Origin of the sequence: Denitratimonas organivorans (assembly GCF_037478135.1) — a bacterium.
Classification (GTDB): Bacteria; Pseudomonadota; Gammaproteobacteria; order Xanthomonadales; family Xanthomonadaceae; genus Denitratimonas.
On sequence record NZ_JBBHDV010000010.1, the window covers coordinates 1 to 55,668 of the forward strand.

Genomic DNA, 55,668 nt, shown 5'->3' on the forward strand with positions numbered 1-55,668 from the left:
CGGACGATTGGGTACGATTCATGGCGGACTCCTCCTTTCATTTTGGTTTGCGAACGATGCCTCCTCGGCTCGCCGCAATCTGGCACATCGCGATGCCGTCCGTGGGAGGAGGAGTCCATCCCATCAGATAAGCAAAGCGCGCCCGGGTTGGGCTTTCCACGGAGATCTTCACGCCAAGTGCGGACGGAGATCTTCATTCCGGGTCTGGACGAAGAGACCCACCCTGCGGGCCCGCGCTTCCTGAGAGCTTCACCCCGAATGCGAATGGAGAGCTCACCCCGGGTGCGGCTACGCCTTACCCTGCCTACAGGGTCTACAACGGAAAACGCCGGCTTGGGCCGGCGTTTTCGTATCGACAGGCGGAGTGGGAAAGCTGGATCAGCCCTTCCACTGCCCCAGTGCCGCCAGGCCATTGTCGCGTGCGCGGGCGTAGACGGTGTCCTGGGCCTTGGTGAAGTTGCCGCTCATGTCTTCCGCCCACAGCTTCAACGCGGCCTGCTGCATCGCGCGGCCGTAGGAGAACGACAGCGGCCAGGGCTTGGCGCCGAGCTGGTTCATCGCATTCAGATGCGCGGTCGCAGCTTCATCGCTCTGACCGCCGGACAGGAACACGATACCCGGCAGCGAGGCCGGCACGGTCGCCTTCAGGCAACGCAGCGTAGCCTCGGCCACTTCCTCGACACCGGCCTGCTCCGGGCAGTCCTTGCCGGAAATGACCATGCTGGCCTTCAGGATGGTGCCTTCCAGCAGCACGTTGTGCTCGTACAGCGCGGCGAACAGCGAACGCAGCGTGGCCTCGGTGACTTCGTAGCACACGTCGATGTCGTGGTTGCCATCGATCAGGATTTCCGGCTCCACCATCGGCACCAGGCCGGCTTCCTGGCACAGCGCGGCATAGCGGGCCAGCGCATGGCAGTTGGATTCGATGCAGGTGCCGCTCGGGTTCTCGTCGGAAATCGCGATCACCGCGCGCCACTTGGCGAACTTGGCACCCAGCCCGGCATATTCCTTCAGACGCGGACGCAGGCCGTCCAGGCCCTCGGTGACGACATCGCCCGGGAAGCCGGCCAGCGGCACCGGCCCCTTGTCGACCTTGATGCCCGGCAGGATGCCGGCATCGGCCATGACTTTGGTGAACGGCACGCCGGTACGGGTGGACTGGCGCAGGGTTTCGTCGAACAGGATCGCGCCGGAGATGTAGTCCGACAACTTCGGCGTGGTCAGCAGCATCTCGCGGTAGGCGCGGCGGTTTTCCTCGGTGGACTCGACCCCCACCGCATCAAAGCGCTTCTTGATGGTGTTGTTGGATTCGTCGATCGCGATGATGCCCTTGCCCGGCGCCACCATGGCCTGGGCGATGTCTTCCAGTTGCTCGATACTCATCAGAATGCTCCGGTGCTGGCGGCAGGGCCGCGGGTTGGGCCGCGATGCGGCTAGCCGCGCATTATAGCCGTTGGCACAGCAACTTAGGCGCTGATGGCAGCCAGTCTGAACCGCAATTCATGCAGCCCGCGCCAGCGCCTGCCCGCAACGCCTGCGGGGCGGAAATGGTGCCGTCGTGGTTCCAGCCGGGCGCTCAGACCACCGGCACCAGCCACAGCGAGAGCGAAGCCAGTCCAACGCCGATGCCGGTGGCGGCGAGCACATCGCTGGGATAGTGCAGGCCCAGCACCACGCGCGAGGCCGCGACCAGCACGCAGAACGGCAGCAGCACCCAGGCCAGCAGCGGATACCATGCCAGCGCCACACCGGTGAAGGCGACCGCATGCAGGGTATGGCCGGAGGGGAAGCTGAATTCATCCAACGGCCGCACCAACGCGAGGATGCGCGCGTCCGAGGCGCAGGGACGCGGGCGCCGGGTCCAGCGTTTCATCACGCGATACAGCAGCAGCGCCGCGACCCCGGTGGCGGCCATGTGGGCGCTGGCATGCAGTCCGTTCCAGCCGTCGAACAGGATCATCCCCAGCATCAGCGCGTACCAGAACACGCCGTCGCCCAGGCGACTGATCGCGGCAAATCCCGGCCGCACCCAGCGGCGCATGCCCCAGCGGTTGCACGCCAGGCACCAGCCGGCCTCACGCCGTTTCCACATCCCGATCACGTTGCTCATGCCAACCCCTTCAACGCCAGCCCGGACAACAGGGCGGAAAAGTCCTCGCAGACCTGCTGCGGCTGCATCGGCACGATCGCCGCGCGTGCCGCCTGCCCCATGCGGCGGCGCAGTTCCGGATCGGCCGCGACCTGGCAGGCGGCTGCGATGAAGCCGGCCTCGTCGCCGCATTCCACCGCGCGGCCGTGTTCGCCATCGCGCAGCACCTCGCGCGCGGCGCCGTAGTTGTAGGCGACCGTGGCGATGCCGCTGGCCATCGCTTCCAGGGTGACGTTGCCGAAGGTTTCGCTCAGGCTCGGGAACAGGAAGATGTCGGCACTGGCGAAGTGTTCGGCCAGCTCCTGGCCACGCAGCATGCCGGTGAACACGATGTCTGGATTCGCCGCCTCCAGCGCCGCGCGCGAGGGGCCGTCGCCGACCATCACCATGCGTGTGGCCGGCTGTTGCGCCTTGATTTCACGGTAGGCGCGAATCGCCAGATCCAGGTTCTTCTCCGGCGCCACGCGCCCGACATGGATCAGCACCGGCGCGTCGCCGCCTTCCGGCAACCAGCGTGCGCGCAGTGCGGCACTGCGGCAGCCCGGGTTGAAGGCCCCGGCATCGACCGCGCGCGACAGCTGCACCACGCTCTGGAAGCCGCGCGCCAGCAGATCGCGCGCCAGTTCCCGGGTCGGCACCAGGGTCACATCGCTCTGGTTGTGGAACCAGCGCAGCCAGCCGAACGCGACCGGCGCCAGCAGGCCCAGACCGTAGCGGCCCATGTACTGGTCGAAGCGGGTGTGGAAGCCGGTAGCGACCGGAATCCCGAGATGGCGCGCGGCATTCAGCGCGGACCAGCCGAGCGGGCCTTCGGTGGCGATGTAGATCGCGTCCGGGCGGGCCGCTTCCCAGCGCTGGCGAAGGCGGCGCCCGGCAGGCCAACCGAAGCGCAGGCCCGGGTAATACGGCAGCGCCGCGCCGGACAGGCGCAGTTCGTCGCCGCTGCTTTCACCTGGCCCGCTTTCACCTGGCATCTCATCGCGGTGCGCCGGGCGCACCACATCCACCCGCGCGCCCATCTCACGCAGGCCCACCGCCAGGTTGTGGACGGTCAGGGCCACGCCGTTGATTTCGGGTGGATAGGTCTCGGTAACCAGTGCGACGTGCATGCCCGTCTCCCAACAGGGTGACAGCATGCTCGGCAACGCCGATGGCGCCACCATTACGCGCATATGACATCCTGATGAAAGCGGCGCCGCTGGCCGTCCTGGTTCAGAGCCGACCCAGACCCTCGGCCGCGCCACCGACACCCACGGTCAGCAGGCGCAGGGTATTGGTCGAACCCAGATGGCCCATGTGGTCGCCGCTGGTGATCAGCACGCGATCGCCTTCGCTGAGAAGACCGCGCCGGTAGAGTTCCGCCACCGCATCACGCGCAGCCTTGCGCGGTGGATCGTCGTAGCTGTCGAATTCGACCGGCCAGGCGCCGCGCATCATCGCCATGCGGCGCCGCGCCGGCGCATGGCGCGAGAGGCCGTAGACCGGCGCGGTAGAGCGGAAGCGGGTCAGGTGGCGCACCGTGGCGCCGGATTCGGTCAATGCCAGGATCGCGCGCACGTCGATATGCTTGGTCAGGTACATCGAGGCCAGCGCGATGGCCTGGTCGCTGTGTTGCAGGTGGCGCGGCGCGGCTTCGAAATCGGTATTGTGCTCGAACTGGCGCTCGGCCCCCAGGCAGATGCGCAGCATCGCTTCGACCGCCTTGAGCGGATAGCTGCCGGCGGCGGTTTCGGCGCTGAGCATCACCGCATCGGTGCCGTCGATCACGGCATTGGCCACGTCCAGCACTTCGGCCCGGGTCGGGATCGGCGATTCGACCATGGATTGCAACATCTGAGTGGCGGTGATGACCACGCGCCCGCGCGCCAGCGATTCGCGGATGATCTTCTTCTGCAGGCCGGGCAGTTCGGCATCGCCGATCTCCACACCCAGATCGCCGCGCGCCACCATCACCACATCGCTGGCGTCAATGATCTCGCCCAGCGCGTCGATCGCCTCGGCGCGTTCGATCTTGGCCACCAGATAGGCATCGCTGCCAGCCTCGCGCGCCAGCCGGCGGGCTTGCTCGATATCGGCCGCACTGCGGCAGAACGACACCGCGAGAAAATCCACATTCAGCTCGGCCGCCAGGCGGATGTCCTCGCGGTCCTTGTCGCTGAGCGCATCCAGCGAGAGGCCGCCGCCGAGCCGGTTCAGCCCCTTGCGATCGGACAGGAAGCCGTCGTTGAGCACCGTGGTGCGGATGGTGTCGCCTTCGACCGCCTCCACCCGCAACGACACCATGCCGTCATCGAGCAGCAGCACATCGCCTGCGACCACGTCATCGACCAGCCCCAGATACGAGACACCAACGCCGGAGGCATCGCCCGGTGGTGCGTCCTCGCGTGCATGCAGGGCGAAGGGTTCGCCGGCCTTCAGCGCGACCTTGCCGATCGCGAAGCGCTCGATCCTGATTTTCGGCCCCTGCAGATCGCCCAGGATGCCGACCTCACGCCCGGCGGCCTGCGCCGCGGCCCGCACGCGCTCCACCCGGGCGGCGTGATCGGCCGCGCTGCCGTGGGAAAAGTTCAGCCGCACCACGTCCACGCCGGCGGCGATGATCGCTTCCAGCACGCCCGGCGCGTCGGTGGCCGGGCCCAGCGTGGCGAGGATCCGGGTGCGTCGCAGTTGTCCACTCATCTTGCGTCTGTGCTCTTGTTGTCATGTCGAACCCGTCACGCTAGCACTTTGCCCGGCACCCCGGCAGACCCGCGCGATGGCGGCGGGCGCGTGCTGATTGACCCGGGTCAAGCGCCCTGCTCGGCAGTGCGGTGACAATAGCGACATCACCATGCAGCACCGGCGACGGTATCGTGAAAGGCGGAACAGCCGCCATTTTCCGCCGCCACCACCGGATCTCCCGATGCCCCAGACCCCGCAGCGCGCCTCTTCGGATCAGCCAACACCGCCCTGGCACAGCCTCAGCGCCGATGCCGTGTGCGAGCGTCTTGGCAGCGGACGGCAGGGCTTGAGCCGGGAAGAGGCCGCGCTGCGTCTGCAACGCCACGGCGCCAACACCCTGCCCGAGGCACGCGTGCGGCCGGCGTGGAAGCGTCTGCTGGTGCAGTTCAACAATGCCCTGATCCTGTTCCTGCTCACGGCCGGGGCCATTGCCGGCGCACTGGGCCAGTTCGTCGATGCCGGGGTCATCTTCGGCGTGGTATTGATCAATGCGATCATCGGTTTCGTGCAGGAAGGCCGCGCCGAACAGGCCCTGGCCGGGCTGCGCGCGATGCTGGCGCCCAGCGCACGAGTCATGCGTGATGGGGTGCGCGCGACGTTGCCGGTGGCACAGCTGGTGCCCGGTGACATCGTGCTGCTGGAAGCCGGCGACCGGGTGCCGGCCGATCTGCGCCTGCTGCATGCCCGCGGCCTGCTGATCGACGAGGCAGTGCTGACCGGCGAATCGGTCGCGGCGCAGAAGCACACCGACACCGTGCCCGAAGACGCCGCCCTGGGCGACCGTGCCGGCATGGCCTGGTCCGGCACCCTGGTCGCCGCCGGCCGCACCACGGGAATCGTGGTGGAAACCGGCAGCCGCACCCAGATCGGCCATATCAGCACCCTGCTGGGCGAGGTCGAAGCGCTGGCCACACCACTGCTGGTGAAAATCGGCCGCTTCGGGCGCCAGTTCACCGCCGTTGCGATCCTGGTATCGGCGCTGTTGCTGCTGTTCGCGGTGCTGGCGCGCGGCTACGACTGGATCGACGCCTTCATGCTGGTGGTGGCGCTGGCAGTGGGCGTGGTGCCAGAAAGCCTGCCGGCGGTGATCACGATCACGCTGGCCATCGGCGTGCGCCGCATGGCCGCCCGCCACGCCATCGTGCGGCGCCTGCCGGCGGTGGAAACCCTCGGTTCCACCACGGTGATCTGCTCGGACAAGACCGGCACCCTGACACGCAACGAAATGACCGCGCGGCGCGTGATCAGCCGTGCCGGCACGCTGCTGGCCGAAGGCACCGGTTACGCTCCGCACGGCGCCCTGCAACTGCCCGAAGGACAGGCCGGACTTGCCCCGGCGGCGCAGCAACTGATCCGCTGCGGCCTGCTCTGCAACGACGCCGTGCTGCGTCAGCGCGACGACCAGTGGCAGATCGATGGCGATCCGATGGAAGGCGCGCTGATCGCGCTCGCGGCCAAGGCTGGCATCGACCATGCGCAGACGCGCGAGCACTGGCCGCGCCTTGACGCCATCCCGTTCGACGCCGGCTGGCGCTACATGGCCACGCTGCACCGCGATCCAGAACGTGGCGGCGCAGTACTGCTGCTCAAGGGCGCGCCGGAACAGGTGCTGGCGCTGTGCAACCGGCAACTGGATGCCGAAGGCCAGCCGCAGCCGCTGGACCAGGCTGGCTGGGACGCGGCCATCGCGCAGGCCGCCGAGGCCGGCGAACGGATGCTGGGTTTCGCCCTGAAACATCTGCCTGAAGCACCCTCGCCGCTGGGTTTCGACGATATCGGCGGGCTTTGCTTCCTCGGCGTGGTCGGCTTCATCGATCCACCCCGGCCCGAGGCGATCCAGGCGGTCGAGGACTGCCGCAGTGCCGGCATCGCGGTCAAGATGATCACCGGCGACCACGCCGCCACCGCCAGCGCCATCGCGCAGCAACTGCATATCGCCGAACAGCCGCTGGTGGTCACCGGCCAGGATCTCGACCACATCGACGACGCTGCACTGCCGGAGCTGGCGCAGCAGGCCAGCGTGTTCGCGCGCACCAGCCCGGAACACAAGCTGCGCGTGGTGCAGGCCCTGCAGTCGCGCGGCCACGTGGTGGCTATGACCGGCGACGGGGTCAACGATGCGCCTTCGCTGAAGCGCGCCGATGTCGGCATCGCGATGGGCAACAAAGGCACCGAGGCGGCCAAGGAGGCCGCGCAGATCGTGCTGGCCGACGACAATTTCGCCTCGATCGTGGCGGCGGTGAACGAGGGCCGCACGGTCTACGACAACATCCGCAAGGTCATTGCCTGGACCGTACCGACCAACGGTGGCGAAGCATTGGCGATCATCGCCGCGCTGGTCTTCAGCCTGACCCTGCCGATGACGCCGGCGCAGATCCTGTGGATCAACATGGTGCTGACCGTGACCTTGGGCCTGGCGCTGGCCTTCGAGCCGGCCGAACCAGGCGTCATGCTGCGCCCGCCGCGCGCCCCGCAGGCGCCGCTGATTTCGCCCTTCATGGTCTGGCGTATTGCCGTGGTGTCTCTGCTATTCACCGCCGGCGCATTCGGTATCTACGCTTGGGCGATGGCGCGTGGCCACGAGGTGGCACTGGCGCGCACGATGGTGGTCAACACGTTCTGCGTGATGGAAATCTTCTATCTGTTCAATGTGCGTTTCCTGCATATGCGCTCATTCACGCTACGCGGAATCCAGGGCACGCCGGCAGTACTATGGGCGGTGGCCGCCGTGGTGCTGGCGCAACTGGCCTTCACCTATCTGCCGCTGATGCACACGCTGTTCGATTCGCGCCCGGTGGCGCTGACGGACGGCCTGCTGATCGTGGCGGTGGGCATATTGCTTTTCACCGTGCTGGAACTGGAAAAATGGCTGCTGCGGCGGCTGGACTGGTTCGAGGAACTGCGCACCCAGATGCGCCCATGACATATCCAAGGATGCAAAGGACACCCTGATGACAACCGGCACTTCTTCCGCCCCCCGCACCATTCTTCTGGCTACCGATCTGAGCGCGCGCTGCGACCGTGCACTGGACCGGGCCATCCAGCTCGCGCGCCAATGGCAGGCGCGGCTGGTGGCGCTGACCGTGGTGGAACCGGGCACGCTGTCACTGCAACGGGTGCGGGCTTCGCCCCGGCCTTCATGGAGCACCGCCAGCGATGATCCGGTGCAGCGCACCCTGGACCTGCTGCGGCGCGACGCCGGCGCCGACGATGTGGATATCGTGCCGCGTGTCGAGGAAGGCCGGATCAACGACGTGCTGCTGCGCGTGGCGCTGGAGGAAGGCGCGGAACTGATCATCACCGGCATCGCGCGCAGTGAATCCTTTGGCCGCACCGTGCTGGGTTCCAGTGTCGACTGGCTGGCGCGCCATGCCACGGTGCCGGTGCTGGTGGTGCGCGACCGCGTGCACGGGCCGTACCGCAACATCGTGGTGGCCAGCGATTTCTCACCTTCCTCGCGGTTGGCGCTGGAGGCGGCGGCCACTCGCCTGCCCGATGCACGGATGACGCTGTTCCACGCCTACGACACTCCGTTCACCGGCAACGAAAGCGCGCAGCAGCAGGCGGTCAACGATGGCCGCGCCAAGGCTCTGGCCGAGGCCCAGCACGTTCTGGCCGACGCCGCGCTGACGCCGGAGCAGCGTGCCGCAGTCGAAGTCGTGGCCGAACATGGCGAGCCGGTACGGCTGACCTACGAATACGTGCGCGACCACCATGCCGATCTGATCGCGCTGGGCACGCACGGGCGCAGCGCGCTGTTCGACATCCTGATCGGCTCGATCGCCAAGCGCATCCTGGAAACCGCCGCCACCGACGTGCTGCTGGTACGCAAGCAGGCCGGCGCGGACTGAAGGACACGTCCTCACTCTGCGAACGAACACCGCAGGTGCGAGTGCTTTTGTGTGTTGCCTGGTACTGCCGCGAAAAGCCCCCCTCACCCCAGCCCTCTCCCCCGCAAGCGAGGGAGAGGGGCTCTCAAAAGCACTTCTGAAATCCCTTTAGTCGCGCGTGCGACGCGGCCTCGGGCCGCTGCCAGGGGCCGGACGGCCCTGGCGTGATGCCAGCACCTGCGCGGCGGCGGCACGTTCGGCCATCAGCTTCAGGTAATTGCCCAACCGCGCCGAGTCCAGCGTGCCGGCCTGTTCGGCGGCACGGATCGCGCAGTCGGGTTCGGCCTGGTGACGGCAATCGCGGAAACGGCATTGCGCCGCCAGCGCTTCGATATCGTCGAACACGTTGTCGGCCACGTCTTCCACCCCGGTGAGCTTGAGCTCGCGCATGCCGGGTGTGTCGATCAGGCAGCCGCCGTGCGGCAAGGTCAGCAGAGCGCGATGGGTGGTGGTGTGGCGGCCGCGCGCATCACTGCTGCGCACCGCGCCGGTCTTCATCCGGTCGCGCCCCATCAGGGTGTTGGTCAGGGTCGATTTGCCGGCGCCGGAAGACCCCACCAGTACCACCGTATTGCCGGCGCCCAGCCAGGGCGCAAGCTGGGCGGCGCTGGCCGGATCGCGCGCATTGAGTGCCAGCACCGCGACGCCGCCACCTTCGATCCCGGCCAGTTGCGTGCGCAGCGCCTCCACGTCTTCACAGCGGTCGGCCTTGGTCAGCACCAACACCGGCGTCGCGCCGCTGGCGTTGACCAGCACCAGATAGCGCTCCAGCCGGCGCAGGTTGAAGTCGCGATCCAGCCCGGTGACCACCAGCACGGTGTCGATATTGGCCGCGATCGGCTGCACTTTCAGATGTTCGCCCGCAGCGCCACGTTGCAGCAGACTGCTGCGCGGCAGCAGTTCCACGATCTGGTCCTGCTCCGCCTCCAGCCGCACGAAATCCCCGACCACGGCGCGCTGCTCCGGCGCGAATCCCTTGCGCGTCCACGGTGCGGGCGCCTGCACCGCGAATTCGCGTTCGCCATCGCAGACGCGATAGCCGGAACGGTGCTGTTCACTGACCCGCGCCACGCGCCCATGCGGCGCCTGCGTCCAGGCCAGCGCGGCCGGATGGTCCGGGCGCCAGCCCAGTCCGGCCAGTGCGATCTGCGGGTCGGGAAATGGATTCAGGGCGGACTCTCCATCGGGTGCAGGCTGCCATCAGGCGCAATCAGGTGGGTGGCGTCCTCGATCCGTGCAGCCATGCGGACACGGTCACCGATCGGAACGCCGCGATAGGACGGAATATCATGCGTCAGCCGCGCATACAGATAGACCTGTTTCGATTGTTGCGGCCACAGCGACAGCGATTGCTGCGGCCCGGCGGCTTCCAGCGCAGCCGCCAGTGCCGGCGAAAACACCGCCTGCACCCGGCCGGCCTGCAACAACCGCCCCTGGATCTGCACCCCGTGCAGCAACGTCATCGCCGCCAGCACGCCGACCACCCAGCCCTGCCGCCGGGAAAAATGCGGCCACGCCAGCGCCAGCACACCGCAGACCAGCGCGATGAAGCCATAGCCGTACTGGTTGGCCGACATCGGCAGCAGCAACACCGGACCCAGCGCCAACACGCCACCGGCAAACCACGCCAGCCACAGGCGCCGCGACGCCCGCCACAGGCACCATGCCAGCATCAGCAACAGCGCCACCATCACGGCCCAGCGCCCCACCGACGCCAGCGCCAGCACATGCACTTCGCCGACATTCAATGCCCACGGGAAGACCTGGTATTCCAGCCAGCGCACCGGCAACGCCAGCGGATCAGTGGTGTAGGTGCTGCCCGGTTCCGGTTGCAGCAATACGTCCAGGCGCAAGGCCAGATAGGCCAGCGCCACCAACCCACTGCCGGCGGTCGCCGCCATCCAGTTGTGCGGCAGGCGCAGCAGCAACGCACCCAGCGCCAGCAGTGTCGGCAGCACCAGCGCGGCCTCCTTGGCCAGCAGCCCGAGCAGCGTCATCAGCCCGGCACCGGCTGCGGCCAGCAGCATCGCGCCCGCGCTGTTGCCAAGCCTTTGCAGCAGGGCCAACGTGCCCAGTCCTGCCGCCACCCAGATCAGATCGGCCAGACACCCGACCCAGCCATGCACCCACACCGCGAACGGGCTCAGCGCGAACACCAGCGCCGCCACCGCCGCGATCTGCACACCGACCCCGGCACGCCGCAGCACATTGGCCAGCAACAGCGCATTGAGACTGCCCAACAGCACGAACACCGCATGGAACAGGCGCGGTGTTTCAAACAACACATGCGACAACAGCAGCCACAGATTGAAGGTCAGCGGCCGGAACTGGAAACTTGTCCAGTCGGTGAAGGAAAGGAACTGCACCTCGGCCAGCGGCAGCGCCGCGCGCGAGGCCCACTGCAATTCGTCATGGCTGAAATAGCCCGGATTGAGCCACAGCGGCGCCTGCAACAGCACAAGCGCCAGCAATAGCAGGGCATCGTGATGCCAGTGTGTGCCGCGGGAAGGCGGGTTCATCGACCATCACAGGGTTCCGGGGGGCCGCCATTGTCACCCAGAAGCCGGCACCTTCGGGAGCGGGCGCGCGGCTAAATTTGACGCCAATCCGCATCCGGGCCGGGGCAATCGACCACGCCGCAGCCCCCCATACGGGCTAGAATCATCGACCCCTCCGCCCCCGAATGTCGCGCCATGTCCAGCCAAGATGCGTTCCGCCAAGCCGCCCTCGACTATCACCGCCTTGACCCACCGGGCAAGATCAAGGTCACCCCGACCAAGGCGATGGTCACCCAGCGCGACCTGGCACTGGCGTATTCACCCGGCGTGGCGCATGCCTGCGAGGAAATTGTCGCCAACCCCGCCGCTGCCAGCGAACTGACCGCACGCGCCAACCTGGTCGCGGTGATCACCAACGGCACCGCCGTGCTGGGCCTGGGCAACATCGGCCCGCTGGCCGGCAAGCCGGTGATGGAAGGCAAGGGCGTGCTGTTCCAGAAGTTCGCCGGCATCGACGTGTTCGACCTCGAAGTCAACGAGAACGACCCGGACAAACTGGTCGAGATCATCGCCAGCCTCGAACCGACCTTCGGCGGCATCAATCTGGAAGACATCAAGGCACCGGAATGCTTCATCGTCGAGCGCAAGCTGCGCGAGCGGATGAAGATCCCGGTGTTCCACGACGACCAGCACGGCACCGCGATCATCGTCGGCGCCGCCGTGGTCAACGCGCTGCTGGTTGCGGGCAAGCGCATCGACGAGGTCAAGCTCGCCACCTCCGGCGCCGGCGCCGCCGGCATCGCCTGCCTGGACATGCTGGTGGCACTGGGCATGAAGCCGGAAAACATCCTCGCCGTGGACCGCGAAGGCGTGCTGTACGAAGGCCGCCCCGGCCTGGATCCGGACAAGGCACGCTACGCCCGCGACACCGACAAGCGCAACCTGGCGGAAATCGTCGACGGCGCCGACATCTTCCTGGGCCTGTCGGCCGGCGGCGTGCTGAAGCCGGAAATGGTCGCCACCATGGCCACCAACCCGATCATCCTGGCGCTCGCCAATCCCTACCCGGAAATCCTGCCCGAAGACGCCGCTGCGGTGCGCCCGGACTGCATCATCGCCACCGGCCGCTCGGACTACCCGAACCAGGTCAACAACGCACTGTGCTTCCCCTACATCTTCCGCGGTGCGCTGGACGTGGGCGCCACCACGATCACCGAGCAGATGAAGCTGGCCTGCGTGCACGCGATCGCCGCGCTGGCGCGGATCGAAGCGGCGGACCTGGGCGCCAGCTATGGCGGCGAACTGCCCAGCTTCGGCCGCGAATACCTGATCCCGCGCCCGTTCGACCCGCGCCTGATGGAAATGCTGGCGCCGGCCGTGGCGCGCGCCGCGATGGCCTCGGGCGTGGCCACACGCCCGATTTCAGACTTCACCGCCTACCGCGACAAGCTCAACCAGTTCGTGTTCCGCAGCGGCATGGCGATGCGCCCGGTGTTCTCGCGCGCACGCGATGACATCAAGCGCGTGGTCTATGCCGAAGGCGAAGAGGAAACCGTGCTGCGCGCGGTGCAGACCGTGGTCGACGAGGGTCTGGCCTTCCCGATCCTGATCGGCCGCCCGGCGGTGATCCAGTCGCGTATCGAACGCCTCGGCCTGCGCATCCGCGCCGGCGAGCATTTCGAGCTGACCAACATCGACGACGACCCGCGCTTCGCCGATTACTGGCAGACCTACCACGAGATCATGGCGCGCCAGGGCGTCAATCCGGCCGCTGCCAAGGCCGTGGTGCGTTCGCGTTCGGCGGTGATCGCCTCGCTGATGCTGCGCCGGGGCGAAGCCGACGCAATGCTGTGCGGCACGGTCGGGCGCTACCAGACGAAGCTGGCCTACGTGCTCAACGTGCTCGGGCGCGAACCCGGCGTGGCGCGCACCTCGGCGATGTCGGCAGTGATCAACGAAAAGGGCGTGTTTTTCTTCGTCGATACCCATGTGCAGGTCGATCCGGACGCGCACATGATCGCCGAGGCCGCATTGCAGGCCAGCTACCGGCTCAAGCTGTTCGGCATCGAACCCAAGGTCGCGCTGATCTCGCACTCCAACTTCGGCAGCCACGACGACGACGGCGCCAACAAGATGCGCCAGGCGCTGCAACTGATCATCGAGCGCGCCCCGAACCTGGAAGTGGATGGCGAAATGCATGTGGACGCGGCACTGGACCCGATCGTGCGCGAGCGCCTGCTGCCCGGCTCACGCCTGAAGGGCAGCGCCAACCTGTTCGTGTTCCCGAACCTGAGCGCGGCCAACACCGCCTACAACCTGGTGCGCTCGATGACCGACGGCGTCGGCATCGGCCCGATCCTGATGGGTGTATCCAAGCCGGCGCACATCCTGACCCCGGCCGCGACGGTGCGGCGCGTGGTCAACATGACCGCACTGGCCGCGGTCGAAGCGCAGATGCGTTCCGAACTCCAGGCCGCACAGGCCCAGAACGCCGCCGCAGACGATTGATGACCATGCTGCCGGCAGCGGCCAGACCGCTGCCGGCCCATTTCGTCAACAGGATCAGGGGGCCGGATCGGCGGGCGTATCGGGCAGCGGAGCCGGTGCTGCCGCCATCGCCGGGCGGTGCGGAATCCGTTCGGGATCGAGCAGGCTCTCGATCCGCAGGAACACCTCGTAGCGCGAAAACGGTTTCTTCATGAAATCGTCGGCGCCGATGCGCTGCGCGTAGAACTGCTCGGTGGCCAGCTCGTTGCCGCTGATCATGATGACCGGAATGCCACGCGTCAGCGGATCGCGTCGCAGCCGACGCAGTGCCTCGAAGCCGTTCATGCCGGGCAGCACGATGTCCAGGAAGATCAGGTGCGGCAACGTATTGCGCGCGATCTCCAGGCCGGTTTCGGCATCGCCCGCCTCGGACACTTCGTAGCCGTTCTGCACCAGCATGCGGCGCAGCATCACCACGATCGTCGGCGAGTCATCAACCACCAGCACGCGCACGCCTTCGGCCGCCTGATGTCGCTCGGCCTTTCTTCGCTCCTTGCCGTTGGGCGGCCCGGCCGCTGCCGCCGGCTCGGCTTCAGCCGCAGCTGCGGCCAGCTCGTCCGGCAGCGGATCATCAACCCGTACCGCACTATTTCCCATTTCCGCCTGCAAGGGCGGTGTCTCCTCCGGCAACGGTGCCTTCGGCGCCCGTCCGAAGATGCGTGCAAACAGCTCCCTCAAGCCCATCGTTTCCATGCTCCCCCTGTTGATGGTGTTGCGCTGCGCCCGGCGGTTTCGCCGCCGGTACGCAATCCGCCAGCCGGGGCCACCCGGCACAGCGATGACCGCAATCTAGATTTCGCGCACATCGCGCAGTTGCCAGGCATGCCCGGCCAGCCAGCGCAGGCGCTGCTGCAGGATCGTGCCATTGAGCGTGGTGACCACGTCCAGATCGATATGCAGATCGGACTGCTGACCGCTGACCTGCGCACCGGGATCGACCACGCCCAGCTGTGGGTCGATGCTGTCCGGATCGTCCTGGGTCTGGCGCCAGCGCTCGAACAGTTCCGGCGAACGCAACGCCTGCTGCAACTCCTGCGCGAAGGCATCGGCACCGTGCGCACGGAACGACAGTTCCGGCACGCTGCCACGCGCCAGGGCCGGGTCCGGCAGTCTGACGAAATATCGGGTGCTCATTGATACTCTCCCTCGATCACGAACTGGATTCTGCGCGCTGGCGCCGGCCATTGCGAGCCCTGCCCTCACTGGCCCCCATCCAGCTCCGGCATCAGCGCCTGCTGCCAGAGTCGCAACTTGTCCTGCAATGTCAGCGCTGCATGCGCCGGGCTGGTGGACGGCAAGCGCAGTTGCGGCAGCTTCTGCAACCGCGACGGCAACTGCGGCAGCACATGCCGCCGGTACAGAGTCTGCGCCGTCGCACCGTTGAACAACAACCGCACGATACCCGGATGGGCCGGCAGGAACGCGCCGAAGTCGTTGGCCTGGACACTCTCCGGCTTGATGTCGGCATCCAGGCTGCCAGGCCGGTGACAGCTGGCCAGCACATCCCACAGCGCGAAACCATGCTGCAGCAAGACCTCCCCGGCCCGGCTGTAATCGGCATCGGCCGGCACTTCCAGCAACTGCCGGATGATCGGCCAGAACGCATTGCGTGGATGCGCGTAGTAGCGCTGCTGCTGCAACGACGCCTGCCCCGGCATGCTGCCCAGGATCAGGCTGTGCGCATCAGCCCGTGCCAAGGGCGGAAATCCCCGTGCCAGCGGACTGTGCATGTCACTGTCCATCGAAATCATCCCGCCCGCCTGTCGTGCCGGGCCCATCCATCCGAAACCACATCTGCCCAAGTCGCAACCGGCCACGGGGCTGATTCCCATCAGGAGCGCCCCTATATTCCCTGTTGCCGCCGGTTGCTAATGTAACGGGTTGCCGGGTCGGCAACAGGCCGATGCAGCGACCGCAGCAATCCACCCATGCCGTTGCGCGATATGCGCCGGCAAGGTCGAGAAACCGGAACACTCCGACAGCACTGGGGGCAGCGCCATGTCGATTTCGATTCCTCTTCACCGCCGACGAACCAGGCCCACATCACGGCGGGCATCTTCTCCGGAGGCACCGGTCCGCATCATCCTGGCCTCGCCTGGCGGGCTGGTGTTGCTGGGACTGCGCCAGGTGGTCGCTTCCATCGGCGATGCCCAGGTCGTCGCCACCGCCACCAGCGTATCCGGCCTGACCCGCGCATTGCGCCAACACCCGGCCGATGTGCTGATACTGGATCAGGACCTGGCCGAAGCCGCGTCATCCACCCTGCTCGCCCACCCCACCCGCACCCTGCTGCTGTCGCCGCGCATACACCCGGGCAACACCACCACCGACATCAATGCCTGCGGCTTCATCAGCGAACGCAGCCCCCTGGAGCAGGCCCGCAAGGCACTGGAAACCGCCCTGGCTTGCAGCGGCCGCACCTGTTCCGGCACCCCGACCCGCCAATCCGGATCCTGCACCGACTGTCCGCTGCCACCCTCGCTGCGCGCGGCCCAACCGCTGCCGCTTTCGCACCGCGAACTGGAAGTATTCGCGCTGATCGGCCGTGGCCTTGCCACCCGCGCGATCGCCAGCCAACTGCACCGCAGCATCAAGACCATCGAAGCCCATCGCGAGAACATCAAACGCAAACTGGGCCTGGGCAACGCCTCCGAACTGGTCGAAGCAGCTCGCCGCTGGACGCAGGGCGAGGTCATCGCGCATCAGTGATGCCATGGATGCGCCTGTTGCCGACGTGGCCCGGTCAATGCTCTACACGTTGCACCTCCGGCAGTGCCGCCCACGCTGGGCGGCTTCTGCGTATAGCGCCCGATTGCATATGCCCGGCGCGCAGCACCGCCTGGGTCAGTTGCCCACCTTGGCGTAAGTGCCTTTCAGCGTGACGCCGGCAAGGATGGTGCCTGCGTAGCACTCATAGTTGGTCGGGCTGGAGAATTCGCGCCGCTTGTAGAAGCTGACCATGTCCACCACGGCGTTGGCGCCCATCGCCTTGGCCTTTTCCTGGAAGGCCTTGAGCACGGTCAATGCGACCCAGTTGCAGGCCTCCACGTCGGACTTGTTGGCCGCATTGGTCTTGCGGTTGCCGATATCGTCACCCATGCGCGACTGAATCGGCGGATGCGCGGCACCACGCAGATAGAACCGCACGCTGCCGTCGATGCCGGCTTCGCGTGCCATGGGTGAATTCAGCAGTTCCTGTAGCGGCAATTCGTGACGGGTGTTGCGGGCGTCGGCCTGTGGTGCAAAGGCCAGCAATGCGAGCACGGCGATGGCGATGATCTGCTTCATGAAGAACTCCTGTGGATGGTCTGCCCGCAAGCAGGGGCGAAGGGAAAAATGAAAAGCTGCGATGTACCGGCTCAAGCCGTCCAGCGGCGGAAAATCAGCGAAGTATTGATGCCACCGAAAGCGAAGTTGTTGCTCATCACATATTCCACGTCAAGTTCGCGGCCAATTGCAACGAGATAATCCAATTCGCCGCAGCGCGGATCGACCTGTTCCAGATTGATCGTCGGCGCGAACCAGCCCTCGCGCATCATCTGGATGCTGATCCAGGCTTCCAGTGCACCACACCCACCCAGGGTGTGGCCCATATAGCTCTTGAGCGAGGAAAACGGCATGCGTGGCCCGAACACCCGTGCCGTCGCCTGTGATTCTGCTACATCGCCATGATCGGTCGCGGTGCCATGTGCGTTGACGTACCCGATGGCTTCCGGCGACAGCCCGGCATCTTCCAGTGCCAGATGCATGGCCCGCGCCATTGTCTCGGAACTGGGCTGGGTCACGTGCTGGCCATCACTGTTGGTGCCATAGCCCACCACCTCGGCCAGGATCGTCGCACCACGGGCCTGGGCGTGTTCCAGATCCTCCAGCAGCAGCGAACACGCCCCCTCGCCCAATACCAGTCCATCACGCGCGCTATCGAACGGGCGCGGCGTCAAATGGGGCTCATCATTGCGCACGCTGGTGGCAAACAGCGTGTCGAACACCGCCGAAGCGGTGGCATCCAGTTCTTCGGAGCCACCACCGAGCATCGCGATCTGCTTGCCGGCACGGATCGCTTCATAGGCCGACCCCACTCCCTGGCTGCCCGAGGTACAGGCGCTGGACGTGGTGATGACGCGCCCGGTCAGGCCCAGATGCACGCCGATATTCACCGGCGCGGTGTGGCTCATCATCTTGATGTAGGTGGTCGCGGTGATGCCGGCGGTGGTGTGCTGGTTGAGCATCCGCCCGAAATCACCGATCGCCGAATGGGTGCCGGCCGAGGAGCCGTGCGAAACGCCAACCGCGCCGCTTTTCAACAGCGGATCACCAAACAGCCCGGCTTCCCGCAATGCCTGCTCGGCGCTCAGGACCGCCATCAGGGCCACCCGCCCCATGCTGCGCGTGGTCTTGCGGGTGAAATGGGACGGCAGTTCAAACCCCGCTGCCGGCGCGGCGAGCTTGGTGTTCAGACCTTCGTAGATATCCCATGCATCCATGCGCTGCACCGCATTGCGGCAGGCACGAAGCGATGCACGGATGGTCGGCCAGTCATTGCCCAGCGGGCTGATGCCGGCCGCACCGGTGACGACCACACGCCTTGGTCTGGAACCCATCAGATCATTCCCCCATTGACCGAGATCACCTGCCGGGTGATGTAGGAAGCCTGCGACGACAGCAGGAACACCACCAGTGCGGCGACTTCTTCAGGTGTTCCGGCGCGGCGCGCCGGGATGATTTTCAGTGCTTCGGACATCAGCTGCTCATCGACCATATCGGTCTGGATCAGGCCCGGAGCCACGCAATTGACGGTGATGCCGCGGCTGGCCAGCTCCAGCGCCAGGGCCTTGCTGGCACCTATGACCCCGGCCTTGGCGGCGCTGTAGTTGGTCTGGCCGCGATTGCCGACCAGCCCGGACACCGAGGCCAGCGTCACGATGCGCCCTGGCGCACGGCGCCGCACCATCGGCATCACCAGCGGATGCAGCACGTTGTAGAACGCATCCAGATTGGTGTGGACCACGCTGTCCCATTCGGTTTCGGTCATCGCCGGGAAAGCGGTATCGGCGGTGATGCCGGCATTGCAAACCACGCCGTAGTAGGCGCCGTGGGCTTCGATGTCCTGCTCCAGCGCCGCCCGGCAAGCAGCGCGGTCGGACACGTCGAAGGCCAACACGCGTGCGTTGCGGCCCAGCGCGGTGATCTGTGCGGCAACAGCCTGCGCATCGTCGACCCGGCTGCGGCAATGCACCACCACGTCATGATCTGCTTTTGCTGCGGCCAACGCGATCGCCCGCCCGATACCGCGGCTGGCACCGGTCACCAGAATGGTGTTGAAACTCATGGGTTGGAACTCTCCAGATAGGCCTGCGCATCGTCCGGCTCGAACACCGTCACCATGGTCTCGGCCACGCAGATGCCATCAGACACGATGCGACAAGCGAACGCCCCTACGCCATTGTCGCCCATCAGTTCGAGACGTGCTTCCACGATCAGCTCGCTGCCCGGCGGAAAATGCGTGACCTGTGGTGCATAGCGCCGCGTACCGAGCAGGAAGCCCAGCGGCGGCTCGCGTCCGGCGCTGCGTGCGCGGCCTCCCGCCCATGCGGCCACCGCCTGCGCCATGTATTCGATCCCGACCCAGGCGGGCATGCCTTCCGCTTCGATGAACAGACCATCGGCCGGCACCTGCAACGCCACACGCACGCTCTCCGGCGTCCACTCCAGCAGCCGCTCGATGAAACGCATCGGGCCACGATGCGGGATCAGCTGTTCGATATCCCAATGCATCAGCCGGCTCCCAGCAACAGCACGGCGTTGCTGCCGCCAAAGGCAAAGGAATGGCTCAGCACATGCCGCAAGGGCGCCGGCGCGCTGCGGCCCGGCTGCACCAGATCGATGCGCGGCAGTGCAGGATCGTAGTCGCCGTCGTACCAGTGCGGCGGCAGCAGATGACGCGGGTTTTTCGCCAGCGTGATCCAGCTGATCGCGGCCTCGATCGCACCCGAGGCACCGAGCGCATGGCCGGTCATCGGCTTGGTGGAACTGGCCGCCACTTCGCTGCCGAGCGTATGCGTCACCACCTGTGCCTCCATTGCGTCGTTGTGCGCGGTCGCGGTGCCATGCAGGTTCACATAGTCGATGTCGCGTGCCTTCAGCCCAGCACGTGACATCGACTGGAGCACGGCGACGATCGCGCCCTCACCCTTGGGGTCGGGTGCCGACATGTGGTGCGCATCCGAGCTTTCACCCCAGCCGGCCAGCCGGACCGGGCCAGGCTCGCGCGTCATCAGGAACAGTGCCGCACCTTCGCCGATATTGATGCCGCTGCGCTGGCGCGAGAACGGCAGGCAGGGCTCGGGTGACACCGCTTCCAGTGCGCTGAATCCGGCCAGCGTGAAACCACACAGCGAATCCGCACCACCTGCGATCACCGCATCGACGATGCCGGCACGCAGCAGACGCGCACCGGAGGCCAGCGCCTTGGCCCCGGACGAACAGGCGGTGGAAACCGTCCAGGCCGGCCCCCGGCTGCCCGCCAGGGTTGCAAGAAAGCGCGAGGGTGCGCCGATTTCCTGCTGACCGTAGTGGAAGTCCGAAGGCCAGCCCTGCGCGTCGCGGCGCGTGATTGCACGCTCGGCCTCGCCGATGCCCGAAGTGCTGGTGCCGACGATCACCGCCAACCGCGCCGCACCCACACGCTCGCGCAGCGCATCGGCCTGCGCCTGGATCTGTACCCAGGCGCGCTGCAGCAAGGCGTTGTTGCGGCTGCGCAAGGCCAGCGGATGTTCGGCCAGCGCCGACAGCGGCGTCGTGACCTCACCCAGCGCCAGCTCGCGCCCGGGGCTGTAACGCGTACTGCGCACCAGTCCATGGGCCGCATCGCTGCGGAACAGGGTGTCAGCGCATTCGTCCACGCCATCGCCCAGCGCACACACCAGGCCCATCGCATTCAGATAGACCGGCATGTTCATCGTGCGCCTCCGGCCGAGCGGATGCGCAGGCGGTAACCATCGGCCGCATTGTCCAGCGTCACCTGCCCCGGCGCGTAGTGCGCGCTCAGCCAGGTGTGGCCGGCCAAGACCAGGCGACGTGAATCCCCATCGGCTTCCAGTTCCCAGCCGGAAGGAAGCACGGCGCGGATCGCCGCTACCGGCCAGTGCACGAATTGCAGGTCATCCAGCACCCGCGCACTGCGCAGTTGCGGCGGCAACCAGGGCGCGCGGCGTTCCTCCAGTGTGCTGCCATCCCAAAGCAGCCGCACCCCGGATTGGCCCATCGCTTCCACCGCCAGCCTGACTTCGGTGGCGTCCACCTCCAGCAACGCGACCAGTTCGCGTTCGTGACTGCCGAAGGTGAACAGCAATTGCTGCTGCACCGTCAACTCCTGCCCCAACGCCGCCGGCGCCAGATGCAAGGTCGGCAGCACCACCTGCGGGCGCGGCGCCATTGCCACGCAGCCGGCCAGTATCAGCAGCAGCGCGAGCAGGCTCAGGCGGAACACAGTTCCTCCAGCACCCGCAGGCGGCGGCCGTTGTCGTCGGCCACGTAAGGGTTGTTCCGGTCCCAGGCATAACCGGCCAGGATCGCGCAGATCATGCGTTTGACCTCGGGCTGCTGGTCCTGGTGGTAGATGATGTTCTGGAAACCGCCGGCGTACCAGGATTCCACGAAGCGGCGGAAGGTCCGCACGCCCATGCGCAACGGTTCCGAGAAATCCTGTTCCCAGTCCACCGTTTCGCCGGCGAACTGCCGTTCCAGACAATCCGCCGCCAGCTGTGCGGACTTGAACGCGATGGTGACGCCGGAGGAAAACACCGGATCGAGAAATTCCCCGGCATTGCCCAGCAACGCATAGCCCGGCCCCACCAGCGAGCTGACATTGGCCGAATAGCCCACGATCTGGCGCACCGGCATCACGTCCCATTCGGCATTGACCAGCAGCCGGCGCAGGTTCGGCGCCTCGGCGACCATCGCCTGCAAACGCTCCAGATCGGTACCGGTGTACTTCTCCATGAACGAAGGCTCGGCCACCACACCCTGCGAACAGCAGCCGTTGGAGAACGGAATCGTCCAGTACCAGACATCCACGTGCTCGGGGTGGGTGGTGATGACGATCTTGTTGCGATCGAAACTGCCGGCCGGGGTGTTGTCGCGCACATGCGTGAACAGCGCGCCGCGCACCGGGAAATTGGACGGCCGCTCCAGATCCAGCAGACGCGGCAGCAGCCGCGCAAAGCCACTGGCGTCGAGCAGGAAAGCCGCCTCGACCACGTACTCCTCGCCTTCCGGAGAACGCACCGTCACGCGTGGACGCTCGCCGGGTTCCACCGCCAGCACCTCGTGCTGGAAGCGCAGTTCCGCGCCCATGCGTTCGGCGCCGCGTGCCAGCACATCGTCGAAGGTCGCGCGCTGCACCTGGTAGGTCGTGCCCCAGCCGGGCGAAAACTTGTCGCGGAAATCGAACCACGTGGTCTGGTCGCCGCGCGCGAACGTGGCACCGTTCTTGTACTGGAAGCCGGCTTCGACCACATCGCGCAGCAGGCCGGCGGCCTCGATGTATTCCATGCTCTGCGGCAACAGGCTTTCACCGATCGAAAAACGCGGGAACTGCTGCCGCTCCAGGATCATCACGCTGCGCCCCTGCTGCCGCAGGAACGCCGCCGCGACCGAGCCAGCAGGGCCGGCACCAATGATCAGGACATCGGTGGTTTCAATACGAAGGCTCATGTCTTACTCACTTTTATCAAAGGTGGCGCTCGGCCACGAACACGCGGAACGGACAGCCGATGTCATCGCGCTGCACCTCGAACCCTTCCGCCGCCAGTGCAGCGGCAAAATCAAACCGGTGCCAGGCATCGGCGAACGGCTCGAAGACACGCCGTGCCATCCAGCGGAAATACAGACCGTGCCAGCCGAACCGTCGCAGCAATTCCAGGCGCCCGCCATTCCACTGCAACGGCGATGGCTCGACTACGACCAGACGCGCGCCGGGGCGCGTGATGCGCCTGAGTTCAGTCAGCAGACGACGGATGTACGTGGGCGGGATTTCGTGCAGCACGAAACAGATGCCCACGCCATCAAACCGTGCGTCCGGCAGGCCACTGTTTTCGCCAACACCCTGCACCCAGCGCAACTGTGGTGCCTGTCGCGCCGCAAGGCGCAGCAGATAGGGCGATGGATCCAGACCCCAAACCTCGGGAATGCCGACGCGATGCATCTCCAGCGCCAGATGTCCGGCACCGCAGCCCAGATCCAGCGCGCATTGCGCGCCATCCAGCAACTGCGCCATGCGCCTGCGCTCATGCCTGAGCATGCCCAGCATCGCGTGATCGAAACCGTGCGAATAACCGGTCGTGATGCGGTGCGAATAATTGCCGTTGGGCAGATTGTGGAACTCCTGCAACACGTATCGCGGAATCGGCCCGGCGTGCGGCAGGACGTCGGGCAATGTCACCTTGCCGCGACGCCGGCGCAGCGCACTGGCGAACAATGTCCCGGCTCCGGAGTGATCCGGCCAGGTGGGCGGCAGCTCCACCTGGGCCCAGTCCACCGCAGCGGATTCCGCCAGAGGTGCAGCATCGCGCACTGAACAGTCTGGCTGCGTCATGTCACCGCTCCGCGCGTCGTGGACGCCAGCGGCCGGAACAGCGGTGAAAGCAGCCACACCAGACCGATGCCGAACAGCAGGGTCAGGCCGAATGCATGCAGCGCCGGCGTCGCCGACAGCGACAGCAGTCCGAACGACAGCCAAGTACTCGCCGCCCCGACACAAACCGCCAGCCAGGCCGAATCATCGCCACGATGTTCCATCAGGAAAATGCCGTAATCGATTCCCATGCCCAGCAGCAGGATCAGCGCCAGCACATTGAACAGTTGCAGCGGCTCGCCCATCCAGCCCAGCAGCGCCAAGGTGAGCAGCGCCGCCAGCAAGGTCGGCAGCATCACCCGCCAGGCCGCCGCACCGAAGCGCCACATCAGCAGCAGATGCACCGCCACCACACCGGCCAGCAACAACCACGACATCAGGCCACGGTAATGCCCGAGCAGCTGTGAATAGTCGGCCGCACGGTCGACGAAGCGCACCCCTTCGATATCCACTGCCGCCGCGTGCAGCGGTTGCAGCGAACCGCCACGCGCCGGATCGTCCAGCATCACCACACTGGCCATGCCCTCGCCCAGTTCGCCCAGCCACAGCGCGCGCGCCGGCAGCGATACCGGTGCGGCCAGCCAGTCCTGCAGCGCCAATGGTGCGGAGGCAAACGCCGGGCGCGACAGGGTTTCATCCAGCAGCTGGCCCAACTGTTCCAGCACCTGGCCTTCCTGCCGCGCACTGAGCTGTGCGTCGGCCTGTTGACGGCGTTGCGAAGGCAACCAGTCGGTGATCGCGCGCCAGCCACCGATCTGTTGCTGTTGGTGCAGCGTCACCAGACGTTCGACCAGCGCTTCCTCACGCTCCAGCACCTGCTGCGCATCCGCCCCACGCACCAGGAAAAACTGCGCCGGACTGGGCAGACCCAGCACGCGCCCGGCTTTGATCTGCTCGGCGATCAGTGCTTCGGGCGACGATTGCAGGCTGCGCAGATCATCACGCACTTCCAGCCGCAGCAATCCGGAAATTATGAATACCACTGCCAGCACCGCCGCCCATGCCCAGCCGGCACCGGGCCGGAAACAGGGCCAGAAGCGCAACGAAGCGCCCAATGCCCGCGCGAACCGGCTGTCGCGCGGTGGGCGCGCATCCAGCCAGGGGAACCACAAAATCGCGCTGAGGAAGGCACCAGTCAGGCCGGCGACCGAGAACACCGCCATCTGCCGCAGCCCCGGGAACGGTGCCAGACCCAGCGCCAGGTATACGGCCGCGCTGGTCAAAAGCGCCAGCCACAACCCGGGCAACAGATGACGCAGCAGACACCAGCGATCCTGCTGCGGATAGCCTTGGCGCGACGCGAACCAGTGGATGCCGTAGTCCTCGGCCACACCCACCAGGCTGGCGCCGAATACCAGTGTCAGCAAGTGCACCCGTTCGAACAGCAGTGCCGTCACCGACAAGCCGACCGCACAACCGACCAGCAGCGACAGCGCCACCAGCACGATCGACCGCGGCGAACGGAAGGCGAGGAAGGCCAACAGCAACACCGCCGCCAGCGAGCCCCAGCCGATGGTGTTGATCTCATTGTTGGCCTGCACCGCCGCCGCTTCAGCATGCAGCGGCACACCGGCACGCAGGATGCGCAATCCGTCCACCTGCGCACGCGCGGCGTCGGCGGCCTGGGTCAATGCGCGCTCCAGATGCGGTTCGCCATCCAGACGGAAGGCCGATCCGGCCAGTTCCAGTTGCAACACGGCCCAGTGCCGGCCATCCGCCATGACCAGTCCGTGCTCGCCGACCTGCACGCCGGAGGCGAGCACGCGCTGCTGCCACCACTGCGGCCAGAGCGCGAGCGGGTCGGCCAGCCAACCGGTCAATCCCGCGCCAACCGGGCCGTGCAGCCGCACCATCGCCTGCTGCACCAACATCGCCAGATCGGCCTGCTGCAGCATCTGCCGCTGCTCCGCGGTCAACAGGCGGTCGCGGTAGGGCGCGTAGAACGCACGTGCGCCATCGAACCAGTCCGCAGCTGATGCGACTTCTTCCAGTGCCACATTGCTGCTGTCCAACGTGGTCCGGAACACCTGCTGCGCGCGCACCGCATCGGCGGCCTCGCTCGCCCCCAGCAGCACCACCACTCGGCGCGCACTGGATTCGGCGATGCGCGCGGTGGCATCGGCGGCCTCCACATCGGCCGCGTCACGTGGCAGCAGCGCCAACACGTCGGTATCGATTCGCGCCTCGCGCCAGAACTGCCACTGGTGCCAGCCCACGAGCAACACCGCACCCAGCCACAGCAGCGCCCACCAGCGCCAGCCACGGATCGGTGTGGAACCTGTCACCGGCTCAGTCAAGGCGCGCGGCCTCCCCGGCCTCCAGCGCCGGGCCGGTGGCCAGCGCACTGAACACGATGCGGGTGCGATCACCCTGCGTATCAAGCAGCTCGACCTGTTCCACGAAACGCCCCCCCTCGATCGACAACGTGCTGAACGCCTGCGCCAGCGGCCCCGGCCGCGGCACCAGTTCCAGCTTCCAGCGCCCATCCGGCAGCAGTTGGGCCTCGCCCTCGAAACGGGCGGACAGCGCCGCCACATCCCCGCCCATCAGTGCGAACAGCGTGCTGTTGACCGCCGCCAGACCCGGCTGACGGCTGGCATCGACCTCGACCCGCTGGCTGCCATCAGGCTGGCGGCTGGTGATGCGCTCACGCGTGATGACCATCTCGCCGGGGAACGGTGCCAGCGTTTCCCACAGCACGCCGCGGCCGCTGGCCAGCAGGAAGCGGCCACTGGAACGCAGCGGGTTGCGGAAGCCTTCCACGTGCTTTTCCTGACTGAAGTCGCCGCGCAGCACCTCGGCTTGCTCGACTCTGGCCGCCACCGCATCGAAATCCGCCCGCTCCTGCGCCTGCACCGTACCGCACAGGGCCCACAGCAACCCGATCAGAACGCCACGCCCGGGAATATTCATGCCACATCCACACCCAGCCGCTGCCACAAAACCTGCGGGCAGACGTATTGAAGTTCACCGGTGGCCGCGTCAACCGCAACCTGGATGGTATGGGCACGGGTCAGGCGCTCGTCGCTGGCCTCATCGCGGATTTCGTAATCGATGCGCAACCGGTTTTCCCACTCCACGATGCGCGCACCCACCCGCAGCTTCTGGCCGAAGTGCAACGGCCGCACATACTTGATGCGCGCATCCACCACCGGCCACAACCAGCCCGAGGCCTGCATCTGCGGATAGTCGTAATCGAAACGCCGCAGCAGTGCGCAGCGCGCGATCTCCAGGTATTTGAAGTAGTGGCCGTGCCAGACCACGTTCATCGGGTCGCAATCGTGGAACGCCGGCTCCAGCGCAATCTCGCAGAAAAGGTCGGACATCACGCCAACTCCGTGTACAGGTTCCAGCGCTGGGCGCGGATATCGGCCAGCAACCGGTGCAGATCCTGATCCAGCGCGCGGTCTTCTTCGACCAGCGCAACGCGCTCGGCAAGATCGGCCAGCATCCGTTCCAGAGCATCGCCCAGCGGCAGAGTCGGATCCTGTTGCCGGCGCAAGGTGCAGCCCTGGCGGGCGGCGATCAGCATCGCCGCGCCTACTTGTTCGGTCAGCTCCAGCACGCGCAGCGCATCGCGCGCCGCAATCGTGCCCATGCTGACCTTGTCCTGGTTGTGGCACTCGGTGGAGCGCGAGAACACCGACGCCGGCATGGTCAGTTTCAATGCCTCCGCAGTCCAGGCCGAAACGCTGATCTGCAATGCCTTGAGCCCGTGGTTGATCGGCGCCCGTTCGCCCTGGCTGGCCGACAGATTGGCCGGCAGGCCGTGGTTGTAGCGCGTGTCCACCAGCAGCGCGAGCTGCCGGTCGAGCAGATCGGCAATATTGGCCACCGCATTCTTCAGCGCATCCATCGCGAACGCGATGTGGCCACCGTAGAAGTGCCCGCCATGCAGGATGCGCTCACCGTCCGGATCCACCAGCGGATTGTCGTTGGCGCTGTTGAGCTCAGCCTGGATCAGCTGGCGAAGGAAGGGCAAGGCGTCTTCCAGCACGCCGATCACGTGCGGCGAACAGCGCAGCGAATAGCGGTCCTGCAGACGCTGCTGGTTGCGCGGCGCGGCATCTTCGGCCAGATCCGCACGCAAACGCCGTGCGACCTGCATCTGTCCGGGGTGCGGCTTGGCCGCAAACAAGACCTCGTCGAAGTGGTGTGCGTTGCCGGCACTGGCGAAGACATTGAACGCGGTCAGGCGTGTCGCCAGCCGTGACAGATAGTGCGCGCGATCAAACGCCAGGCAGGCCAGTGCGGTCATCACCGCGGTGCCATTCATGATCGCCAGCCCTTCCTTGGGACGCAGCCGCAGCGGTACCCGACCGATTGCCGCCAGCGCCTGCGCAGCGCTGCAGCGTTGCCCCTGGAACATCACCTCGCGCTCACCACACAGCACCGCAGCAACATAGGAAAGCGGCGTCAGATCGCCACTGGCGCCGACCGAGCCTTCGGCCGGAATCAAGGGCAGGACATCGTGCCGCAGCAACGCTGCCAGCCCTTCGAGCAGTTCCAGGCTCACGCCGGACATCCCGCGTGCCAGCGATGCCAGCCGCGCCGCCAGCACCGCCCGGGTTTCCTCGACATCGAGGAAACGCCCCATGCCGCAGCCGTGATAGGCGAACAGATGGTGCGGCAGCTCCGCCACCAGCGCCGGTGGAATGTTCACCGTGCACGAATCACCGTAGCCGGTGGTGACGCCGTAGATCACGCCGTCACGTTCCAGCAAGCGGTCAAGGAAGGCCGCACCACGCGCAATACGGGCGCGGAACGTGGGCTCGGTCGACAGCACCGCCGGACGCTGCCGGCGCGCCAGCGCCACAACCTCCTCGATGCAGAGTTCGGACGGGCCGAAAACCACCGGCGCCAGGTCAGGAACGGGAAGCGTCATCGGAAAACTGATCCCAGAACGGAAAGAAATTGAACCAATCGAAGGGCGCCGCGCAGACCTGGGTTTCCAGCCAGCGTGCAAATCCGGCGGCATGCGCGGCCAGGGCCGCCTCGCGCTGACGGCGCGGCAATTCCACCCGCTGCGCCAGACGCACGAAATCGATGCCGTAGCCATCGCCCCGGCGGGTGCAGCCCATCGCGAACAGCGGACAACCCAATGTCGCCGCCAGCACATACGGACCGATCGGCAGCGGCGCCCGATGTCCGAGGAAATCCACGTCCACATGACGCGCGCCGCGCAATGGCACACGATCCCCGGCAATGGCGATGAAAGCGCCTTGGGCGACGCGTTCGGCCAATCGGATCGCAGTGCCCGGATCCAGTTCGGTCACCTGCACCAGTTCCACCGGATGATCCGGCGCCAGCCGTTGCAACAACTGGTTGAACTGCTCGGCATGCGCGGTGTGCACCAGCGCCACCAGCCGCAAGCCCGGGACATGCGGTGCCAATGCGCGGCAGAGCTCCAGACACCCCATATGCGCGGTGACGATCACCCCGCCACCGCCGCTGCCGATCTGGTCCAGCATCGTCTGCCGCTGCAACGTCACTTTCGAAGCCGGATAACGCCCCGCCATCGCCAGCAGCTTGTCCAGCAGGGTTTCTGCAAAATTGAAGAAATGCCGCAACCCCTGGCGCCATCCCGGCACCGCACCCACGCCACCGCAATGAGCCTGCACCCGCTCCAGATATTGCAGCGACGCGCGCCGCGCGATGCCGTTCACCAGCCAATGGAAAAACACCACCGGAAATACGCACAGTCGGAACGGCCAACGCCCCAGCACGGCGTGCACGCCAAGCAGGATCCGGATGCCCAACACCCAGGTCGATTCGCGCAACGCCGCCCAGTGTGGCACGCCCTGCGCGCTCATCGCCGCACCCGTGCCGACAACAATCGCGGCAGGCGCCGCAGCATTCCGAAGAACAGCCGCGCGTGCATCGCGCTGATGCGCAGATTGTCTTGCCAGACATCGAAATGCGAAACGCCGTCTTCCGGATAACGCACCAGGGTTGGCAGGTTCTGTACCGGCGCGCCACGCCAGACCAGACGCACCAGGATGTCGCTGTCGAAATCCATGCGTCGGCCAACCGGTTCGGCATCGATCAGCGCCAGCACTGGCGCCAGCGGATACAGTCGGAAACCGCACATCGAATCGGCCACCGCGAACGACAGTGTGTTGATCCAGACCCAGACATGGGTCAGGTAACGCCCGTACAGCCTGCCTTTGGGCACGCTCCGGTCATACACCGCCTGGCCACACACCACGGTGTCCAGCGCGGTCTGCGCAGCACTGATGAAACGTGGAATATCGCCGGTGTCATGCTGGCCGTCGGCATCGATCTGCAACACATGGCTGGCACCCAGCTCTGCCGCCTTGCGGAAACCGGCCAGCATCGCGCCGCCCTTGCCCTGATTGGTTTCCAGCCGCAGCAGCCGGACCCGGCCGGCATGCAGCTGCGCCAAACGCTCAAGCTCACGCTCACACGGCGGGTGCGATCCGTCATCGACCAGCAGGCACGGCAACCCGGATTCCAGCACTCCGGCCAGCGTGCGGGCAATCGCGTGTTCATGGTCGTACACTGGAATAACAACCCACGGGACGAACGCGCTCATGACCTGTCCCCGTCCGGTGCGAACAGCACACGCCCGCCCGCATGACTGCCGGCAGCCGAATGCCAGGCAAAGGTCACCGCGCCGCGCGCCGTATCCAGGCGCAACTCCAGATGCAGGCGGGTGCCCGGTCGCACGACCTGCTGGAATTTCAGCGCATCCACGCGCAGCACCGGAGTCCGCAGCGCAAAGGCTTCGCGTGCAAAGTGGATCGCCCAGTCCAGCTGCGCCACGCCGGGAAGGATGGGCACCTGTGGGAAATGCCCGTCGAACACCGACAGCCCACCATCGGCCAGGACTTCACCGTGCGCCTGCTCCGGCGCGGCCTGCTCACGCCACTGGATCTGCGGCCGAAACGATGTGGCCGCAGGTGCGAACAAGGCACGCAGCCCGGCCTCGGTCACCTTGCCCTGCGTATTGACCGGCAAGGCCGCCACGAAACGCCACAGTCGCGGCCGGGTCACGCTGTCCTGGCCTTGCGCCAACGCGGTGTCCAGGCGCTGGCGCAAGGCACGATCACCGGATGACCCGCGCAGCGCGTCGCCCTGCGCAGCAGGCACCACGACCGCCGCCAGCTGGGTGCGCGCACCGGGCAGCACCAGCACGCGCGCCTCGGCCACTTCCGGCTGCGCCAGCAGGCAGCGCTCCAGTGCATCCAGCGACACCCTGCGTTCTTCGATCTTCACGATGCGATCAGCGCGCCCGAGCAACACGAAACCTTCGCCCTGCGCCCGCACCCGGTCCTGACTTCGCCACCAGTCGGCCGTAGCCAGATGCGGTGAACGCACCTCCAGCTGATCGCCGACGATGCGCCACGCCACGCCGGGCAACGGCGTCCATGGCGATACGGCATCGGACTCCAGCCGCCGCCAGGCGATACCACCGGTTTCACTGCTGCCGTAGATCTCCGTCGCGGGCTGGCCCAGCAAGCGCCGCACCTGCGCCCCGGCCTGCAACGGCAGCGGACCACCGGAGGAAAACACCGCACCCAGCCGCGCAGCCGCGCCCGACCAGTCCAGCGCGTCGGGCAGCCGCTTCAGGTGCGCCGGGCTGCTGACCAGGATGCAGGCCGTTTCCTGTGCCAGGGCCGGGGCCAGCTCTTCATGGAAGAATCGGCGCGGGGCGATCTTCCGGCCCGCAGCCAGTGGCCACAGCACGCGGAACAGCAGCCCGTAGATATGCTGGTGCGACACGGTGCCATGCACCACCGCCCCTTCCATCTGTGTGCCGAAACTGCGCTCCAGTGCCTCGACCTCGCGTGCCAGCTGCGCCAGCGACTTGCCGATCGCGCTCGGCGCACCGGTCGAGCCGGACGTGAATACCACCAGCCGCGTGGACTGTTCGTCCAGCGCCTCCCAAAGCGCCTCATCGGCCGCCAACGGCAGGGGTTTCAGCGGCATCCGCGCGGCCGGCATATCGCCGGCAAAACCTGCAACGTCCGGCGCCAGCGCATCGAGTGTCGCTGGCAAGGTGTCGCCACACAGCCAGACCTCGACACCGGCATGCCAGGCACCGAACAGCGCCGCGGCAAATTCCAGCGTGTCCTCCAGATACAGCGCCCAGCGGCCGGAGCGGCCGGCAAACGCGGCTCGCCATTGCGCACTGCGCTGGCGCAGCTGCGCATGCGTGGCCAGTTCGCCCCCGGTTGCGACAACCCGCCCTGGCACGGCACGGCACATCAGCCCGGACAGCGGCAGCCACTCACCCATGATGTTGCGCCGCCCGCACACGCTGGCGCACCAGCCATTCGCCGGCGAACACCAGACCGATCAGGCCATAGGCGATCAGGCCGTTGTAAAGCGCCCAGGTGGCGGCGCTGGCCCACAGTGCCGTGGCCAGCGCGATTGAACCGTTGAGCACGAAGAATCCGCACCAGACCCAAGTGACCCGGCGCGTATAGATCACCCCCGCCGGGGACAGGTCAGGCTCGGTGCGGCGCGCAATGCGTTCGATCACGCTGGGCGGACGCAGCAGACTGGTGGCGAACACCAGCAGCAACAGCGCATTGACCGCCACCGGATAGAGCTTGAGCGGCGTGGCCGCATTCAACACCGTGGCCATGGCCGCCAACAGGGCTGCGGCAACAGCGGTGGCGATCCAGACCGGGTCGCGGGTCCCCAGGGCGCGCAGTGCCGCCAGCGCGAACAGCAGCAGCGCCATCCAGCGCGGCTCGAAACGCCCGAGCGCCAGCCAGATCGCCAGCGGATAGGCCAGCGACAAGACCACGAAAAGCACGGTCCGCATTCGACTCAGGGCAGCGTCCGGTTCCCGCTCAGGCGGTTTCCCGGATCAGGCCGTGCAGCACATCGACCACATCCTGCACCGTGCGCACCGACTTGAACGCATCCGGTTGCAGGTTGCTGCCCAGCAGCGGCTTGAGCTGCACGATCAGATCGACCGCATCGATGCTGTCGATATCCAGATCCTCGCCGAGACGGGCCTGCGGCGTGATGCGCTCGGCCTCGATCTGGAAGGTGTCCTGGAGAATGGTGGAGATATGCGCGAAAAGTTCTTGGGGAGTCATGGCGACAGAATCCTTGCCGTCGTAATTCGGCCGATGGTTGAAATGGAACGAAACCGGTCTCAGGCCGGCCTTCCGGCCGCCACCAGGCTGGCCAGCGCATCCACGCTGGCGAAATGCCGCCGGGTTTCCTGGGAATCAGCGGACAACACGATGCCATAGCGTTTCTGCAACGCCAGGCCAAGTTCCAGCGCATCGATCGAGTCCAGCCCCAGGCCCTCGTTGAACAGCGGCGCCGCGGCATCGATGTCATCGGGAGCAATATCCTCCAGCGCCAGGGTCTGGATGATCAGTGCCTTGATTTCGTCTTTCAGTTCGGATGTGGCTTGGTTTTCCAATGGAGCATCAACCGCCTGCACGGCGGGCCTCGTTCGAAAAGTAGTGGGTGAGATACTCGGTAAAGCGTCGCGCGGCGAGGGCTTCGCCCTGCCCATCCGCCAAATATGGCGTGACGTCGAGATTTTCCCCCACCTCGACGCTGTAATGAAAGCGCTGCGACGGCACACGATACCACTTATCCCCCTTGCCCAAGGTCAGCGGCGAGCAGCGCAATCGCACCGGCGTGACATCCACGCCTCCCCGCACCGCGATGTTCGCCGCACCGCGTTGCAGCCGCATCGGCACATCGCGCCGGGTGCGCGTGCCCTCGGGAAAGATCAGCAGGGTGCTGCCTTCCCGCAACGCGGCGATGCAATCGTCCACCAGGGCCGCACCATCGTCGTTGCAGATGTATCCACAGGCCAGAATCGGCCCGCGGGTGAAGGGGTTGCGCGCCAGCCCGGACCTGACGATGCAATCAGCATTGGGCATCAGCGATATCAGGAACACCACATCGATCAGGGTCGGATGGTTGGCCAGCACCAGCCGGCCCGGCTCGCGCAGCCGCTCGACGTCATGCAACTCGTAAGTGAGCACGCCCAGCAGCCGCATCAATTCGACATGGAAACGGAAACTGACCTGCACCAGGCGCCGCGATATGCGTCGGCAGCGTGCACGGTCGCGCACCAGTAGGCGCAGCAACGGGAACACGAAAAGGCCCAGCAACAGCCCACCGATACCGAAGGCGGCGAAACTGATGCCGGTGGCGATCACCCGCCAGCCGTGATCCAGCCATTCACGCATGGCGCTTCCAGCACCACTGCACACCTTCGGCCTGCTCCCGGCGCCGCGAAGCACCCGACAGCAGAAAATGATGCGCGGCAAGGGCATTGGGAAGCGTATCGGCATCGGCGGCCTGATCCGGCAGCGTGGAGGCGTCATCCCAATGCAGCGACAGCCGTTCACCCGGCGCTTCCGCAGCGGCACCCGCATCATCCGCGACCAGCCGCCAGGCGAAACCGAAGAACGCGTCCGGCTCGTCAAGAAAGGATGTATAGGCCTGCGGCGCCTGCGAATCACATACCACCAGCGACACCGACGCGGCGCCATCGGCCAGCAGCCCCACCGCCTCGACCAGCGCGGTTTCGACACTGGCGCAGCCGCCGGCCAGCGCGGTGTAGTTGCCGCGCTCGCCACGCACAATCGAATACAGCGCCGCGATAGCGTTGTGCACCGACAGCCCGAACTGGGTCGGAGACATCGACTGCTGCGCGCCAAGTGCTTCCAGCAACGCATAGGATCGGCCCACATCGCCGTGGCGCGACACGAACACCAGTGGCTGCCCAGCATCCTGCGGGAGGCGGCAATCGTCCAACGTCTGGATCGCGGCACGGCCGAGCCGGTCGATGCGGCGGCGCTGCATCGCCGGCACCTTTTCCAGTGCCGGCATCGCTTCACCCGTTGGCGCAAAAGGTTGCCGCGCCCACGCCTGCCAGTCCTCGGCAGTCTCCAGCCCCGGCGCCCATGCCGCCCAGCCCGTCACCCGGAACGCGATGCTCGAAGCGTTGCCCATCAGTTGATCCGTCACCATGCAGGGACGTGCATTAAATCCGCCCCGCCGCCCGGATGCCACCCTGCATCCCCCATGCCGTGCTCCACGCTGCAACGGAACCCGCGACGGCTCCCGCTAGAATGGGCATCCGCACATCCGTGCCTGCCCTGCTCCAACTCCAAGGTGTTCACATGAAGGAAAAAGAAGACATCGTCAACAACTGGTTGCCGCGTTACACCGGCGTGCCGCTGGATCAGTTCGGGGAGCACATCCTGCTGACCAACTTCGGCGGTTATGTCGACAATTTCGCGCGCATGATGGGCGGCGAGGTGGTCGGGCGTGACCGGCCGATGTCCAGCTGCACCGTTGACGGCCTCACCATGATCAACTTCGGCATGGGCAGCCCCAATGCCGCCACGATGATGGATCTGCTCTCGGCCATTTCGCCCAAGGCGGTGCTGTTCCTGGGCAAGACCGGTGGGCTGAAGAAGAAGAACGAGCTGGGCGATCTGATCCTGCCGATTGCCGCGATCCGTGGCGAAGGCACTTCCAACGATTATCTGCCGCCGGAGGTTCCGGCGCTGCCGGCGTTCGCGTTGCAGCGCGCGGTGTCCACGATGATCCGCGACCTCGGCCACGACTACTGGACCGGCACCGTCTACACCACCAACCGCCGCGTCTGGGAGCACGATGACGCGTTCAAGGAGCGCCTGCGGCAGATGCGCTGCATGGCGGTGGACATGGAAACCGCGACAATCTTCGCGGCCGGTTTCGCCAATTCGATTCCGTCCGGTGCGCTGCTGCTGGTTTCGGACCAGCCGATGATTCCCGAAGGCGTCAAGACCGAGGCCAGCGATGCCAAGATCACCACGCATTTCGTCGAACGCCACATCCAGATCGGCATCGAAGCGTTGAAGCTGATCCGCCGCAATGGCAAGTCGGTCAAGCACCTGCGTTTCGACTGATCGCCCGCTGGGCGTCGTGCCAACCGGCATGACGCCCGCTCCGGCATCGACAAAGCACCACCGGCCAACAGCGCGACCTGACCACCCAGCGCCAGGCAATCGCGCCGGCTGTGCGTGACCACCACCAACATCGCCTCGCTGGCGCGTCGGGCGGTTGCTTCGTGCACGCTGCGGATATCGACCGCGTCCAGCCCGGCCGTGGGTTCGTCCAGCAGATGGCAGGGGACCGGCGCCGCCAGATTCGCGAGCACGGCCAGCAGCCGGCGTCGCGTGGCCGATGCCTCGGCCATTGGTTCGTCCAGCTGAAGTGATGGATTCCCTGCTGAAAAATGTGCCGAGTCGATGCCCTGCTGCACGAGGCAGGACGCCAACGTGCCTGCACCCGGCAACACTTCGCGCTGCCCCAGATGCCGCAGCAGAAACGGCGCCATGCCGTGCAGCGTGGCACGCGGCCGCGAACCCGGATCCTTCGCCGCTGCAGCCAGCGCCTGCAACAACCGCGATTTGCCGATGCCGGCCGCGCCCACCAGAAACAACAATCCCGGTGCGGTCACGTCCAGATCGATGGTGCGAAACAGCAGGTGGCGCGCGAGCCCCTCCACCCGGAGTCCGTTCAGTGCCAGCATCCCTTTTCCCCTGCGTCACGCTGTTGCGCGCGACGTGTTGCATGGCAGCCGCGATGCGGTGCCGATCACGCTTCAACGTTAGGGCAGCGCCATGCGGCTGCCCATCAGGGGCGACCCGATAATCGGGCATCGACGCGCTGTGCCGGCGCGACGCACGGCCGCATCAGCGGATGCGGAAGGCGGACCTGATCCGGCTCAATGCAGCAGCAAGGCCACCAGCCCGAGGAACAGGCCCATGCTGCTGATGTCGGTGGCCACCGACAGGAAGATCGCCGAAGCTGTGGCCGGGTCGGCACCGAGACGGCGCAGCAGCATCGGGATCGCGGCACCGGACAGGCCGGCGAACATGCAGCTCAGCGACAACGCCAGGAAGATCGCGCCAGCCAGCCACAGCGGTGACACCAGATCCTGCGATTGCGCGACGAAATACAGCACCACCCCGGCGATCAGGCCGCTGACCGCGCCATTTAGCAGCCCCAGCCAGGCTTCCTTGGCCAGCACCCGCCAGCGCGGCGTGTCGCGCAGTTCACCCAGGGTCATGCCGCGGATCGTCACCGCCAGCGCCTGCGCGCCCAGATTGCTGCATTGGCCCGACATCACCGGCAGGAACGCAGCGAGCACCACGAGTTTGTCGATGGTGGATTCAAACAGCCCGACCACGGTCGCGGCACCGAAGGCGATCAGCATGTTCAACAACAGCCACGGATGGCGGAAACGGAAGCTGCGCGACCACGGCGTGGCCAAGCGCTCCTCCTTCTCCACACCCACCATGCTGCCGGCCTGCGCGGAAATCTCGAAGGCCTGCTGCTCGAACAATGCCTGCCCACGCACCATGCCCAGCAGCCGGCCGGCCTCGTCGCAGACCGGATAGACCGGGAAATGATGCGTCACCACCTGGCGCATGGCCTCGACGAACTTCTGCTCCGGCCGCAGCCGGAACGGCTCGCGCAGCATGATCTTCTCCAGCGTGGCATCGGCCTCGGCGAACACCAGTTCGCGGAACGCCACCACGCCGACCAGCGCGCCATCGGCTTCGACCACGAAGACATAGACCACCATGCGCTGGCGCACGATCTGGCGCAGGGTTTCCAGCACGCTGGCCACGCTCGCGCCGGGTGGAAACACCGCCGCCGGGCGTTCCATCAGACGCCCGACCGTGCCTTCCGGATAGGTGTGGCCGAGCAGCCACAGCGGCTCACGGCCGAACGGCACGGCGGCGGCGATGCGTTCGCGCCGGGCCGGTTCGAATTCCTCCAGCACTTCCACCGCCAGGCCAATGTGCAGGCGGCTGAGCAGATCCGCGATCCGCGCGTCGGGCAGGTGGTCGAGCAGGTCGGCGCCGCTGCGCGGATCCAGTTGCGCCAGCCGGGTCAGCAGGGTCTGGGTGTCATCCATCCGGGATCATCCTCGGCCCGCAACCGGGCGCAGCGGCCGAATGTACCCGATGCCGGCCCTGCCCGAGCAGCACGACATGTCAGCGCCGGCGCAGGTCACGCAGGATTTCACGTGCCGCATTGCGCCCCGGAAGGCCGGTGACGCCGCCGCCCGGATGGGTGCCCGAGCCGCACAGGTAAAGGCCGGGCAATGCACCGCGATAATTTCCCTGACCCAGCAGCGGACGCGCGCTGAACAGCTGGTCCAACCCCAGCGCGCCGTGGAAGATGTCGCCGCCGACCAGACCGAATCCACGCTCCAGATCCAGCGGTGTCAGCGCGCTCCAGCCCAGCACGCTGGCAGCGAAATTCGGCGCGACGCGGTCGACGGTGTCGATCATCAGCTGCGCCACGGCATCGCGGTGCGTATCCCAGCCGTCCGGCATGTCGGGGTGGACATGCTGGCAGAACAGGCTGGCCACGTGCTGGCCGGGCGGCGCCAGGCTGTCGTCCAGGGTGGAGGAGATCACCAGTTCAACGATCGGCTCGCGCGCCCAGCCGGGGTTATGTTCGCGCGATTTGGCATCGAACCAGGCGCGTTCCATATAACCCAGCGACGGCGCGATCAGGATGCCGCTCTGGTGATGCGCCTGCAGCGCGGTGCCGGGCGCGGCGCTGAAATCCGGCAGGTCGGACAGCGCCACGTTCATGCGGAAGGTGCCGGAACCGCAGCGGTAGCGGGCGATGCGTTCGCGCGTATCGGTATCCAGCTCGGCCGCCTCCACCAGACGCGTGTAGAGCAGTTTCGGATTGACGTTGGCGACCACGCAGCGCGCCGCGAACCAGCGGCCGTCTTCCAGTTCCACACCATTGGCCCGCCCCTGACCGACCCGCACCTGCGCCACCGCCGCATCGGTGAACAGCTCCACGCCACGCATCCGGCATTCGGCCGCCATCGCCTGCGTGATCGCGCCCATGCCGCCGATCGCGTGGCCCCAAACGCCGGGCTTGCCATTGGTTTCGCCGAACACGTGATGCAGCAGCACATAGGCGCTGCCCGGCGTGTAGGGGCTGGCGAAATTGCCGACCACCGAATCCCAGCCCAGGGCCGCTTTCAGCGGTTCGGATTCGAGCCAGTGGTCGAGCATCTCGCCGGCGGATTTGGTGAACAGATCGAGCAGATCACGCCGCCCGCGCATGTCCAATTGCTTCAACCGCCTACCCACCTGCCATGAGGCCAGCCAGTCGGCCAGCACGAAGCGCTCCGACACATTCGGCGGGGTCTGGCGCATCAGCTCACGCAGCACCGCGACCACGCGTTCGAGCATCGCGTAATAGTCCGGCAGACGCTGCGCATCGCGCGGCCAGCGTCGTGCCAGTTCCGCCATGCCGTCCTCGCCGCCGAGGCGGAACGCGGTGCCATCGGGCAGCGGCAGGAAATTTGCAAAGGGGCGCTCGACCACGCGCAAACCATGCTGGTGCAGGCGCAGATCGGCGATCACTTCCGGATTCAACAGACTGACCGTGTAGCTGGCGGTGGAATTGCGGAAGCCCGGATGGAATTCCTCGGTCACCGCCGCGCCGCCCAGCACCGCACGGCGTTCCAGCACCGCCACCTTCAATCCGGCCCCGGCCAGATACGCCGCGCACACCAGCCCGTTGTGGCCGCCGCCGATGATGACCGCATCGAACACCTGCATCGTCTTCCCCCGCCCGCGTGTGGTGGCGGGGATTATCGCGGCATTGGTGGATAGCCGTGGACATGGCTGGACAGCGCGCCCCGATGGCCATGTTTGCCGGGGTTGAATGGAGCAATGGTTGCACCACCATGCCTTCATGCCGACATTGGTCCGCCTGTCCATCGCCACGGTCACGAAGTACGCCAATGACCACCTGCCACCGCATTTCCATGTCCGGATGAGCGATGGCCGCGAGGCTCTGGTGGAAATCGAAACCTTGCGGCCCATCTCCAGCAGTCTCAAGGCACGCGAGCGGGCGCCGGCCATCGCCTGGGCAGCAGCCAACAGGACCATGCTTGGTGTGAAATGGAAGGAACTGAACCCATGAACCAGCCTCAATTCCTGATCACCCGTGTCGCCGCACGGGCACCGGCGCGACTGCTACTTTCCTTCGCCGACGGATTCAGTGGAGAAGCCGATTTGTCCGGTGTCATCGCCCACCACCCCACGCTGGCGCGGCTACGTGAACCCGGGGTTTTCGCACAGGTTGCCGTTGACGAGTGGAGCCGCGGCGTGGTGTTCGCCGCCGACGACGAACTGGCACTGGCCAGCGACAATCTTCGCGCCCTGATCCTGGAACAGGCCGGCGAGTTTTCACATCAGCAGATCATCGCCTGGATGGCGCGGCACAGACTCTCCCTTTCCACCGCCGCCGAGGCCCTGGGCCTGAGCCGCCGGATGCTGGCCTATTACCGCAGCGGTGAAAAAGCCATCCCGAAAACCGTCGGCCTGGCTCTGCTCGGCTGGGAAGTGCAGCAGTCCCGCACTGCCGCCTGAGGCGGATGATCCCGGCCTCGAACCGCTGCCGATTCTCCCATCGCCTGCCGGCCTATCCGGCAGCACTACCCCACACCGCCACGCGTGCCGCCGCCCCTTCCACCCACGCCGGACATTTCATGAAAACTCCGGGCTAACATGCGCGCGACGTGATGACATGGATATGCAGGCGATGAAGGAACGGATGCCGCTGTGGGTGCAGGAGTGGTTCGAGGTGCTGCTGCCGCTGGCGAAGATCGTACTGATCCTGTTGCTGGCCGCGCTGTTGCAGTACCTGTTGCGGCGCCTGATCGAGCGCCTGTGTCGGCGCTACGATTTACCCTTCGCGCTGGCGATGGCGGCACGGCGCATCCTGGGGTTTCTGATTGGCGCGGCGGCGCTGTTCCTGACCCTGGACCTGCTGGGCGTCTCCGGCACGGTGCTGTGGACCGCGTTCACCGGCTTTGCCACGGTCGGCGCGGTGGCGTTCTTCGCAGCCTGGAGCGTGCTGTCCAACATCTTCTGCACGCTGCTGATCTTCACCACGCGTCCGTTCCGCCTCAATGACACCGTCGAACTGCTGGAAAATGGCGAGAAACCCGGCATCAGGGGCCGCGTCATCGACATCAACCTGATCTACACCACGCTGGTGGAAAGCGGCGATCTGCAGAACGGCAGCATGGTGCAGATTCCCAACAACCTGTTCTTCCAGCGCACGCTGCGGCGCTGGCGCGGTGATGCGATTCCGGCATTGCCGACGCGCCTTCCCGCACCTGCGGCCACACCTGCCATCGAAACCACACCGCCATGACCGAAGCCGATACGCACAACAACGAAAACCGCCGCCCGCTGACCACGCGCAGCGCCGGCTGGGCCAGGGCCTTGGCCAGTGCGCTGGTGAAAAGTGCGGTGACGCCAAACCAGATTTCGGTGCTGAGCATCGTGTTCGCGCTGATCGGCGCGGGTCTGCTGCTGTACTGGCCGACGCCGGCCGGCTTCGTGCTGGCGGCGCTGTGCGTGCAGTTGCGGCTGCTGTGCAACCTGCTCGACGGCATGGTCGCGATCGAAGGCGGCAAGCAGTCACCGGTGGGCGCGCTGTACAACGAATTTCCCGACCGCATCGCCGATTCGCTGTTCCTCATCGCACTCGGCCATGCCGCCGGTCACGGCTGGCTGGGCTGGCTGATGGCCCTGCTCGCGGCGTTGACGGCCTATATCCGCGTCACCGGCGGCAGCCTCGGGTTGGCACAGGATTTCCGCGGGCCGCAGGCCAAACCGCATCGCATGGCGGTGATGACGGCGGCGCTGCTGATCACCGCGGCGGAGCTTCACTGGCGCGGCGGCGTGCACGCACTGCTGGCGGCATCGGTGCTGATCGCGGCAGGTTCGGCGCTGACCTGCGTGCTGCGCAGCCGTGCGATCGCGGCGCAGTTGCGGGAGCGCGGCTGATGCTGGCGCGGGCACTGGTGGCGCTGGCGAAACTGTTTTTCGGCGCCTATCCACGCTGGATCGGGGTGCGGCCGGAACCACGCCAGCGCATCTACTTCGCCAACCACGGCAGCCATCTGGACACCGTGACGCTGTGGGCGGCGCTGCCCCCGCATCTGCGCCGCCGTACCCGGCCGGTGGCGGCGAAGGATTACTGGGGCGGTGGCCTGCGCGCGCTGGTCGCGCATCGCGGCCTGAATGCTGTGCTGATCGACCGTGAGCGCAAAAACCCGCAGGACGATCCGCTCGCACCCTTGCATGCGGCACTGGCGCAAGGCGATTCGCTGATCATCTTCCCCGAAGGCACGCGCAACCCGGACGAAACCCCGGGCCGCTTCAAGTCCGGCATCTACCACCTGGCCTGTGCCCACCCGGACATGGAACCGGTCGCGGTGTATCTGGACAACGCCCGCCGCAGCCTGCCCAAAGGCAGCCTGTTGCCGGTGCCATTGATCTGCACCGCGCGTTTCGGTGCGGTGGTGAAACCGGCACCGGGCGAATCGAAAGACGAATACCTGCAACGCGCCCGCGCGGCGGTGATGGAGTTGGCTTAACTTTGCGCAGGGTGCAATTCCATGCGCCCTGCTCGCAGGCCTCACGCCAGTTCGAGCATCGCCGCCAGCCGCATCAGCGCATCGTCGATCACCACTGCCGGAACACGCTCGATCCTGCGCGCCTTGCGTGCTGCCAGATCGAGCATCCGCACCTTGTTGAGCAGGGCTACGCCTTGGGTCTTGCAGCCGGTGCCGGAAAGGCTCACCGCGAATCCAGCGAAGCGCGCGTAGTCGCCGCCCTGGGAAATGGGTGCCACCAGCGTATCGCCGAAGCGGTTGAAGGCGCGCGGTGTCAGCACCAGGGCACGGCGGGTGCCGCGCTGTTCGTGACCGAAGGCCGGGTCGAGCGGCACGCTCACCACGTCGCCGCGCTCGAACACCGCCATCACCAGACCTCGCCACCCACGGGCCGTGCCGCATCCCAGAGGGCCAGGTCGGCGGGCGGCGGTGCCTTCGGATCGCATTGCGCGATCAGGTCGGCCAGTGTGTATTTGTGCCTGGGCGAGAGCACGATATCGCCTTCGGCGGTGGTGCCCAGCGTCATCGTCTGGCCGGCGGCCAGGTTCAGTTCCCGCAATACCGCAGGCGGCAGCACCGCCACCGTGCTGTTGCCGTATTTGCGCAGGACCAGTTCCATCGGGATACCTGTTTTGCAGTGTTGCACGTCCGTCAGGCTAGAACCGATGTTCAACATTGTCAAACAATGTATGGGTACACTTCGCGCCTTGAAACACATTGGACGGTTTGACGGGCATGAGCGATTCGATCCTGATCTGGTTTGAAGCATTGCTGCGGCGCACGCCGGAAGAGTTCTGGCAGGTGATGGGCGGCGTGCTGATGCTGCTGCTGATCGCCAGCACGGTTGCTGCGCTGCTGAAGCGCCGCAAGCCCGGCGCGACGGTGGACAACCTCGTGGCGCGGATCAATGCGTGGTGGGCGATGGTCGCGGTGCTGGGCGCGTGCTTCCTGCTCGGGCCGGTGGCGACGCTGGTGTTGTTCGCCATCGCGTCGTTTCTGGCCTTGCGCGAGTTCGTCACGTTGACGCCGACGCGGCGCGGCGACCATCTGGTGCTGTGCCTGTGTTTCTACGTGGCGATCCCGTTGCAGTATTTCCTGATCGGGATCGACTGGTACGGCCTGTTCGTGATGTGCATCCCGGTGTACGGCTTCCTGCTGCTGCCGGCGGTGTCGGCGCTGGCCGGGGATACCGAGGACTTCCTCGCCCGCAACACCAAGATCCAGTGGGGCCTGATGCTGACGGTGTACTGCATCAGTTACGCGCCGGCACTGTTGCTGCTCGATATTCCCGGCTACGAGGGCGGCAATCTGCTGCTGTTGCTGTACCTGCTGCTGGTGGTGCAGCTCTCCGACGTGTTGCAGTACGTGTTCGGAAAACTGTTCGGCAAGCACAAGCTGGCACCGAGCGTGAGCCCGTCGAAAACCGTCGAAGGGCTGGTCGGTGGCGGGTTGTCAGCGGCAGGCGTAGGCGCGGCGCTGTGGTGGATCACGCCGTTCACGCCGTTGCAGTCCGGACTGATGTCGCTGCTGATCGTGATCTGTGGATTTCTTGGCGGGCTGGCGTTGTCGGCGGTCAAACGCAGCCTGGGCGCGAAGGACTGGGGCCAAATGATCGAAGGCCACGGCGGCATGCTGGACCGGCTGGATTCGGTGACGTTTGCCGCGCCGATCTTCTTCCATGTGGTGCGTTACGCGTTCGCGTAGCGCCCGGGGCTCAGCGCCGCATGCGTTCCAGGATGCCGTCCAGTTCGTCGTGGCTGTGGTAGGCGATCACCAGTTTGCCGCGACCGCCACGGCCTGATTGCAGGCTGACGCGGGCGCCGAGCGATTCGGACAGTTCGCGCTCCAGTGCGGCGATATCGGCATCGGGTTTGCGTGCGGCGGGCTTGGGCGGAGCGGCGATGCCCTTCTGCAGGGCCTGCACGCGGCGTTCGGTTTCACGCACCGACCATTGTTCGGCGGCGGCCTGCTGCGCCAGCGCGATGGCCTGGGCCTGCGGCAGCGTGAGCAGGGCGCGGGCGTGGCCCATTTCCAGTTCACGACGGTCCACCAAGACGCGGATCGCTTCGGGCAGTTCCAGCAGGCGCAGCAGGTTGCTGACCGCAGCGCGCGAGCGGCCGACGGTTTCGGCGGCCTGCTGGTGGGTGAGGTCGAATTCATCGATCAGGCGCTGCAATGCGGTGGCCACTTCCAGCGGATTCAGGTCTTCGCGCTGGATGTTTTCGATCAGCGCCATCGCCAGCGCGGTGGTGTCGTCGATGGCGCGGATCACCACCGGCACTTCGCGCAGCGAGGCCTGTTGTGAGGCGCGCCAGCGGCGTTCGCCGGCGATGATCTCGTAGCGGTCCTTGGCGACCGCGCGCACGATGATCGGCTGGATCAGGCCCTGGGCCTTGATCGATTCGGCCAGTTCCTCCAGCTTTTCCGCATCCATGTGGCGGCGCGGCTGGTATTTGCCAGGCTGGAGTTTTTCGATCGGCAGCGTGGCGAGGCGATCACCGGCGCTGACGGTTTCAGTCGCGGCCGCGTCCACTTCGCGGATCAGGGAGCTGAGGCCGCGCCCCAGTGCGGGTTTTCTGGCCATCAATGTGCCTCCATTCGCGCCATGTACTGGCGTTCGCGCCCGATCACTTCGCCGGCCAGGCCCAGATAGGCGACGCCGCCGCGCGAGGCGCGGTCGTAGTCGATGATGCTTTGCCCGTGGCTGGGTGCTTCGGCCAGACGCACGTTGCGCGGGATCACGGTGCGGTAGACCTTGTCGCCGAAGTGGCGTTGCAGTTCGGCCGAAACGGCGTTGGTCAGGCCGTTGCGCACGTCGTACATGGTGCGCACGATGCCTTCGATTTCCAGCGTAGGATTGAGCCGGCGCTTGACCACGTCCATGGTGTCGGTGAGCGCGGCGATGCCTTCCAGCGCAAAGTATTCGCACTGCATCGGCACCAGCACGCTGTCGGCGGCGGTCAGCGCATTGAGCGTCAGCAGGCTGAGCGAGGGCGGGCAATCGATGATCACGTACTGGTAGTTGCGTGCCACCGGTTCCAGCGCCTGCTTGAGGCGGGTTTCGCGGTCGGAAAGGTCCATCAGTTGCAGTTCGGCCGCGATCAGGTCGGTGTTGCTGGGCAGAAGATCGTATTTGCCGGCCGTGCTCTGGATCGCCTGTTCGGCGGGCGACTCGCCCAGCAGCACTTCGCAGCCGGAAGGATGTGCCTCGCGCTTGTCGATGCCCGAGGCCATGGTGGCGTTGCCCTGCGGGTCAAGGTCCACCAGCAGCACGCGGCGGCCGATTTCCGCCAGTGCGGCCGAGAGGTTGACGGCCGTGGTGGTCTTGCCGACCCCGCCCTTCTGGTTGACCACTGCGATGATGCGCGACATGGGATTCTTTCTAGAGTTTCTCGACAACGACCAGATGCCGTTCGGCCGCCAGGCCGGGCACCACGAGCGGATGGGTGGCGATATGCCGGTAGCCTTGCGGCAGCGCGGCAATCTCTTCGTCCGGCACGCGCCCCTTCATCGCCAGCAGGCGGCCGCCGGGCCGCAGCAGGTGCCCCCCGAGCGTCAGGATACCTTCAAGTGTGGCCAAAGCGCGCGCGATCAACTGGTCGTGCTGGCCGCTTTCGGGCACATCCTCGGCGCGGCAATCGTGCACGGTGACCTGTGAAAGCCCGAGCTGGCGCACCGCTTCGCGCAGGAAGCGGGCCTTCTTGCCGGCGGTTTCCACCAGGCTCACGCGCAGCTGCGGATCGTTCAGCGCCAGCGGAATGCCGGGCAGGCCGGCGCCGGTGCCGATATCGGCCACGCGGCCCTGCACGAAGGGCGCGATCGACAGCGAATCGAGCAGGTGCTTGACCAGCATTTCCTGCGGATCGCGGATCGCGGTGAGGTTGTAGGCCCGGTTCCACTGCACCAGCAGCGCCAGATAGTCCAGCAGGCGCGGCGTCAGGCCGGGCGTGGTGATGCCCAGTTCGGCCAGGCCGGCATCGAGTTCGGGCGTCAGAGAGGAAAGCGGGTTCACGCGCACCACCGGAAGCGGGGAAGCCGCCCAGTATCGGCAGCAGCGCCGATGCTGGCAACGCTGCGCGGATTTCCGTGCGTCAGGCCGAAGTGCCGGGGTGGACCTGGCAGCGGGTGACCCGCAGACCGAATTCGGACAGGTCCTGGTTCAGCTCACGCAGGTGCACCGCCAGACGCGGGCCGTGATCGGCATTCTCGGCGCCGCCCAGCTGCGACAGTGCCTGCACGACATGGCGCTGGACCACGGCATCGACATTTTCCAGTGCGTTGCCGGTGCGCTTGGGCTCCAGGATCTGGTAGTAGACATCGGCGCGTGCGGCGTCCTCGCCTGCCAGCGGCACTTCGAGCTGATGCCCGACCAGCCGCACGCGGTGCGCAACCTGATCCACCAGCGGCAGGGTGAAGCGCAGGCCCGGCGTCAGGGTGCGGACGTAGCGTCCGAAGCGGTGCACGGTCAGCACCGTGTCTTCAGGCACCCAGCGCAGACCGGCCATCATCACGGCGAGCAGCGGCAGCAGAACCAGAAGAAACATCATGACCATTCACCAGGCAATTGGGTTTTCCAGTGATTTCAGCCTTTTGGCTGAAGGTTTTGCGCTCGAATCTAGCACTTCGCTGCAAACGATTCAGCACATTGGTGAACATTATGCACACGGCCGTTTAACTTCCGGTTAACAAACTCGGCGACAGCTGCCTCTATCGTCGCGACCGTTTCCCTTTCCGGACCTTCCCATGCGCAGCGGCAACCCCGTCCTCAGCGACTCCACCTTCCTTGATCTGGGCAGCGGCGCGGTGCTGTCGCGCCCGGCCGATGCGATGACGCTCAACGGCACCATCGCCAAGACCGGCTTCCTGCTGTTTCTGACCGTTCTGACCGCCGCCTTCGCGTGGAACCAGTCGATTTCGCCGGCCGGCCCGACTGCGGCCGCACCGATCTACATGTGGGGCGGCGTGATCGGCGGGCTGATCGTGGCCTTCATCACGATCTTCAAGAAGCAGTGGTCGCCGGTCACCGCACCGCTGTATGCGTTGCTGGAAGGGTTTTTCCTGGGCGCGATCTCGGCGGTGTTCGCGCATCTTTACGAAGGCATCGTGATGCAGGCGGTGATGCTGACCTTCGGCACCCTGTTCGCGATGCTGTTCGCCTATCGCAGCGGCATGATCAAGGTGACGCAGAAGTTCCGTGCCGGCGTGGTCGCGGCCACCGGCGGCATCATGCTGATCTATCTGGCCACGATCGGGCTGGGCTTTTTCGGCATCAACATTCCGTACATCCACGAATCGGGCCTGATCGGCATCGGCTTCAGCCTGTTCGTGGTGGTGATCGCGGCGATGAATCTGGTGCTGGATTTCGATCTGATCGAAACCGGCGTCAGCCACGGCGCGCCCAAGTACATGGAATGGTTCGGCGGCTTTGCGCTGCTGGTGACGCTGATCTGGCTGTACGTGGAGTTCCTGCGCCTGCTGGCCAAGCTGCAATCGCGCGACTGAAGCCACGTACGCCGGAACCTCGCACATCGAGGCTGGAACGAACGGGGCGCTGCGGCGCCCCGTTTCCGTTGCGCCGGCACGCTCATCCGGGGCGGGAAAACCCTGCGGCGGTAGAATGGCTGGCCCTTCCCTGCAAAGCCGTTCGCGCCATGTCCTTTCCCGCCAGCCGTCCGCGCCGCATGCGCCACGATGATTTCTCCCGCCGCCTGATGCGCGAGAACGTGTTGACCGCCAACGACCTGATCCTGCCGGTGTTCGTGCACGAGGAAAAAGGCCGCGCGCCGGTGCCTTCGATGCCGGGCGTGGAGCGGCTCTCGATCGACGAACTGCTCAAGGTCGGCGAACAGGCGCTGGAACTGGGCATCCCGCTGATCGACCTGTTCGGCGTGCCCGATGCGGCCGCCAAGACCGATGACGGCGCCATCGCCTGGGACGAAGACGGCATCGTGCCGCGCGCCATCCGTGCGCTGAAGTCGCGTTTCCCGGAACTGGGCGTGATGAGCGACCAGGCGCTGGATCCGTATACCTCGCACGGTCAGGACGGGCTGATCGACGAGGCCGGCTACATCCTCAACGACGAAACCGTCGAGGCGCTGATCAGGCAATCGCTGGCGCACGCCGCCGCCGGGGTCGATGTGCTGTCGCCCAGCGACATGATGGACGGACGCATCGGCGCGATCCGCAACGCACTGGAATCAGCCGGCTTCATCCATACCCGCATCATGGCCTACAGCGCCAAGTACGCCAGTTCGTTCTACGGCCCGTTCCGCAGCGCGGTCGGCAGCGCCGCCAGCCTCGGCAAGGGCAGCAAGCACACCTACCAGATGGACCCGGCCAATTCCGACGAGGCGCTGCACGAGGTGGCGCTGGATCTGGCCGAAGGCGCCGACATGGTGATGGTCAAACCCGGCCTGCCGTATCTGGACATCGTGTATCGGGTGAAACAGCGCTTCGGGCGCCCGACCTTCGTGTACCAGGTCAGCGGCGAGTACGCGATGATCAAGGCTGCCGCCGGCAACGGCTGGATCAATGAAAAGGAGGTCGCGCTCGAAACCCTGCTGGCGTTCAAGCGCGCTGGGGCGGATGGCATCCTGACCTATTTCGCACTGGATGCGGCACGCTGGCTGCGCGAGGCGGGCGGCTGAGGCCGCGGCTTCGTACTTATGTGAATCAGGACCGGGTGGTCACGCCACGATGACCACCCGGCTCCAAGCGGGTTTGCCCCGTTCCCGTCTGCGTCTTCGCTTTCGATCACGGGACGGTTTCAAGCGGCTGCATCAATCCAGGTCAGCCAGCGTCACTTCCAGATCCTGGGTGGCCACGTCGACATTCCAGAAGGTGTAGGTGTCGCCGTCCTCATCGGTCAGGCGGATATCGAAAATGGAGCTGGAGTAGCCCGTGAGGGTGACGCGCCTGCGCTCGCCGTCGGCGAGAACCTCGTCGCCCAACACATCTTCTTCCCAACTCTTGGCCTTGCCCGGACTGACGTGCAGGTACCAGATGGTGTGGCCGGTCTTGTTGGTAATGTCGACGTAGTAATCCGCCGCAAAAGAGGATGCCGCCCAGAACAGGGACAGCAGAAGGAAAGCCAAGCGAACTGGACGCAACATAGAGCGTTTTCTCCAAGTGGAAGTTGCCGGAAGGCAACAAATCCGAGCATTGATAGCACACCGTCAGATGCGCGTACCAGTCTTGACTTGGCCCTTGCACCAGGCCGGTCTGCAATACGCTGACGGGGTATCCCACGCACGTTGATTTGCCCGTTTCCACGCCGCTCTGTCCCTGTGCCAGCGGGGCGCTCACGCCCTTGGCGACAAGAGTGTTCGCACAGGTGGATCACCTCACCGGTTCCAGACCGTTGCAGCCGGCGCAACCCGGCAGACAGGCCGGTACACTGGCGCACATGAACCTGCCCGCCGCCACTCCACTCTCCGATCTGGCTCCGACGCTGGAACGCCTGCGCGCCGCACAGGCCGCAAATCCGCCGGATCTGACACAGCGCCGCGACGATCTGCTGCGCCTGCGAGCCGCCTTCAAGGCCCGCCAGCAGGACATGCTGGATGCCTTGAACGCCGATTTCGGCAACCGCTCGCGGCATGAGAGCCTGCTGACCGACGCGATGACGGTGCTGTCCGAAATCGATCACACCCGGCGCCGGCTGAAGCGCTGGATGAAGCCGCAGCGACGGCCAGTGGACTGGCTGTTCCTGCCGGCGCGCGCGCAGATCCGTTTCCAGCCACTGGGCGTGGTCGGCATCATCGCGCCGTGGAACTACCCGGTGAACCTGGCACTGATTCCGCTGATTTCAGCCATTGCCGCCGGCAACCATGTCTATCTGAAACCCTCCGAACACGCGCCGCATACCAGCGCGTTTCTGCAATCACTGCTGGCACAGGTGTTCCCGCCCGAACGCGTCGCGGTGGCGCTGGGCGAAGCCGATGTCGCGGCAGCGTTTTCGGCCCTGCCGTTCGATCACCTGTTCTTCACCGGTTCCACCGCGGTCGGGCGCCATGTGATGGCCGCCGCCGCGCCAAACCTGACCCCGGTGACGCTGGAACTGGGCGGCAAATCCCCGGCCATCATCGCGCCCGGCTATCCGCTGGCCACAGCCGCTGCCCGCATCACCACCGGCAAATGGCTCAATGCCGGGCAAACCTGCATCGCGCCCGACTACATTCTGCTGCCGCATGCCGCGCGCGAGGAGTTCGTGCAGGCATTGAAGGCCGAAGTGGCGGCGCGTTACCCGAGCCTGGACGACAACCCGGACTACACCCGCATCATCAACCCGGCCCAGTACCGCCGCCTGCGCGACTGGCTCGACGAAGCCGCCGCACGAGGTGCGACGGTGCTGCCATTGCTGGAAGTGGATGCGGAACAGGCGCAGGCGCAACGCCTGATCCCGCCGACGCTGGTGCTGGATGCGCCGGAAGACTGCCGTTTGATGCGCGAGGAAATCTTCGGCCCGGTCCTGCCGCTGGTCGGCTGCGACTCGGTCGATGCGGCGATCGATTACATCAACGCGCGCGACCGTCCGCTGGCGCTGTACCACTTCGATCTGGATCGGGCACGGACCGAGCGCGTACTGGAGCGCACCATCTCGGGCGGCGTGTGCGTCAACGACACCGTGCTGCATATCGCCCAGTCCAGCCTGCCGTTCGGCGGCGTCGGCCCCAGCGGCATGGGCGCCTATCACGGGCACGAGGGCTTCCTGACCTTCAGCAAGCGCAAGCCGGTGTTCCACCAGGCACGGCTGAGCAGCATGGCGCTGTTCAAGCCGCCCTATCGCGGGCTGGCTGATCGTCTGGTGAAGTTCCTGACTCGCTGAATCCGATCCACGGCTGCGGTCGGCAGGAGAACGGCCGACCGCAGCACGAAAAATCTCAGTTCCACTTGTAGATCGTGTAGTACACCGGGCCGACCGGGCCATCGTGGTCGCTCTTGTCGAGCAGGCCGTCGCCGTTGGTATCCAGCAGGCTGTAGGTGATGCCGGCCGGGGTCGTGACCTTGACCATCGTCAGGCGCCCGTTCTCGCGGTATTCCTGCACCGAATCACCGTTTTCCTGGCGGCGGATCGTCACGGTCGGGCCTTCGCCTGGCGTTTCCGGCAGGGTGATCTTTTCCGGCAGCGGCGGCTCGGCTCGCGGTGCGGGCGTGGTTTCCGTTTCCTGTGCGAACGCGGCACCGCAGGCCAGCAATGCGCTGAGAGTCAGGACAATGATTCGCATGACACATCTCCGTGGCGGGGCCTCCAGAATAACCGGACCACCGGCAAGCGGCAGCCACGCCGTCGAACCTGTGCGCAGCGGCGCGACTAAACTAGCGGCCATCACCTGATGGCAAGGCGCATACGCCGTGAAAAAGCTCGTACTGATCGATGGCTCCTCCTACCTGTACCGCGCGTTCCACGCGTTGCCGCCGCTGACCGGGCCGGACGGGTCGCCCACCGGCGCGCTGTTCGGCGTGGTCAACATGCTGCGCACCACGCTGAAGGAAAAACCCGACTACGCCGCCTTCGTCATCGACGCCCCCGGCCCCACCTTCCGTGACGAGCTGTATGCGGACTACAAGGCCAACCGGCCACCGATGCCGGACGACCTGCGTGCCCAGGTGGAACCGATGCTGGCCATTGTCGAAGCGCTCGGGCTGCCGATCCTGCGCGAATCCGGGGTCGAAGCCGACGATGTGATCGGCACCCTGGCGGTGGCGGCACAAAAGGACGGCATCGAGGTCGAAATCTCCACCTCGGACAAGGATTTCGCGCAGCTGGTGCGGCCCGGCATTGCGCTGGTCAACACCATGAGCGGCAGCCGCACCGCGAGCGCGGCCGATGTCGAGGAAAAGTTCGGCGTGCCACCCGAACGCATCGTCGATTATCTGGCGCTGATGGGTGACGCCGTCGACAACGTGCCCGGTGTGGAAAAGTGCGGCCCCAAGACCGCCGCCAAATGGCTGCACCAGTTCGGCTCGCTGGACGCGGTGATCGAACAGGCCGACCAGATCAAGGGCAAGGTCGGCGACAACCTGCGTGCCGCCCTGCCACGCCTGCCGCTGAACCGCGAACTGGTGACAATCCGCCTCGATGTGCCACTGCCGCAGAACCCGGACGATCTTGCCCTGCGCGAACGCGACACCGACACCTTGCGTACGCTTTACACCCGCTACGGCTTCAACCAGGCGCTGCGCGAACTGGGCGCCGCCAATGGCAATGGCAATGACGTGGAGCCCCCGCCGCCGGGCGATGGCTCCCGCGATGCACTGACCGAACCGGGCAAGGTACGCGGCCGCGGCCACATCAGCGCAGCGGCCGCACCCGAACACGGGCTGGATCCGGCCCTGGCGGCACCGGGTGAATACGAAACCATTCTGGATGCCGACGCGCTGGCCGGCTGGATCGAACGCCTGCGCGATGCCGAGCTGATCGCCTTCGACACCGAAACCGACTCGCTCGACCCGATGCGCGCCAATCTGATCGGCCTGAGTTTTGCGGTTGAATCCGGCCGCGCCGCTTACGTGCCGCTGGCGCACGACTACCCCGGCGCACCGGCCCAGTTGCCACGCGAACAGGTGCTGGATGCGCTGCGCCCGGTGCTGGAGGATGCAGCAAGGCCCAAGCTCGGCCAGCACGGCAAATACGATCTCCACGTGATGCGCCGTCACGGCGTGCAGATGCGCGGCTATGCACAGGACACGCTGCTGCAGAGCTTCGTGCTGAACTCGACCGCCACCCGCCACGATCTGGATTCGCTGGCGCTGCGCTATCTGGGCTACAGCACGCTGCGCTACGAGGACATCGCCGGCAAGGGCGCCAAGCAGATTCCGTTCTCGCAGGTGGATATCGAAACCGCCACGCGCTACGCCGCCGAGGACGCCGACATCTGCCTGCGCCTGTACCAGGTGCTGGCTGAAAAACTCGGCGCCGAGCCGTCGCTGCTGAAGGTCTACAACGAGATCGAAATGCCGCTGGTCGAGGTGCTGACCCGGATCGAGGAAAACGGCGTGCTGATCGACGCCGACGAACTGCGCCGCCAGAGCCGCGACCTGGCCGCGCGGATGCTGGCGATCCAGACCCGCGCCTTCGAGATCGCCGGGCGCAAGTTCAACCTGGACTCGCCCAAGCAGTTGCAGGCGCTGCTGTTCGAGGAGCTGGACCTGCCGATCGTAGTGAAAACCCCTACGGGCCAGCCCTCCACCAACGAGGACGCGCTGGAAGCCATCGCCGACAAGCACGAGCTGCCGCGCCTGATCCTGGACTACCGCGCGCTGACCAAGCTGCGCAGCACCTACACCGAAAAGCTGGTGGAAATGATCAACCCGGACACCGGCCGGGTGCACACCAGCTACCACCAGGGCGGCGCCGCCACCGGACGGCTGTCCTCCAGCGACCCGAACCTGCAGAACATCCCGATCCGCAGCGAGGACGGCCGCCGCATCCGCTGCGCCTTCGTCGCGCCGCCGGGGCGCGCGATCGTGGCGTTCGACTATTCCCAGATCGAACTGCGCATCATGGCCCACCTGTCCGGCGACGCCGGCCTGATCAGCGCCTTTGAACAGGGCCAGGACATCCACCGCGCCACCGCCGCCGAGGTCTTCGGAGTGGAACTGGACGCGGTCGATGCCAACCAGCGCCGCGCTGCCAAGGCGATCAACTTCGGCCTGATCTACGGCATGGGCGCGTTCGGTCTGGCGCGCCAGCTGGATGTGCCGCGCAACCAGGCGCAGGACTACATCAGCCTGTACTTCAGCCGCTATCCGGGCGTGCACGATTTCATGGAACGCACCCGCGAGGAGGCACGCGAGCGCGGCTATGTCGAAACCGTATTCGGCCGCCGCCTGTATCTGGCCGAGATCCGTTCGCGCAACGCCAACCAGCGCGCCGGCGCCGAACGCGCCGCGATCAATGCGCCCATGCAGGGCACCGCGGCGGACATCATCAAGCGTGCGATGCGGCAGGTGCATGACTGGCTCGAACCCCACGCCGAGCAGGCCCGGATGATCATGCAGGTGCATGACGAACTGGTGTTCGAGTCCGACACCGGCTTCGTCGAAACACTCATCTCCCAGGTGCGCCAGCGCATGGAGGACGCCGCCTCGCTGCGGGTGCCGCTGATCGTGGATGCCGGTGTGGGCGACAACTGGGACCAGGCGCACTGATGCCGCCCGGAATCATGTCTCCCGTCGCGCCGCCACCAGCTTCCGCAACCGCGCCGTGACCAGTGGCACTTGAATATGGCGACATATTCCCCACACTGTTTCATTGGTTTTCAATCCCGACTCCCGAGAGATCGGGCGACTGGCCATAAGTCACTGAAAACACATGGCCATTGGCACAATTGGCCGGCTTCGTCGCGAAGCAATGAATGCGTCCTGAATTGTCCTTTGGCCCAATGCAAAACTCAGGGAACCTTCAGGCTGTTTTGATAATCTATGCCCACGGTGGACGCAACGCCACCCGTGATCCACCTGCCCCCCCTCGGGTGGATCCGCTGGAATCCCTGGCTCTCCCCTGGCCCCGATTCCAGCCCGGCCCCGCAGGTCTCCCCCCTGGCCTGCGGGGCTTTTCTTTTGTGCCTCCTGCAAGCTTGTCCGCCCGACCCGGGCATTGTGCGCTGCACCGCGTAAACTAGCGGACGGTCCCCTCCCACAGGTACGTCCGCCATGCCCAGCTTCCACCCGCCCCGTCGCCTGCTGCTCGGTCCCGGCCCGTCCGATGTGCCGCAGCGCATCCTCGATGCCTTGGCCCGCCCCACGATCGGCCATCTGGATCCCGCCTTCGTCGGCATGATGGATGAGCTCAAGGAACTGCTGCGCTACGCCTTCCAGACCGCCAACACGCTGACGATTCCGGTCTCGGCGCCCGGTTCGGCCGGCATGGAAACCTGCTTCGTCAATCTGATCGAACCCGGCGATACCGTCATCGTCTGCCGCAACGGCGTGTTCGGCGGGCGCATGCGCGAAAACGTGCTGCGCGTGGGCGCCACGCCGGTGATGGTCGAAGACGATTTCGGCCAGCCGGTCGATCCGGACAAGGTCGAAGCCGCGCTGCGCGCCAACCCCGGCGCCAAGGCCGTCGCCTTCGTGCACGCTGAAACCTCCACCGGCGCCGCCTCCGATGCCGCCACGCTGTGCCGGCTGGCGCGCGAACACGGCGCGCTGTCGATCGTGGATGCGGTCACCAGCCTGGGCGGCACCGAACTGGATGTCGATGGCTGGGGCATCGATGCGATCTATTCTGGTTCGCAGAAATGCCTTTCGGCGCCGCCAGGTCTTTCACCACTTAGCTTCAGCGCCCGCGCCACCGGCACATTGAAGGCACGCAAGTCACCGGTGCAAAGCTGGTTCCTGGACCTGAGCCTGGTGATGGGCTACTGGGACGGCAGCGGTGGGCGCAGCTACCACCACACCGCACCGGTCAACATGGCCTATGCGCTGCATGAATCGCTGACGATGCTGAAGGAAGAAGGCCTGACGGCCGCGTGGGCGCGTCACCGTGCCAACCACGAACGGCTGCGCGATGGTCTTCAGGCGCTCGGTCTGGAACTGCTGGTGGACGAGCGCCATCGGCTGCCGCAACTCAATGCCGTGGTCGTGCCCGAAGGTGTCGACGAAGCCGGCGTGCGCCGCACCCTGCTGGACACCCACAGCATCGAAATCGGCGCCGGTCTCGGACCGCTGGCCGGCAAGATCTGGCGCATCGGGCTGATGGGCGCCTCCAGCCGTCCTGAAGCCGTGGATCGCGTGCTCGAAGCACTGGCCCAGGCCCTGGG

Annotated in this window: 55 protein-coding genes (1 of these 55 only partly in view); 16 read left to right on the plus strand and 39 right to left on the minus strand. The window is 66.3% G+C overall.

The genetic code is table 11. The features are described 5' to 3' along the window. Positions 1–378: 378 nt before the first annotated feature. The 4 genes from WDB66_RS10705 to pyk form a co-directional block, all read right to left on the minus strand. Positions 379–1,383, minus strand: coding sequence for a class I fructose-bisphosphate aldolase (locus WDB66_RS10705; RefSeq protein ID WP_339398573.1), 1,005 nt, complete (start codon positions 1,381–1,383; stop codon positions 379–381). A gap of 193 nt (positions 1,384–1,576) precedes the next feature. Beyond that, a complete protein-coding gene (locus WDB66_RS10710) occupies positions 1,577–2,110 on the minus strand; it encodes a phosphatase PAP2 family protein (protein ID WP_339398574.1) in 534 nt (177 codons plus the stop codon). Further along, positions 2,107–3,258, minus strand: coding sequence for a glycosyltransferase family 4 protein (locus WDB66_RS10715; protein WP_339398575.1), 1,152 nt, complete (start codon positions 3,256–3,258; stop codon positions 2,107–2,109). Before WDB66_RS10715 ends, WDB66_RS10710 begins: the two co-directional genes overlap by 4 nt. A gap of 103 nt (positions 3,259–3,361) precedes the next feature. Then, the gene (gene pyk, locus WDB66_RS10720) at positions 3,362–4,828 is read right to left on the minus strand and encodes a pyruvate kinase (RefSeq protein WP_339398576.1); all 1,467 of its coding nucleotides are present in this window, start codon (positions 4,826–4,828) and stop codon (positions 3,362–3,364) included. A gap of 223 nt (positions 4,829–5,051) precedes the next feature. Between pyk and WDB66_RS10725 the strand changes: the two genes are divergently transcribed. Both WDB66_RS10725 and WDB66_RS10730 read left to right on the plus strand, forming a co-directional pair. Then, positions 5,052–7,793 carry an HAD-IC family P-type ATPase gene (locus WDB66_RS10725; protein ID WP_339398577.1) on the plus strand — a complete coding sequence of 914 codons (2,742 nt, stop codon included), beginning with the start codon at positions 5,052–5,054 and terminating at the stop codon, positions 7,791–7,793. A gap of 28 nt (positions 7,794–7,821) precedes the next feature. Continuing rightward, the gene (locus WDB66_RS10730) at positions 7,822–8,721 is read left to right on the plus strand and encodes a universal stress protein (protein ID WP_339398578.1); all 900 of its coding nucleotides are present in this window, start codon (positions 7,822–7,824) and stop codon (positions 8,719–8,721) included. Positions 8,722–8,868: 147 nt separating this feature from the next. Here the strand turns inward: WDB66_RS10730 and rsgA are convergent, their stop codons facing one another. Both rsgA and WDB66_RS10740 read right to left on the minus strand, forming a co-directional pair. Beyond that, a complete protein-coding gene (rsgA, locus tag WDB66_RS10735; protein WP_339398706.1) occupies positions 8,869–9,930 on the minus strand; it encodes a ribosome small subunit-dependent GTPase A in 1,062 nt (353 codons plus the stop codon). Next, positions 9,927–11,279, minus strand: a complete 1,353-nt coding sequence (locus WDB66_RS10740) for a hypothetical protein (protein ID WP_339398579.1) — start codon at positions 11,277–11,279, stop codon at positions 9,927–9,929. Before WDB66_RS10740 ends, rsgA begins: the two co-directional genes overlap by 4 nt. Before the next feature lie 174 nt (positions 11,280–11,453). Here WDB66_RS10740 and WDB66_RS10745 point away from each other — a divergent pair, with 174 nt between their 5' ends. After that, positions 11,454–13,766, plus strand: a complete 2,313-nt coding sequence (locus WDB66_RS10745) for an NADP-dependent malic enzyme (protein ID WP_339398580.1) — start codon at positions 11,454–11,456, stop codon at positions 13,764–13,766. Between the two features lie 54 nt (positions 13,767–13,820). Here the strand turns inward: WDB66_RS10745 and WDB66_RS10750 are convergent, their stop codons facing one another. From WDB66_RS10750 to WDB66_RS10760, 3 genes are all read right to left on the minus strand, one after another. After that, the gene (locus WDB66_RS10750) at positions 13,821–14,483 is read right to left on the minus strand and encodes a response regulator (RefSeq protein WP_339398581.1); all 663 of its coding nucleotides are present in this window, start codon (positions 14,481–14,483) and stop codon (positions 13,821–13,823) included. Positions 14,484–14,594: 111 nt separating this feature from the next. Further along, a complete protein-coding gene (locus WDB66_RS10755; RefSeq protein ID WP_339398582.1) occupies positions 14,595–14,939 on the minus strand; it encodes a hypothetical protein in 345 nt (114 codons plus the stop codon). 65 nt (positions 14,940–15,004) lie between these two features. Further along, complete coding sequence (locus tag WDB66_RS10760; RefSeq protein WP_339398583.1) at positions 15,005–15,535, minus strand: DNA-deoxyinosine glycosylase; 531 nt, start codon at positions 15,533–15,535, stop codon at positions 15,005–15,007. A 376-nt stretch (positions 15,536–15,911) separates the two neighbouring features. On the opposite strand from WDB66_RS10760, the gene WDB66_RS10765 reads away from it, so the two are divergent. Next, the gene (locus tag WDB66_RS10765; RefSeq protein ID WP_339398584.1) at positions 15,912–16,514 is read left to right on the plus strand and encodes a helix-turn-helix transcriptional regulator; all 603 of its coding nucleotides are present in this window, start codon (positions 15,912–15,914) and stop codon (positions 16,512–16,514) included. 135 nt (positions 16,515–16,649) lie between these two features. Here WDB66_RS10765 and WDB66_RS10770 read toward each other — a convergent pair whose 3' ends face one another. From WDB66_RS10770 to WDB66_RS10865, 20 genes are all read right to left on the minus strand, one after another. Further along, positions 16,650–17,093 (minus strand): excinuclease ATPase subunit, encoded by a 444-nt coding sequence (locus WDB66_RS10770; RefSeq protein ID WP_339398585.1) that lies wholly within the window; start codon positions 17,091–17,093, stop codon positions 16,650–16,652. A gap of 71 nt (positions 17,094–17,164) precedes the next feature. After that, positions 17,165–18,406 (minus strand): beta-ketoacyl-ACP synthase, encoded by a 1,242-nt coding sequence (locus WDB66_RS10775; protein WP_339398586.1) that lies wholly within the window; start codon positions 18,404–18,406, stop codon positions 17,165–17,167. Further along, a complete protein-coding gene (gene fabG / locus WDB66_RS10780) occupies positions 18,406–19,134 on the minus strand; it encodes a 3-oxoacyl-ACP reductase FabG (protein ID WP_339398587.1) in 729 nt (242 codons plus the stop codon). The genes WDB66_RS10775 and fabG overlap by 1 nt, the downstream gene beginning before the upstream one ends. Beyond that, entirely contained in the window at positions 19,131–19,580 is a 450-nt protein-coding gene (locus WDB66_RS10785) for a hotdog family protein (protein WP_339398588.1), read from the minus strand. The genes fabG and WDB66_RS10785 overlap by 4 nt, the downstream gene beginning before the upstream one ends. Then, positions 19,580–20,764 carry a beta-ketoacyl-ACP synthase gene (locus tag WDB66_RS10790; RefSeq protein ID WP_339398589.1) on the minus strand — a complete coding sequence of 395 codons (1,185 nt, stop codon included), beginning with the start codon at positions 20,762–20,764 and terminating at the stop codon, positions 19,580–19,582. Before WDB66_RS10790 ends, WDB66_RS10785 begins: the two co-directional genes overlap by 1 nt. Continuing rightward, entirely contained in the window at positions 20,761–21,294 is a 534-nt protein-coding gene (locus WDB66_RS10795) for a DUF3261 domain-containing protein (RefSeq protein ID WP_339398590.1), read from the minus strand. Before WDB66_RS10795 ends, WDB66_RS10790 begins: the two co-directional genes overlap by 4 nt. Beyond that, positions 21,282–22,520: an NAD(P)/FAD-dependent oxidoreductase gene (locus WDB66_RS10800; RefSeq protein ID WP_339398591.1), complete on the minus strand. Its 1,239-nt coding sequence runs from the start codon at positions 22,518–22,520 to the stop codon at positions 21,282–21,284. The genes WDB66_RS10795 and WDB66_RS10800 overlap by 13 nt, the downstream gene beginning before the upstream one ends. 16 nt (positions 22,521–22,536) lie before the next feature. Continuing rightward, positions 22,537–23,400, minus strand: a complete 864-nt coding sequence (locus WDB66_RS10805; protein ID WP_339398592.1) for a class I SAM-dependent methyltransferase — start codon at positions 23,398–23,400, stop codon at positions 22,537–22,539. Next, positions 23,397–25,736 carry an MMPL family transporter gene (locus WDB66_RS10810; protein ID WP_339398593.1) on the minus strand — a complete coding sequence of 780 codons (2,340 nt, stop codon included), beginning with the start codon at positions 25,734–25,736 and terminating at the stop codon, positions 23,397–23,399. Before WDB66_RS10810 ends, WDB66_RS10805 begins: the two co-directional genes overlap by 4 nt. Next, on the minus strand, positions 25,729–26,352 hold the full coding sequence (locus WDB66_RS10815; RefSeq protein WP_339398594.1) for a LolA family protein: 624 nt from the start codon (positions 26,350–26,352) through the stop codon (positions 25,729–25,731). The genes WDB66_RS10810 and WDB66_RS10815 overlap by 8 nt, the downstream gene beginning before the upstream one ends. Further along, positions 26,349–26,765 carry an acyl-CoA thioesterase gene (locus WDB66_RS10820; protein WP_339398595.1) on the minus strand — a complete coding sequence of 139 codons (417 nt, stop codon included), beginning with the start codon at positions 26,763–26,765 and terminating at the stop codon, positions 26,349–26,351. Before WDB66_RS10820 ends, WDB66_RS10815 begins: the two co-directional genes overlap by 4 nt. Continuing rightward, the gene (locus WDB66_RS10825) at positions 26,765–28,324 is read right to left on the minus strand and encodes an HAL/PAL/TAL family ammonia-lyase (RefSeq protein ID WP_339398596.1); all 1,560 of its coding nucleotides are present in this window, start codon (positions 28,322–28,324) and stop codon (positions 26,765–26,767) included. The genes WDB66_RS10820 and WDB66_RS10825 overlap by 1 nt, the downstream gene beginning before the upstream one ends. Then, on the minus strand, positions 28,305–29,252 hold the full coding sequence (locus tag WDB66_RS10830) for a lysophospholipid acyltransferase family protein (RefSeq protein WP_339398597.1): 948 nt from the start codon (positions 29,250–29,252) through the stop codon (positions 28,305–28,307). The genes WDB66_RS10825 and WDB66_RS10830 overlap by 20 nt, the downstream gene beginning before the upstream one ends. After that, a complete protein-coding gene (locus WDB66_RS10835) occupies positions 29,249–29,995 on the minus strand; it encodes a glycosyltransferase family 2 protein (RefSeq protein WP_339398598.1) in 747 nt (248 codons plus the stop codon). Before WDB66_RS10835 ends, WDB66_RS10830 begins: the two co-directional genes overlap by 4 nt. Then, positions 29,992–31,701 carry an ApeI family dehydratase gene (locus tag WDB66_RS10840; protein ID WP_339398599.1) on the minus strand — a complete coding sequence of 570 codons (1,710 nt, stop codon included), beginning with the start codon at positions 31,699–31,701 and terminating at the stop codon, positions 29,992–29,994. Before WDB66_RS10840 ends, WDB66_RS10835 begins: the two co-directional genes overlap by 4 nt. After that, positions 31,694–32,236 carry a COG4648 family protein gene (locus WDB66_RS10845; RefSeq protein WP_339398600.1) on the minus strand — a complete coding sequence of 181 codons (543 nt, stop codon included), beginning with the start codon at positions 32,234–32,236 and terminating at the stop codon, positions 31,694–31,696. The genes WDB66_RS10840 and WDB66_RS10845 overlap by 8 nt, the downstream gene beginning before the upstream one ends. A gap of 28 nt (positions 32,237–32,264) precedes the next feature. Next, positions 32,265–32,516 (minus strand): acyl carrier protein, encoded by a 252-nt coding sequence (locus tag WDB66_RS10850; protein WP_339398601.1) that lies wholly within the window; start codon positions 32,514–32,516, stop codon positions 32,265–32,267. A gap of 59 nt (positions 32,517–32,575) precedes the next feature. Further along, a complete protein-coding gene (locus WDB66_RS10855) occupies positions 32,576–32,851 on the minus strand; it encodes a phosphopantetheine-binding protein (RefSeq protein WP_339398602.1) in 276 nt (91 codons plus the stop codon). 7 nt (positions 32,852–32,858) lie between these two features. Beyond that, positions 32,859–33,635, minus strand: a complete 777-nt coding sequence (locus tag WDB66_RS10860) for a lysophospholipid acyltransferase family protein (RefSeq protein WP_339398603.1) — start codon at positions 33,633–33,635, stop codon at positions 32,859–32,861. Beyond that, entirely contained in the window at positions 33,628–34,404 is a 777-nt protein-coding gene (locus WDB66_RS10865) for a beta-ketoacyl synthase chain length factor (protein ID WP_339398604.1), read from the minus strand. Before WDB66_RS10865 ends, WDB66_RS10860 begins: the two co-directional genes overlap by 8 nt. 170 nt (positions 34,405–34,574) lie before the next feature. Between WDB66_RS10865 and WDB66_RS10870 the strand changes: the two genes are divergently transcribed. Further along, entirely contained in the window at positions 34,575–35,348 is a 774-nt protein-coding gene (locus WDB66_RS10870) for an AMP nucleosidase (RefSeq protein ID WP_339398605.1), read from the plus strand. An 821-nt stretch (positions 35,349–36,169) separates the two neighbouring features. On the opposite strand, the gene WDB66_RS10875 is transcribed toward WDB66_RS10870, so the two are convergent. Next, a complete protein-coding gene (locus tag WDB66_RS10875) occupies positions 36,170–37,369 on the minus strand; it encodes a magnesium transporter (protein ID WP_339398606.1) in 1,200 nt (399 codons plus the stop codon). Between the two features lie 79 nt (positions 37,370–37,448). Further along, positions 37,449–39,047, minus strand: a complete 1,599-nt coding sequence (locus WDB66_RS10880; RefSeq protein WP_339398607.1) for a phytoene desaturase family protein — start codon at positions 39,045–39,047, stop codon at positions 37,449–37,451. A 118-nt stretch (positions 39,048–39,165) separates the two neighbouring features. On the opposite strand from WDB66_RS10880, the gene WDB66_RS10885 reads away from it, so the two are divergent. From WDB66_RS10885 to WDB66_RS10905, 5 genes are all read left to right on the plus strand, one after another. Next, positions 39,166–39,414: a DUF4160 domain-containing protein gene (locus WDB66_RS10885; protein ID WP_339398608.1), complete on the plus strand. Its 249-nt coding sequence runs from the start codon at positions 39,166–39,168 to the stop codon at positions 39,412–39,414. Next, positions 39,411–39,863 (plus strand): hypothetical protein, encoded by a 453-nt coding sequence (locus tag WDB66_RS10890; RefSeq protein ID WP_339398609.1) that lies wholly within the window; start codon positions 39,411–39,413, stop codon positions 39,861–39,863. Before WDB66_RS10885 ends, WDB66_RS10890 begins: the two co-directional genes overlap by 4 nt. Positions 39,864–40,026: 163 nt before the next feature. Further along, entirely contained in the window at positions 40,027–40,653 is a 627-nt protein-coding gene (locus WDB66_RS10895) for a mechanosensitive ion channel domain-containing protein (protein ID WP_489670856.1), read from the plus strand. Continuing rightward, positions 40,650–41,291, plus strand: coding sequence for a CDP-alcohol phosphatidyltransferase family protein (locus WDB66_RS10900; protein ID WP_339398611.1), 642 nt, complete (start codon positions 40,650–40,652; stop codon positions 41,289–41,291). The genes WDB66_RS10895 and WDB66_RS10900 overlap by 4 nt, the downstream gene beginning before the upstream one ends. Beyond that, positions 41,291–41,884: a lysophospholipid acyltransferase family protein gene (locus WDB66_RS10905; RefSeq protein ID WP_339398612.1), complete on the plus strand. Its 594-nt coding sequence runs from the start codon at positions 41,291–41,293 to the stop codon at positions 41,882–41,884. The genes WDB66_RS10900 and WDB66_RS10905 overlap by 1 nt, the downstream gene beginning before the upstream one ends. Positions 41,885–41,925: 41 nt before the next feature. Here the strand turns inward: WDB66_RS10905 and WDB66_RS10910 are convergent, their stop codons facing one another. Next, positions 41,926–42,270, minus strand: coding sequence for a type II toxin-antitoxin system ChpB family toxin (locus WDB66_RS10910; protein ID WP_339398613.1), 345 nt, complete (start codon positions 42,268–42,270; stop codon positions 41,926–41,928). Then, a complete protein-coding gene (locus WDB66_RS10915; RefSeq protein WP_339398614.1) occupies positions 42,270–42,521 on the minus strand; it encodes an AbrB/MazE/SpoVT family DNA-binding domain-containing protein in 252 nt (83 codons plus the stop codon). Before WDB66_RS10915 ends, WDB66_RS10910 begins: the two co-directional genes overlap by 1 nt. 116 nt (positions 42,522–42,637) lie before the next feature. Here WDB66_RS10915 and WDB66_RS10920 point away from each other — a divergent pair, with 116 nt between their 5' ends. Beyond that, positions 42,638–43,606 (plus strand): phosphatidate cytidylyltransferase, encoded by a 969-nt coding sequence (locus WDB66_RS10920; protein WP_339398615.1) that lies wholly within the window; start codon positions 42,638–42,640, stop codon positions 43,604–43,606. Between the two features lie 10 nt (positions 43,607–43,616). Here the strand turns inward: WDB66_RS10920 and WDB66_RS10925 are convergent, their stop codons facing one another. The 4 genes from WDB66_RS10925 to WDB66_RS10940 all read right to left on the minus strand — a co-directional run bounded on the left by WDB66_RS10925 (position 43,617) and on the right by WDB66_RS10940 (position 46,449). Further along, positions 43,617–44,486: a ParB/RepB/Spo0J family partition protein gene (locus tag WDB66_RS10925; RefSeq protein ID WP_339398616.1), complete on the minus strand. Its 870-nt coding sequence runs from the start codon at positions 44,484–44,486 to the stop codon at positions 43,617–43,619. Continuing rightward, positions 44,486–45,274 carry a ParA family protein gene (locus tag WDB66_RS10930; RefSeq protein ID WP_339398617.1) on the minus strand — a complete coding sequence of 263 codons (789 nt, stop codon included), beginning with the start codon at positions 45,272–45,274 and terminating at the stop codon, positions 44,486–44,488. The genes WDB66_RS10925 and WDB66_RS10930 overlap by 1 nt, the downstream gene beginning before the upstream one ends. 10 nt (positions 45,275–45,284) lie before the next feature. After that, positions 45,285–45,920: a 16S rRNA (guanine(527)-N(7))-methyltransferase RsmG gene (gene rsmG, locus WDB66_RS10935; protein WP_487930792.1), complete on the minus strand. Its 636-nt coding sequence runs from the start codon at positions 45,918–45,920 to the stop codon at positions 45,285–45,287. 73 nt (positions 45,921–45,993) lie between these two features. Then, positions 45,994–46,449, minus strand: coding sequence for an SPFH domain-containing protein (locus tag WDB66_RS10940; protein ID WP_339398619.1), 456 nt, complete (start codon positions 46,447–46,449; stop codon positions 45,994–45,996). A gap of 196 nt (positions 46,450–46,645) precedes the next feature. Between WDB66_RS10940 and WDB66_RS10945 the strand changes: the two genes are divergently transcribed. Then, positions 46,646–47,404, plus strand: a complete 759-nt coding sequence (locus tag WDB66_RS10945; protein ID WP_339398620.1) for a Bax inhibitor-1/YccA family protein — start codon at positions 46,646–46,648, stop codon at positions 47,402–47,404. A 149-nt stretch (positions 47,405–47,553) separates the two neighbouring features. Continuing rightward, positions 47,554–48,549 (plus strand): porphobilinogen synthase, encoded by a 996-nt coding sequence (hemB, locus tag WDB66_RS10950; RefSeq protein ID WP_339398621.1) that lies wholly within the window; start codon positions 47,554–47,556, stop codon positions 48,547–48,549. A gap of 132 nt (positions 48,550–48,681) precedes the next feature. On the opposite strand, the gene WDB66_RS10955 is transcribed toward hemB, so the two are convergent. Further along, the gene (locus tag WDB66_RS10955; protein ID WP_339398622.1) at positions 48,682–49,014 is read right to left on the minus strand and encodes a hypothetical protein; all 333 of its coding nucleotides are present in this window, start codon (positions 49,012–49,014) and stop codon (positions 48,682–48,684) included. Between the two features lie 293 nt (positions 49,015–49,307). Between WDB66_RS10955 and WDB66_RS10960 the strand changes: the two genes are divergently transcribed. Beyond that, positions 49,308–50,729 carry a coniferyl aldehyde dehydrogenase gene (locus WDB66_RS10960; protein WP_339398623.1) on the plus strand — a complete coding sequence of 474 codons (1,422 nt, stop codon included), beginning with the start codon at positions 49,308–49,310 and terminating at the stop codon, positions 50,727–50,729. Positions 50,730–50,784: 55 nt separating this feature from the next. On the opposite strand, the gene WDB66_RS10965 is transcribed toward WDB66_RS10960, so the two are convergent. Next, positions 50,785–51,129 (minus strand): DUF2782 domain-containing protein, encoded by a 345-nt coding sequence (locus WDB66_RS10965; RefSeq protein ID WP_339398624.1) that lies wholly within the window; start codon positions 51,127–51,129, stop codon positions 50,785–50,787. A gap of 127 nt (positions 51,130–51,256) precedes the next feature. On the opposite strand from WDB66_RS10965, the gene polA reads away from it, so the two are divergent. Then, positions 51,257–54,055, plus strand: a complete 2,799-nt coding sequence (gene polA / locus WDB66_RS10970; protein ID WP_339398625.1) for a DNA polymerase I — start codon at positions 51,257–51,259, stop codon at positions 54,053–54,055. Positions 54,056–54,559: 504 nt separating this feature from the next. Continuing rightward, positions 54,560–55,668, plus strand: the 5' portion of a protein-coding gene (locus WDB66_RS10975; protein ID WP_339398626.1) for a pyridoxal-phosphate-dependent aminotransferase family protein. 13 nt of this gene lie beyond the right edge of the window; 1,109 of the gene's 1,122 nt are visible here — the first part of the coding sequence; its start codon is at positions 54,560–54,562; its stop codon lies beyond the right edge, outside the window.

Excerpts from the sequence above, each read along its gene's own strand:
- WDB66_RS10755 (WP_339398582.1), bottom strand. The coding sequence starts at position 14,939 with ATGAGCACCCGATATTTCGTCAGACTGCCGGACCCGGCCCTGGCGCGT.
- WDB66_RS10905 (WP_339398612.1), top strand. The coding sequence starts at position 41,291 with ATGCTGGCGCGGGCACTGGTGGCGCTGGCGAAACTGTTTTTCGGCGCC.
- WDB66_RS10705 (WP_339398573.1), bottom strand. The coding sequence starts at position 1,383 with ATGAGTATCGAGCAACTGGAAGACATCGCCCAGGCCATGGTGGCGCCG.
- WDB66_RS10845 (WP_339398600.1), bottom strand. The coding sequence starts at position 32,236 with ATGCGGACCGTGCTTTTCGTGGTCTTGTCGCTGGCCTATCCGCTGGCG.
- WDB66_RS10875 (WP_339398606.1), bottom strand. The coding sequence starts at position 37,369 with ATGGATGACACCCAGACCCTGCTGACCCGGCTGGCGCAACTGGATCCG.
- WDB66_RS10945 (WP_339398620.1), top strand. The coding sequence starts at position 46,646 with ATGCGCAGCGGCAACCCCGTCCTCAGCGACTCCACCTTCCTTGATCTG.
- WDB66_RS10825 (WP_339398596.1), bottom strand. The coding sequence starts at position 28,324 with ATGACGCTTCCCGTTCCTGACCTGGCGCCGGTGGTTTTCGGCCCGTCC.
- WDB66_RS10960 (WP_339398623.1), top strand. The coding sequence starts at position 49,308 with ATGAACCTGCCCGCCGCCACTCCACTCTCCGATCTGGCTCCGACGCTG.
- WDB66_RS10725 (WP_339398577.1), top strand. The coding sequence starts at position 5,052 with ATGCCCCAGACCCCGCAGCGCGCCTCTTCGGATCAGCCAACACCGCCC.
- WDB66_RS10930 (WP_339398617.1), bottom strand. The coding sequence starts at position 45,274 with ATGTCGCGCATCATCGCAGTGGTCAACCAGAAGGGCGGGGTCGGCAAG.
- WDB66_RS10785 (WP_339398588.1), bottom strand. The coding sequence starts at position 19,580 with ATGCATTGGGATATCGAACAGCTGATCCCGCATCGTGGCCCGATGCGT.
- WDB66_RS10800 (WP_339398591.1), bottom strand. The coding sequence starts at position 22,520 with ATGAGCCTTCGTATTGAAACCACCGATGTCCTGATCATTGGTGCCGGC.
- hemB (WP_339398621.1), top strand. The coding sequence starts at position 47,554 with ATGTCCTTTCCCGCCAGCCGTCCGCGCCGCATGCGCCACGATGATTTC.
- fabG (WP_339398587.1), bottom strand. The coding sequence starts at position 19,134 with ATGAGTTTCAACACCATTCTGGTGACCGGTGCCAGCCGCGGTATCGGG.
- WDB66_RS10770 (WP_339398585.1), bottom strand. The coding sequence starts at position 17,093 with ATGAAGCAGATCATCGCCATCGCCGTGCTCGCATTGCTGGCCTTTGCA.
- WDB66_RS10835 (WP_339398598.1), bottom strand. The coding sequence starts at position 29,995 with ATGAGCGCGTTCGTCCCGTGGGTTGTTATTCCAGTGTACGACCATGAA.
- WDB66_RS10880 (WP_339398607.1), bottom strand. The coding sequence starts at position 39,047 with ATGCAGGTGTTCGATGCGGTCATCATCGGCGGCGGCCACAACGGGCTG.
- WDB66_RS10840 (WP_339398599.1), bottom strand. The coding sequence starts at position 31,701 with ATGGGTGAGTGGCTGCCGCTGTCCGGGCTGATGTGCCGTGCCGTGCCA.
- WDB66_RS10815 (WP_339398594.1), bottom strand. The coding sequence starts at position 26,352 with ATGAATATTCCCGGGCGTGGCGTTCTGATCGGGTTGCTGTGGGCCCTG.
- WDB66_RS10915 (WP_339398614.1), bottom strand. The coding sequence starts at position 42,521 with ATGGAACTGGTCCTGCGCAAATACGGCAACAGCACGGTGGCGGTGCTG.
- WDB66_RS10830 (WP_339398597.1), bottom strand. The coding sequence starts at position 29,252 with ATGAGCGCGCAGGGCGTGCCACACTGGGCGGCGTTGCGCGAATCGACC.
- WDB66_RS10740 (WP_339398579.1), bottom strand. The coding sequence starts at position 11,279 with ATGAACCCGCCTTCCCGCGGCACACACTGGCATCACGATGCCCTGCTA.
- WDB66_RS10900 (WP_339398611.1), top strand. The coding sequence starts at position 40,650 with ATGACCGAAGCCGATACGCACAACAACGAAAACCGCCGCCCGCTGACC.
- WDB66_RS10965 (WP_339398624.1), bottom strand. The coding sequence starts at position 51,129 with ATGCGAATCATTGTCCTGACTCTCAGCGCATTGCTGGCCTGCGGTGCC.
- WDB66_RS10805 (WP_339398592.1), bottom strand. The coding sequence starts at position 23,400 with ATGACGCAGCCAGACTGTTCAGTGCGCGATGCTGCACCTCTGGCGGAA.
- WDB66_RS10895 (WP_489670856.1), top strand. The coding sequence starts at position 40,027 with ATGCAGGCGATGAAGGAACGGATGCCGCTGTGGGTGCAGGAGTGGTTC.
- WDB66_RS10860 (WP_339398603.1), bottom strand. The coding sequence starts at position 33,635 with ATGCGTGAATGGCTGGATCACGGCTGGCGGGTGATCGCCACCGGCATC.
- WDB66_RS10775 (WP_339398586.1), bottom strand. The coding sequence starts at position 18,406 with ATGGGTTCCAGACCAAGGCGTGTGGTCGTCACCGGTGCGGCCGGCATC.
- WDB66_RS10760 (WP_339398583.1), bottom strand. The coding sequence starts at position 15,535 with ATGCACAGTCCGCTGGCACGGGGATTTCCGCCCTTGGCACGGGCTGAT.
- WDB66_RS10925 (WP_339398616.1), bottom strand. The coding sequence starts at position 44,486 with ATGGCCAGAAAACCCGCACTGGGGCGCGGCCTCAGCTCCCTGATCCGC.
- WDB66_RS10955 (WP_339398622.1), bottom strand. The coding sequence starts at position 49,014 with ATGTTGCGTCCAGTTCGCTTGGCTTTCCTTCTGCTGTCCCTGTTCTGG.
- WDB66_RS10710 (WP_339398574.1), bottom strand. The coding sequence starts at position 2,110 with ATGAGCAACGTGATCGGGATGTGGAAACGGCGTGAGGCCGGCTGGTGC.
- WDB66_RS10820 (WP_339398595.1), bottom strand. The coding sequence starts at position 26,765 with ATGTCCGACCTTTTCTGCGAGATTGCGCTGGAGCCGGCGTTCCACGAT.
- WDB66_RS10850 (WP_339398601.1), bottom strand. The coding sequence starts at position 32,516 with ATGACTCCCCAAGAACTTTTCGCGCATATCTCCACCATTCTCCAGGAC.
- WDB66_RS10745 (WP_339398580.1), top strand. The coding sequence starts at position 11,454 with ATGTCCAGCCAAGATGCGTTCCGCCAAGCCGCCCTCGACTATCACCGC.
- WDB66_RS10910 (WP_339398613.1), bottom strand. The coding sequence starts at position 42,270 with ATGGCGGTGTTCGAGCGCGGCGACGTGGTGAGCGTGCCGCTCGACCCG.
- WDB66_RS10715 (WP_339398575.1), bottom strand. The coding sequence starts at position 3,258 with ATGCACGTCGCACTGGTTACCGAGACCTATCCACCCGAAATCAACGGC.
- WDB66_RS10940 (WP_339398619.1), bottom strand. The coding sequence starts at position 46,449 with ATGATGTTTCTTCTGGTTCTGCTGCCGCTGCTCGCCGTGATGATGGCC.
- WDB66_RS10865 (WP_339398604.1), bottom strand. The coding sequence starts at position 34,404 with ATGGGCAACGCTTCGAGCATCGCGTTCCGGGTGACGGGCTGGGCGGCA.
- WDB66_RS10890 (WP_339398609.1), top strand. The coding sequence starts at position 39,411 with ATGAACCAGCCTCAATTCCTGATCACCCGTGTCGCCGCACGGGCACCG.
- pyk (WP_339398576.1), bottom strand. The coding sequence starts at position 4,828 with ATGAGTGGACAACTGCGACGCACCCGGATCCTCGCCACGCTGGGCCCG.
- WDB66_RS10870 (WP_339398605.1), top strand. The coding sequence starts at position 34,575 with ATGAAGGAAAAAGAAGACATCGTCAACAACTGGTTGCCGCGTTACACC.
- WDB66_RS10730 (WP_339398578.1), top strand. The coding sequence starts at position 7,822 with ATGACAACCGGCACTTCTTCCGCCCCCCGCACCATTCTTCTGGCTACC.
- WDB66_RS10790 (WP_339398589.1), bottom strand. The coding sequence starts at position 20,764 with ATGAACATGCCGGTCTATCTGAATGCGATGGGCCTGGTGTGTGCGCTG.
- WDB66_RS10920 (WP_339398615.1), top strand. The coding sequence starts at position 42,638 with ATGAGCGATTCGATCCTGATCTGGTTTGAAGCATTGCTGCGGCGCACG.